This is a genomic window from Arthrobacter sp. UYCo732, assembly GCF_040547265.1.
Classification (GTDB): domain Bacteria; phylum Actinomycetota; class Actinomycetes; order Actinomycetales; family Micrococcaceae; genus Arthrobacter.
Genome location: NZ_JBEPPJ010000008.1, coordinates 56,278 through 111,785 on the forward strand (window position 1 = coordinate 56,278; position 55,508 = coordinate 111,785).

The 55,508-nt window shown below is 65.2% G+C and carries 53 protein-coding genes, 1 tRNA gene, 1 pseudogene and 2 riboswitches (1 of these 57 running past the window's edge); of the genes and pseudogenes, 17 read left to right on the plus strand and 38 right to left on the minus strand.

From position 1 onward, the window contains the following. Nucleotides 1–231: 231 nt before the first annotated feature. The 5 genes and pseudogenes from ABIB45_RS12415 to ABIB45_RS12430 all read left to right on the plus strand — a co-directional run. A pseudogene (locus ABIB45_RS12415) lies at nt 232–849 on the plus strand (radical SAM protein); the annotation flags it as partial. Between the two features lie 11 nt (nt 850–860). Beyond that, nucleotides 861–1,172: a biotin synthase auxiliary protein BsaP gene (gene bsaP / locus ABIB45_RS22620; protein ID WP_502914533.1), complete on the plus strand. Its 312-nt coding sequence runs from the start codon at nt 861–863 to the stop codon at nt 1,170–1,172. Further along, nucleotides 1,169–1,603, plus strand: coding sequence for a pyridoxamine 5'-phosphate oxidase family protein (locus tag ABIB45_RS12420; RefSeq protein ID WP_354216157.1), 435 nt, complete (start codon nt 1,169–1,171; stop codon nt 1,601–1,603). Before bsaP ends, ABIB45_RS12420 begins: the two co-directional genes overlap by 4 nt. Nucleotides 1,604–1,623: 20 nt before the next feature. After that, complete coding sequence (locus tag ABIB45_RS12425) at nt 1,624–2,046, plus strand: very short patch repair endonuclease (RefSeq protein ID WP_354216158.1); 423 nt, start codon at nt 1,624–1,626, stop codon at nt 2,044–2,046. 230 nt (nt 2,047–2,276) lie between these two features. Continuing rightward, nucleotides 2,277–2,687, plus strand: a complete 411-nt coding sequence (locus tag ABIB45_RS12430) for an Hpt domain-containing protein (protein WP_354216159.1) — start codon at nt 2,277–2,279, stop codon at nt 2,685–2,687. Here the strand turns inward: ABIB45_RS12430 and ABIB45_RS12435 are convergent. After that, nucleotides 2,660–3,424 (minus strand): response regulator transcription factor, encoded by a 765-nt coding sequence (locus ABIB45_RS12435; protein WP_354216160.1) that lies wholly within the window; start codon nt 3,422–3,424, stop codon nt 2,660–2,662. The genes ABIB45_RS12430 and ABIB45_RS12435 overlap by 28 nt on opposite strands. Nucleotides 3,425–3,524: 100 nt before the next feature. Between ABIB45_RS12435 and ABIB45_RS12440 the strand changes: the two genes are divergently transcribed. Further along, complete coding sequence (locus ABIB45_RS12440) at nt 3,525–5,180, plus strand: sensor histidine kinase (RefSeq protein WP_354216161.1); 1,656 nt, start codon at nt 3,525–3,527, stop codon at nt 5,178–5,180. Between the two features lie 28 nt (nt 5,181–5,208). Here ABIB45_RS12440 and ABIB45_RS12445 read toward each other — a convergent pair whose 3' ends face one another. From ABIB45_RS12445 to ABIB45_RS12500, 12 genes are all read right to left on the minus strand, one after another. Next, nucleotides 5,209–6,444 (minus strand): 5-methylcytosine restriction system specificity protein McrC, encoded by a 1,236-nt coding sequence (locus ABIB45_RS12445; protein ID WP_354216245.1) that lies wholly within the window; start codon nt 6,442–6,444, stop codon nt 5,209–5,211. A 139-nt stretch (nt 6,445–6,583) separates the two neighbouring features. Beyond that, complete coding sequence (locus tag ABIB45_RS12450) at nt 6,584–8,818, minus strand: McrB family protein (RefSeq protein ID WP_354216162.1); 2,235 nt, start codon at nt 8,816–8,818, stop codon at nt 6,584–6,586. A 73-nt stretch (nt 8,819–8,891) separates the two neighbouring features. Next, nucleotides 8,892–9,131, minus strand: a complete 240-nt coding sequence (locus ABIB45_RS12455) for a PLD nuclease N-terminal domain-containing protein (RefSeq protein WP_354216163.1) — start codon at nt 9,129–9,131, stop codon at nt 8,892–8,894. A 106-nt stretch (nt 9,132–9,237) separates the two neighbouring features. Beyond that, nucleotides 9,238–9,654 (minus strand): acyl-CoA thioesterase, encoded by a 417-nt coding sequence (locus ABIB45_RS12460; protein ID WP_354216164.1) that lies wholly within the window; start codon nt 9,652–9,654, stop codon nt 9,238–9,240. A gap of 104 nt (nt 9,655–9,758) precedes the next feature. Continuing rightward, entirely contained in the window at nt 9,759–11,690 is a 1,932-nt protein-coding gene (locus ABIB45_RS12465; RefSeq protein ID WP_354216246.1) for an ABC transporter ATP-binding protein, read from the minus strand. Between the two features lie 155 nt (nt 11,691–11,845). Further along, nucleotides 11,846–13,579 (minus strand): ABC transporter ATP-binding protein, encoded by a 1,734-nt coding sequence (locus tag ABIB45_RS12470; protein ID WP_354216165.1) that lies wholly within the window; start codon nt 13,577–13,579, stop codon nt 11,846–11,848. A 260-nt stretch (nt 13,580–13,839) separates the two neighbouring features. Continuing rightward, nucleotides 13,840–15,462: an MFS transporter gene (locus ABIB45_RS12475; protein WP_354216166.1), complete on the minus strand. Its 1,623-nt coding sequence runs from the start codon at nt 15,460–15,462 to the stop codon at nt 13,840–13,842. 10 nt (nt 15,463–15,472) lie between these two features. Continuing rightward, entirely contained in the window at nt 15,473–15,949 is a 477-nt protein-coding gene (locus ABIB45_RS12480; RefSeq protein WP_354216167.1) for a MarR family winged helix-turn-helix transcriptional regulator, read from the minus strand. A gap of 159 nt (nt 15,950–16,108) precedes the next feature. Next, nucleotides 16,109–17,824 carry a thiamine pyrophosphate-binding protein gene (locus ABIB45_RS12485; RefSeq protein WP_354216168.1) on the minus strand — a complete coding sequence of 572 codons (1,716 nt, stop codon included), beginning with the start codon at nt 17,822–17,824 and terminating at the stop codon, nt 16,109–16,111. Next, on the minus strand, nt 17,821–18,894 hold the full coding sequence (gene speB, locus ABIB45_RS12490) for an agmatinase (protein WP_354216169.1): 1,074 nt from the start codon (nt 18,892–18,894) through the stop codon (nt 17,821–17,823). The genes ABIB45_RS12485 and speB overlap by 4 nt, the downstream gene beginning before the upstream one ends. Nucleotides 18,895–19,011: 117 nt before the next feature. Further along, nucleotides 19,012–19,587, minus strand: coding sequence for a helix-turn-helix domain-containing protein (locus ABIB45_RS12495; RefSeq protein ID WP_354216170.1), 576 nt, complete (start codon nt 19,585–19,587; stop codon nt 19,012–19,014). 223 nt (nt 19,588–19,810) lie between these two features. Beyond that, entirely contained in the window at nt 19,811–20,035 is a 225-nt protein-coding gene (locus tag ABIB45_RS12500) for a hypothetical protein (protein WP_354216171.1), read from the minus strand. Between the two features lie 214 nt (nt 20,036–20,249). Here ABIB45_RS12500 and ABIB45_RS12505 point away from each other — a divergent pair, with 214 nt between their 5' ends. Then, nucleotides 20,250–21,425, plus strand: coding sequence for a VIT1/CCC1 transporter family protein (locus ABIB45_RS12505; RefSeq protein WP_354216172.1), 1,176 nt, complete (start codon nt 20,250–20,252; stop codon nt 21,423–21,425). Between the two features lie 7 nt (nt 21,426–21,432). On the opposite strand, the gene ABIB45_RS12510 is transcribed toward ABIB45_RS12505, so the two are convergent. Together ABIB45_RS12510 and ABIB45_RS12515 are read right to left on the minus strand one after the other, a co-directional pair. Beyond that, nucleotides 21,433–22,581, minus strand: coding sequence for an LOG family protein (locus ABIB45_RS12510; RefSeq protein ID WP_354216173.1), 1,149 nt, complete (start codon nt 22,579–22,581; stop codon nt 21,433–21,435). Between the two features lie 10 nt (nt 22,582–22,591). Beyond that, a complete protein-coding gene (locus tag ABIB45_RS12515; protein ID WP_354216174.1) occupies nt 22,592–23,062 on the minus strand; it encodes an SRPBCC family protein in 471 nt (156 codons plus the stop codon). Nucleotides 23,063–23,311: 249 nt separating this feature from the next. Between ABIB45_RS12515 and ABIB45_RS12520 the strand changes: the two genes are divergently transcribed. Then, nucleotides 23,312–23,671 carry an ArsR/SmtB family transcription factor gene (locus ABIB45_RS12520; protein ID WP_354216175.1) on the plus strand — a complete coding sequence of 120 codons (360 nt, stop codon included), beginning with the start codon at nt 23,312–23,314 and terminating at the stop codon, nt 23,669–23,671. After that, nucleotides 23,668–24,150, plus strand: coding sequence for an SRPBCC family protein (locus tag ABIB45_RS12525; protein ID WP_354216176.1), 483 nt, complete (start codon nt 23,668–23,670; stop codon nt 24,148–24,150). Before ABIB45_RS12520 ends, ABIB45_RS12525 begins: the two co-directional genes overlap by 4 nt. Before the next feature lie 146 nt (nt 24,151–24,296). Here ABIB45_RS12525 and sucD read toward each other — a convergent pair whose 3' ends face one another. From sucD to ABIB45_RS12545, 4 genes are all read right to left on the minus strand, one after another. Continuing rightward, on the minus strand, nt 24,297–25,199 hold the full coding sequence (gene sucD, locus ABIB45_RS12530; protein WP_354216177.1) for a succinate--CoA ligase subunit alpha: 903 nt from the start codon (nt 25,197–25,199) through the stop codon (nt 24,297–24,299). A gap of 11 nt (nt 25,200–25,210) precedes the next feature. Then, entirely contained in the window at nt 25,211–26,380 is a 1,170-nt protein-coding gene (gene sucC, locus ABIB45_RS12535; RefSeq protein WP_354216178.1) for an ADP-forming succinate--CoA ligase subunit beta, read from the minus strand. Nucleotides 26,381–26,602: 222 nt separating this feature from the next. Beyond that, nucleotides 26,603–27,310, minus strand: a complete 708-nt coding sequence (locus ABIB45_RS12540) for a hypothetical protein (protein ID WP_354216179.1) — start codon at nt 27,308–27,310, stop codon at nt 26,603–26,605. Between the two features lie 18 nt (nt 27,311–27,328). After that, complete coding sequence (locus tag ABIB45_RS12545) at nt 27,329–28,282, minus strand: glycosyltransferase (protein ID WP_354216180.1); 954 nt, start codon at nt 28,280–28,282, stop codon at nt 27,329–27,331. On the opposite strand from ABIB45_RS12545, the gene ABIB45_RS12550 reads away from it, so the two are divergent. After that, nucleotides 28,271–28,516 carry a hypothetical protein gene (locus ABIB45_RS12550; protein ID WP_354216181.1) on the plus strand — a complete coding sequence of 82 codons (246 nt, stop codon included), beginning with the start codon at nt 28,271–28,273 and terminating at the stop codon, nt 28,514–28,516. The two genes, ABIB45_RS12545 and ABIB45_RS12550, sit on opposite strands and share 12 nt — an antisense overlap. A 227-nt stretch (nt 28,517–28,743) precedes the next feature. On the opposite strand, the gene pcrA is transcribed toward ABIB45_RS12550, so the two are convergent. Both pcrA and ABIB45_RS12560 read right to left on the minus strand, forming a co-directional pair. Then, on the minus strand, nt 28,744–31,290 hold the full coding sequence (pcrA, locus tag ABIB45_RS12555; protein ID WP_502914534.1) for a DNA helicase PcrA: 2,547 nt from the start codon (nt 31,288–31,290) through the stop codon (nt 28,744–28,746). Between the two features lie 168 nt (nt 31,291–31,458). Next, nucleotides 31,459–32,322 carry an inositol monophosphatase family protein gene (locus ABIB45_RS12560; protein ID WP_354216183.1) on the minus strand — a complete coding sequence of 288 codons (864 nt, stop codon included), beginning with the start codon at nt 32,320–32,322 and terminating at the stop codon, nt 31,459–31,461. Between the two features lie 32 nt (nt 32,323–32,354). Here ABIB45_RS12560 and ABIB45_RS12565 point away from each other — a divergent pair, with 32 nt between their 5' ends. Continuing rightward, on the plus strand, nt 32,355–33,020 hold the full coding sequence (locus tag ABIB45_RS12565) for a hypothetical protein (protein ID WP_354216184.1): 666 nt from the start codon (nt 32,355–32,357) through the stop codon (nt 33,018–33,020). Nucleotides 33,021–33,084: 64 nt separating this feature from the next. Here ABIB45_RS12565 and ABIB45_RS12570 read toward each other — a convergent pair whose 3' ends face one another. Next, complete coding sequence (locus ABIB45_RS12570) at nt 33,085–33,846, minus strand: DUF998 domain-containing protein (protein WP_354216185.1); 762 nt, start codon at nt 33,844–33,846, stop codon at nt 33,085–33,087. A gap of 83 nt (nt 33,847–33,929) precedes the next feature. On the opposite strand from ABIB45_RS12570, the gene ABIB45_RS12575 reads away from it, so the two are divergent. From ABIB45_RS12575 to ABIB45_RS12585, 3 genes are all read left to right on the plus strand, one after another. After that, a tRNA-Arg gene (locus ABIB45_RS12575) sits at nt 33,930–34,002 on the plus strand. Nucleotide 34,003: 1 nt separating this feature from the next. Then, nucleotides 34,004–34,462: a DUF6314 family protein gene (locus ABIB45_RS12580; RefSeq protein WP_354216186.1), complete on the plus strand. Its 459-nt coding sequence runs from the start codon at nt 34,004–34,006 to the stop codon at nt 34,460–34,462. 45 nt (nt 34,463–34,507) lie between these two features. Then, nucleotides 34,508–34,921 (plus strand): NUDIX hydrolase, encoded by a 414-nt coding sequence (locus ABIB45_RS12585; RefSeq protein WP_354216187.1) that lies wholly within the window; start codon nt 34,508–34,510, stop codon nt 34,919–34,921. A 34-nt stretch (nt 34,922–34,955) separates the two neighbouring features. On the opposite strand, the gene ABIB45_RS12590 is transcribed toward ABIB45_RS12585, so the two are convergent. Together ABIB45_RS12590 and ABIB45_RS12595 are read right to left on the minus strand one after the other, a co-directional pair. Next, a complete protein-coding gene (locus ABIB45_RS12590) occupies nt 34,956–36,869 on the minus strand; it encodes an ABC transporter ATP-binding protein (protein ID WP_354216188.1) in 1,914 nt (637 codons plus the stop codon). Further along, entirely contained in the window at nt 36,866–38,530 is a 1,665-nt protein-coding gene (locus ABIB45_RS12595; protein ID WP_354216189.1) for an ABC-F family ATP-binding cassette domain-containing protein, read from the minus strand. Before ABIB45_RS12595 ends, ABIB45_RS12590 begins: the two co-directional genes overlap by 4 nt. A 248-nt stretch (nt 38,531–38,778) precedes the next feature. On the opposite strand from ABIB45_RS12595, the gene ABIB45_RS12600 reads away from it, so the two are divergent. Continuing rightward, nucleotides 38,779–39,510 carry a hypothetical protein gene (locus ABIB45_RS12600; RefSeq protein WP_354216190.1) on the plus strand — a complete coding sequence of 244 codons (732 nt, stop codon included), beginning with the start codon at nt 38,779–38,781 and terminating at the stop codon, nt 39,508–39,510. Further along, nucleotides 39,507–40,244: a hypothetical protein gene (locus tag ABIB45_RS12605; RefSeq protein ID WP_354216191.1), complete on the plus strand. Its 738-nt coding sequence runs from the start codon at nt 39,507–39,509 to the stop codon at nt 40,242–40,244. Before ABIB45_RS12600 ends, ABIB45_RS12605 begins: the two co-directional genes overlap by 4 nt. 173 nt (nt 40,245–40,417) lie before the next feature. Here the strand turns inward: ABIB45_RS12605 and ABIB45_RS12610 are convergent, their stop codons facing one another. From ABIB45_RS12610 to ABIB45_RS12665, 12 genes are all read right to left on the minus strand, one after another. Next, nucleotides 40,418–40,822, minus strand: a complete 405-nt coding sequence (locus ABIB45_RS12610) for a hypothetical protein (RefSeq protein ID WP_354216192.1) — start codon at nt 40,820–40,822, stop codon at nt 40,418–40,420. Nucleotides 40,823–40,824: 2 nt separating this feature from the next. Then, nucleotides 40,825–41,175, minus strand: coding sequence for a hypothetical protein (locus ABIB45_RS12615; protein WP_354216193.1), 351 nt, complete (start codon nt 41,173–41,175; stop codon nt 40,825–40,827). Between the two features lie 123 nt (nt 41,176–41,298). Further along, complete coding sequence (locus ABIB45_RS12620; RefSeq protein WP_354216194.1) at nt 41,299–44,325, minus strand: alpha-mannosidase; 3,027 nt, start codon at nt 44,323–44,325, stop codon at nt 41,299–41,301. A 129-nt stretch (nt 44,326–44,454) separates the two neighbouring features. Next, the gene (gene fdhD / locus ABIB45_RS12625; protein WP_354216195.1) at nt 44,455–45,351 is read right to left on the minus strand and encodes a formate dehydrogenase accessory sulfurtransferase FdhD; all 897 of its coding nucleotides are present in this window, start codon (nt 45,349–45,351) and stop codon (nt 44,455–44,457) included. A 140-nt stretch (nt 45,352–45,491) separates the two neighbouring features. Next, nucleotides 45,492–46,916, minus strand: a complete 1,425-nt coding sequence (locus ABIB45_RS12630; protein WP_354216196.1) for a molybdopterin molybdotransferase MoeA — start codon at nt 46,914–46,916, stop codon at nt 45,492–45,494. A 10-nt stretch (nt 46,917–46,926) separates the two neighbouring features. Continuing rightward, complete coding sequence (locus ABIB45_RS12635; protein WP_354216197.1) at nt 46,927–47,220, minus strand: DUF6457 domain-containing protein; 294 nt, start codon at nt 47,218–47,220, stop codon at nt 46,927–46,929. Next, nucleotides 47,217–47,930, minus strand: a complete 714-nt coding sequence (gene mobA / locus ABIB45_RS12640; protein ID WP_354216198.1) for a molybdenum cofactor guanylyltransferase — start codon at nt 47,928–47,930, stop codon at nt 47,217–47,219. The genes ABIB45_RS12635 and mobA overlap by 4 nt, the downstream gene beginning before the upstream one ends. A 27-nt stretch (nt 47,931–47,957) precedes the next feature. Then, the gene (locus ABIB45_RS12645) at nt 47,958–48,458 is read right to left on the minus strand and encodes an HNH endonuclease (RefSeq protein ID WP_354216199.1); all 501 of its coding nucleotides are present in this window, start codon (nt 48,456–48,458) and stop codon (nt 47,958–47,960) included. A gap of 236 nt (nt 48,459–48,694) precedes the next feature. Further along, on the minus strand, nt 48,695–49,447 hold the full coding sequence (locus tag ABIB45_RS12650; RefSeq protein WP_354216200.1) for an NlpC/P60 family protein: 753 nt from the start codon (nt 49,445–49,447) through the stop codon (nt 48,695–48,697). Between the two features lie 151 nt (nt 49,448–49,598). After that, nucleotides 49,599–50,273 (minus strand): C40 family peptidase, encoded by a 675-nt coding sequence (locus ABIB45_RS12655; RefSeq protein ID WP_354216247.1) that lies wholly within the window; start codon nt 50,271–50,273, stop codon nt 49,599–49,601. A 70-nt stretch (nt 50,274–50,343) separates the two neighbouring features. Next, nucleotides 50,344–50,516, minus strand: a riboswitch (cyclic di-AMP (ydaO/yuaA leader). Between the two features lie 139 nt (nt 50,517–50,655). Further along, nucleotides 50,656–51,483, minus strand: coding sequence for a M23 family metallopeptidase (locus ABIB45_RS12660; RefSeq protein WP_354216201.1), 828 nt, complete (start codon nt 51,481–51,483; stop codon nt 50,656–50,658). Nucleotides 51,484–51,486: 3 nt separating this feature from the next. After that, a riboswitch (cyclic di-AMP (ydaO/yuaA leader) is annotated at nt 51,487–51,704 on the minus strand. Between the two features lie 240 nt (nt 51,705–51,944). Then, a complete protein-coding gene (locus ABIB45_RS12665) occupies nt 51,945–52,637 on the minus strand; it encodes an iron-dependent transcriptional repressor DtxR (protein WP_354216202.1) in 693 nt (230 codons plus the stop codon). A gap of 278 nt (nt 52,638–52,915) precedes the next feature. Between ABIB45_RS12665 and serC the strand changes: the two genes are divergently transcribed. Continuing rightward, on the plus strand, nt 52,916–54,046 hold the full coding sequence (serC, locus tag ABIB45_RS12670; protein ID WP_354216203.1) for a phosphoserine transaminase: 1,131 nt from the start codon (nt 52,916–52,918) through the stop codon (nt 54,044–54,046). A gap of 37 nt (nt 54,047–54,083) precedes the next feature. On the opposite strand, the gene ABIB45_RS12675 is transcribed toward serC, so the two are convergent. Beyond that, entirely contained in the window at nt 54,084–55,403 is a 1,320-nt protein-coding gene (locus ABIB45_RS12675; protein ID WP_354216248.1) for an MFS transporter, read from the minus strand. 45 nt (nt 55,404–55,448) lie between these two features. Next, nucleotides 55,449–55,508 carry the end of a DUF3027 domain-containing protein gene (locus tag ABIB45_RS12680; protein WP_354216204.1) on the minus strand. It continues 501 nt past the right edge of the window, so 60 of the gene's 561 nt are visible here — the last part of the coding sequence; its start codon lies beyond the right edge, outside the window — the gene reads right to left on this strand; the stop codon is at nt 55,449–55,451.

The following is a 55,508-nucleotide window of genomic DNA, read 5'->3' on the forward strand; positions in this document are numbered from 1 at the left end:
TTAAGGGTAACCCAGGACACATCGGAGCAATCCAAGTTATCCACAGCCTCCCCGCCAACGGTTCCACCACCCCGCGGGAGCTATACGAAGTCACAGACAACCTGGCTGCACTAAAGGCCTTGGGCAGCGAATGTGACAAAGCAATTACGCACGCGGTCAACAAACAGTCCCTGTCGCCCTTGTAGAAACCCCACAATTTCCCTTGCTTCCAGCCGAACTAGCCTCAGCGGGATCGTCGCCGCCGTCCGCGGCCCCGACATCAAACTGATGAACCAGATCAAATTCGCGATCGACCGCATCAGCGAAGCCGTGGACATCAACATCGCCTGCTCCCTGGGCATGCTCACCCAACGCCAGGTCGACCTGCTCGCTGAGTGTGGCGTGCACCGCTACAACCACAACCTCGAAACCGCCCGCAGCTACTTCCCCGACGTCGTCACCACCCTCAGCTACGAGGAACGCCTGGAGACCTGCAACATGGTCAAGGGCGCCGGCATGGAACTGTGCTGCGGCGCGCTGATCGGCATGGGCGAGACCCTCGAACAACGCGCCGAACTCGCCGCCCTCGAACCCCAAGAAGTCCCGCTAAATTTCCTCAACCCCAGGCCCGGCACCCCGCTGGAGAACCAGGCCCTGATGGACGGCAAGGACGCCCTCCGCGCCATCGCCGCCTTCCGCCTGGCCATGCCGCGGACCGTGCTCCGCTACGCCGGCGGCCGCGAACTGACGCTCGGCAACGCCGTCATCGTCGGCAACTACCTCACCACCCTCGGCCGCCCCGCCAACTCAGGCCTCAACCTCCTCGTGGGACTCAACATGCCCATCAAGGAACCCCAGAAGTCACTATGAGCCCGGTCCCAATGCCCTCAACCACCGGCGCATCCACGCAGGATTCGGGAAGCTCAATCAACAGTGACTATTGCGGGCACTGCGGCGGGGCGTCCGACGGCGGTGCACCACCGCCGTCGGACCCGCACCGGCAGTGCGAGGTGCTGCTGCAGCTGGAACCCCCGCGCTACTGCGCCACGTGCCGGCGCCGTATGAAAGTCCAGGTGACCCCGCTGGGTTGGTCGGCGGACTGCTCACGTCACGGACGGCTGGAAATGCCCTGCAACGAATTCCTCCCCAAACCTAGAATTCTTCTACCGAACGTAGAACAATGGTTCGCATGATGTTCCCCCATGCAGACGGCAACCCGGTCCTGGAACTCGACGACAAGGAATCCTGGCAACTTCTGGATGCAACCAAGCATGGCCGGATAGTAGTCTCCGTCGCCGGCGAACCGGACATTTTCCCCGTGAATTACGTGACGTCAGGCCGGAAGGTCTACCTCAGGACGGCGCCCGGAAACAAGCTCGCCCAGCTCACCATCAACTCCAAGGTGCTCTTTGAAACGGACGGCATCCTGTCTGATGAGGCCTGGTCCGTTGTGCTCCGGGGAACTGCGCGGGTCCTGACCCACTCGGCGGAACTTGACGCCGTTGAAGCGCTGGAGCTCAAGACCTGGGTCCCCACACTCAAGGACTTCTACGTGGAGATCGTGCCCACGTCGGTCAGCGGCCGCCACTTCCAGTTCGGAGAACAGCCGGAGCTCGAACTCTAATAGCTCCTTAGACTGGAATCATGGCGGACAGGCTGACGCCCGAGCAGCGGAGCTGGAACATGTCCCGCATCCGGGGCAAGAACACCAAGCCGGAATTACTGGTGCGCCGCCTTCTGCATGCCAAGGGCTTCCGCTACCGCCTGCACGGCAAAGCCGGCAAAGTCCGCCTGCCTGGAAACCCGGACCTGGTCTTCGCGGGGCGGCGCAAGGTCATCTTCGTCAACGGCTGCTTCTGGCATTTGCACGACTGCCGGGTGGGCCAGCACGCCCCCAAAGCGAACGCCGCTTTCTGGGAAGCCAAACGCGCGCGGACCCGGGATCGGGACGCCCAGCAGCGCCGCCAGTTGGAGGCTGCCGGCTGGCAGGTCCTGACCGTGTGGGAGTGCGGCCTGAAGGACGGTTCTGCCCTCGAAGCCCAGCTTGTGGAGTTTCTCGGCGCCTAGGAAGCGCTTGCCCGAAGTTGAGCCAATCTTGAGCGTTTGCCCGCGCCCGAATTGATCGGCACCAGCGAAGATGACTGCTACAGCAAAACCCGCAGTCTCCCCAAAAAACCCCCAATCTTGGCTCCGAACTGCCACAGGACAAGGGAAGAGATCTACTCTGAAGATGACGACGGACCCACGCTGCCGCCCCAGTTTTCTGGAGTGGCAGGACCAAAACGGAAAGGACAGAAATGGCTCCCTCCGACGATGCTGGGCGGCCCTTGGTGGATCCTTCCGTCCTTGACCGGCTCCGTAACGAACTGGATGAGGACGAAGGCTACTGCACCGTTTTCGTGGGCAACTTCATCGATTACTTACCGGTCCGGATCGGCAAGCTTCGCCTTGCCTTGACCACCGGAGACCTCCCGGGCGCCGTGGACGCCATCCTCAGCCTCAAGACGTCGAGCCAAATGGTCGGCGCCGAGCGGCTGGCGGGGCTGGCAATAGACCTCGAACGTTGCATCCGCGAGGACGCGCCCCGCGAGGAGCCCTCGGTTGCGCTGCCCCGGCTGGCCGCCGACTACCTCCGGCCCATCAACCTGTGCTGCCGCCAGACGCTTAACCGTTTGGAGGCTCAGCGCTCCGCGGGCGCCAGCCGGTAGCCGACGCCCCGTACGGTCTGCAGCCAGCGGGGACGCTGCGGTGAATCACCGAGCTTCTTACGGAGATTTCCCATGTGGACTTCCACCGAACGTTCATCTGCCTCGCTGATGTAACTGCCGACGTCGTAATCCTCCTCCCGGAGGCGACGCACCAGATCCGATTTGGTCCGGACAGTCCGTCCCGCCTCGAGCAGGGCGTAGAGCAGCTCAAACTCTGTGCGGGTCAGGTTGAGTTCTTGGCCGTCCACACTGACCGACCGCGACGAGTACGTCAGATCCAGGCCGTTGTGGCTGTAGCGGCCATTTCCCGTCCCGGCGTCGGCTGGCTGATCGGCTTCGGGCGCGTTTGCCCCGGGGTCCGGGAGTGAACGGGGCCGGCGCATCATCGCCGCGATCCGAGCACGGAGCTCCCGTGGGCGGAACGGCTTGGTGAGGTAGTCATCAGCCCCGGACTCAAGACCGATCAACGTGTCCAGTTCTTCCGCCCGTGCCGTAAGCATCACGATGTAGGCGTCAGAGAATTCCCGGATCTGGCGGGAGACCTCAAAACCGTCAATATCCGGCAGCCCCAGATCTAGCGTGATGACATCAGGATTGAGCGTTTTTGCCGCCAAAACTCCTTCAACGCCGCTAGCGGCGACGCTTACTTCAAACCCAGCCTGGGTCAGGACCGCGCGGACCAGCTCGCGGATATCCTGGTCATCCTCGATGACCAGGCCCACTCGTGCTTCACTCATACAAGCCCCCTCAGCCAGCTTGACAACGTGAGAAGTATAGCTCGGTGCCGATACTCTGTTGGTATGCGTCTCACAACCCTGACACTCCTGGCCGTCGTACATGAGTGAGCCAAAGGCGTGGGCATCGGGCCGCCACCGGTTATTTCGACGGCAGTTCGACGAATACCGGCTGACCGACAGGGTAGTTCTGAGCCAGGCGCCGCTGTTCATCACCACGCTACTTACAGCGTTCCTGATGTGGGCGTTTTTCCCAGGGACAATGGACAATCCGCTCTTTGTGGCCTTCCTGGCCTCTCAAATGGCCATCATGGCACTTTGCTATCTGGTGCCATGGGACCGGCTGCCCTACACCAGCTTCCTGGCCATCCCGCTGCTGGACTTTGCTTCCATCGCGGTGGGCCGGGAGGGCGGGCAGGAGAGCCTGACCGGACTCAGCCTGTTGGCGGTCTTTCCGGTCATCTGGCTCTGCGCCTCAGGCTACTACCCAAGGCTCTCGCTATGGTTGTCTTTCCTCGGGCCGCTGGCAATCATCTGGGTCCCCCTGTTCATCGACGGAAACGTGTCCGGTCCCAGTCTGGCCAAATCTCTGCTTATCCCCGTGATGATGCTCGGAATCGGAGTATCGGTCAGCGTTCTCACCCTCAGCATGATGCGCCAGCAGCGGACCCTTGAGGAGAAGGATGAGCAACTGCAGGCCAGCCTGCTCTGCGCCCAGCGGCAGGAGGCACTTCTCAACTCCGTCCTGGACACCGTTCACCTGGGCGTCCTGGCCGTGGACGCGGCCGGCCACGACATCCTGATGAACCGTAAACAGCGGGCCAACCATGAACTGGCCCGCCCCAAGGACATCGATGATCCGAACGAGTCGCAACTGCTGGTCTTCGCCGCTGACCGCACCACCCTGGTCCCTGTGCAGGATCGGCCGGTGCGCAGGGCTGTGCTCGGTGAAACTTTCACGGACTACCTGGTCTGGCTGGGCGCCGGAAAAGAACAGCGGGCCATCACCACCAGCGCCCGCGCCATGACTGACTCGGACGGACAGTTCGCGGGATCCGTCATTGTCTTCGGCGACGTGACGGACCTCGTGAATGCCCTGGCCGCCAAGGACGAATTCGTCTCCAGTGTTTCCCACGAGTTCCGGACACCCCTGACATCCATCCTGGGCTATGTGGAAATCCTGCTGGAGGACGACCCCAGGGAGGACCAGCTCGAACCGCTGAATATCATCCGACGCAATTCAGAACGGCTCCTCACCCTCGTTTCCGACCTGCTCGCAACCAGGAACGGCCAGCTGATCGTCACGCCGCACGCCGTGGACGTGGCCGAACTGGTGCGCGCCAGTGTCTCGGCCGCGATACCCAAGGCCGACGCCGCCCGCGTGGTGCTCAAAGCCGACGCACCGTTCCGGCTGGACGCCCATGTGGACGGCCCCCGAATCTCGCAGGTGCTGGACAACCTCGTGTCGAACGCCATCAAATACTCGCCCGACGGCGGCAGTGTGGTGGTGACCCTGGCGCAGGAAAACGGCCATTTGGCTTGCCGCGTCAGCGACACCGGCATGGGCATGAGCAGTGAGGACCAGGCCGAAGTGTTCGCCAAGTTCTTCCGGACCAGCAGCGTGCGCCGGACTGCCATCCCCGGGGTGGGGCTGGGGCTGTCAATCAGCAAAGCCATTGTGGACGCCCACGGCGGCACCATCCAGGTGGACAGCGAGCTGGGGCACGGCACCACGTTTACGTTCCGGGTGCCTGTGTAGGTTCTCGACAGGCTCGATCACCGGGGGTCTAGTCTCCCGGGCGGCCCGTCCGGACTAATTCTCCCCAAGACTGCCGCGCCAGCTCCGCCACTGCAGCAAGAATGTCCGCCGGCGGCAGGGACAGATCCAGCGGAAACTCCACAATGTCGATGTCTGTGTTGAGTATCCGCCGCAACTTCACCTCGCCGGCTCCTGCACAGATGAGCCAGGCGGTGGGCACACCGAGGGCCGTACAGTGGGCGAGCATCTGATAGTGGTCTGCGGTCAGGGACGCTCCCAGGTCCGTGGCGGCCTTGTATTTGGCGTTGTAGACCACTACAGGGCGTCCGCCCAGCAGGTGCACGGCATCCGGGCGCACCGAGAGCCTGTCGGTGTCGTGAACGGCCTCGCTGAGGAGCGCGTTGTAATGGAGCCGCATCTCCCCCGGATACGCCGCCATGGCCTCTCGGAGCGCCGCGCCCACGAAGTCCCCAAACACCTGCGCCATGTCCACCACGAACGATGCCGTGTGCTGCTTGCCGTGGCCGGCCTCGGCGGACGCGTTCCGTAGGATCAGCCCGGCGAGGCGCAGCACCGAGTGGTAGCGGACGTTCATCCTGTTCGGTGTCCACGGCGGCAGCGGCGCACCAGCCGGAAGGCGGGTGACGGCGTCGAGCTTTCCCTTGAGCTGGCGCAGGCGGCTCAGCACCTCAGGGCGGACGCGCGGGACCTGGCCCATGCGCTCCAACGCCGCGCGCAGGATCCGGTTTTCGGCGATGTCCTCGGTGAACTCGTCGTACGACACTTCCAGTGGCACCAGCATGCCGGGGCGGCGGGAAATCTGGTCCGAGATCCGGATGCGGCCTTTGACGGTGCGGAGGGACTCATCCACGGTCAGGTAGCCCTGAAGCACACCACGGCCCAGGGCACGCTCCGCCAACTGGGCCAGGGACTCCGCCAGCGCGCTCCAGAGTTCGCAGTCCTCGGCCGCCGCCACTGAATCAGGCAGGAAACCCTGGTTGCCGGCGTAGCTGAGGAGGAAGAGCAGCCGGCTCAACCCCAGCCGGTCCTTTGGCCGGACGTCCAGCTGCATGGTGGCAGTGCGGACTGACCCCACTTTGCCCACGGGCTCGATCCGGTAGAGGCCCATGCCCATGGGCGAGGCCTTGGCCAGGCCGCTGGCGTTCAGGAAAGCCGCGCTGGCAGCGTCGAGCCGGTCCACAACGCCGCCGGACAGCTCGTCGAGGACCAGGTGTTTTGTGCCCTTTGCCCGGCCGCCGTGCACCGGCGCCTGCCCGGGCTTCGCCGGCAAGCGCCTGGCTGACTGGTGCTTGGCTGGCAACTGCTGAGCCGGCGCGGGTTCAACTTCCCCCAGCCGCCCACCTAATCCCGGCTGAGCCGGGAACCGCCTAGCCGGCGATCCCTTAGCCGGCGGCAAGGCGTCCCAGCAGCGGCTCCAGCCCGAACCGTTCCTCCAGTTGCGCCCGCGTCAATTGGCCGTGGTAATGCTCTTCGAGCAGCGGCATGAGCTCGTACTTCCAGATCCGGCGGAGCCCGGCCGGTGTCTGGGCAGCGGGCTTCATGAAGTACGACGGGCCGATCATCAGGTCCCGGTCCCACTCGTCAATGGCGGCGTTCAGCGCATCGAGCAGCAACGCCGGCGTGGTGTCCAGCTGCCGCGCCTGCAGGAACCGCAGCAGCGTGCCCTTCACAGGTTCGGTCTGCGGATGCAGTTCGATGAAGGCGAACCGGCGGCGGATGGCGGCATCCATCATGGCGATGGACCGGTCAGCAGTGTTCATGGTGCCGATGATGTACAGGTTGTCCGGCAGCGTGAACGGCTCGTTGGGGCTGTACTGCAGGTAGATCCGGTCATCGCGGTACTCCAGCAGGAAGTACAGCTCGCCAAACACCTTGGCCAGGTTGGCGCGGTTCATCTCGTCGATGATGAGGAAGTAGGGCTTCTTTTCGTTGCCGGCCTTCGCGGCTTCCTCAGCCAGGCGGCGCAACGGTCCCGCCACGAGCTTGAAGGACACCTGCCCCTCGTCCGTCTTGTCCGGCCGGTAGCCTTCGAAAAAGTCCTCGTAGGCGTACGACGGGTGGAACTGCACCAGCTTCACCCGCTCGTCGGTACTGTCCTGCGCGAGCTCCGCGGCAAGGTGCTTGGCCAGGTACGTCTTACCGGTTCCGGGCGGACCATAGAGAACCAGTTGGCGGTTCTCCGCCAACAGTTCCGCGATCTCCTGCAGCGGTTCGAGGTCCATGTGCAGCGAATCCGCGAAGCCGCGGCTCAGCGGGCGGAAGCCCTCCGGCACAGGGACGACTTCGACGGCGGCCGTGGCGGGGTCGTCGTCGTCCGGTTCCGCCTCGCCCGGGACGAGCGCCTGGAGCGCCTGCACCACTTTGGTGACATCCACGATGATCCCGGCCGTGGCCAGCTGGCGCTGGACGTGACGGGGCAGGTCGGCCGTGGCGTGGCCCTCGTCGTCGAGCCAGCGAACCTTGCGCCGCATTTGCCGGTTGTCCTCGTTGTGCTCTGGCTCGCCCAGAATCACGCCCAGCCGCACCGTGCCCGAGTTCTGGTACAGGACAAGGTCACCCGGCTTCATGACCGTCAGGAAGGCGAAGACCGCGGTCTTGGTGTCCTCCCGCTCCACATAGCCCAGGTGTTTGTAGTCCTCGTCCACCGCGTGCTGCACCAGCCCGGCAGTCACGCCTGGCTCGAGGTGGCGGAGATGTTCCACGTCGAACGTCACCTTTCCCTCGTCCTGCCACGCGGTGAGGAGCTCGGCGTTGTCGCTGTGGGTCCGCGGCAGCCAGGCCCGACGGCCGGGGTCCCCGACTTTGCGCCACTGGCTGACCAGCTGGCGGGCGTACCAGTCGATGCGCTGGCCGGCCTGTTCGTCCAGGTGCTGGCGGATCCGCTGGATGTCCGCAGTGATGTCCTCGTCCGAATCACCGTTGGCGCCGCCCACCAGGGAAGCAAACGCGTCACGGATTTCGCGGCGTTCGACGTCGGCCACCACCGGTTCGAAGTAGCTGGGCCAGGCGAGGTACTCGATGCTGCGGCGGATGGCAGGCTGGTCGTCCGGGGTGCCTATGGCCAGCTCGTGGAACTTCAGCGGGTCCTTCAGTGCCTTGGTGATTGCGGCCGGAATCTGCTGGTCCACATGCTGCACAAACCGGCAGAGCCATTTGAGGTGGTCCCAGATGGTCCAGTTGAATTCGGCGGTGCGGTCCCTGATCACGCCGTGGTCCGTCATGCCCTTGTAGAGTTCCTCGGGCAGTCCCAGTTCAGGCTCCAACCAGGACGCGGCTTCAGCCACGCGGGCACGCTTGACCTTGAGCGACTTGACCTCGTGGGCCAGAGGCAGCGACTGCAGGAAGAGCAGTTCGACTGCGAGCTGTTTAGCTTCGCGCGACGCATCCTCGAGGTTCTGCCGGAGGTTAGTCATCATGGGAGCCTTGGCGTCCGCCACTCCCCGCTCCAGGCGCTCCAGCAGCTCGGCTGCGGCCTCCGCCGTCCAGGTCAGGGTGCGGCTGTCCAGGGCCGAGGGCTTACCCTGCAGACCCGGTCCCAGCACAAACCATGCCGCGTCCTCGATCTCCTTCGAGACTCCGAGGGCGCGGTGCATTGCAGTCTTCGGGGCAGGGGTCATGGCTTCAAATTTACAGGCTCAAGCTGAGCTCGTGCTCCACGGTCCCAGCACGCGGGGAGGCGGCCGTGAAGCCCTATGTCATGGCTTCAGGCCGCTTGCGCCCCAGAACGAAGTAGCCGATGGGTCCGATGAAATTGATCAGCGCGGCCATCCGCCAGGCCGCCTTTGGCCCGTTGATCTGGTCCGCCGGGCGCTTGCTGATGTCCCGCTGGGCGGCCAGCATCAGCGATCCCTGCGCGATTCCGATGGCCACGAAACTTGCCCGTGCCGCCGGTGACATTTCCTTCCAGGTCTTTTTGGTTTTCTTGGGCATGCTTAAGCTCCTTAGTCGTCAGTCCCAGTCTCCGGTGTGCGCCCTGCCCGCGCAACGGATTCAGGGTATGTGTGCAGGGTGTTGGTGTGGGGGAAATCTACCCTCCTCAAAAGGTGAAAGGCGCCATCCGCCCCTTTTGCTCCGGGGTCAGGCGCAGAATACGCCCGGACGCCTCGTCCACAAACGCCAAATGGCTGCTGGCCCGCACGCAGTCCTCCCGGGTGACCGGGTCCTGCACCACATAGTGAATGTCGAAGCTGGCGCCCTTCACTGCACCGATCCAGACCTGGACCACGGCCGGGACGTTGCGGTATTCGAGGGTCTTCACGTAGCGGATCTTGTGGTCCACCACCAGCGCCAGGGTTCCCTCGGGCACCTCGTTGAAGAGGGCCACTTCAGGTTCGATCCCGGGCAGGCCGGTGCCCCGTGGCGGCCCGAACGCCGCGATCCGCGCCTCCTCCAGCATCCGGACAATCTGGACGTTGTTGATGTGCCCGTAGGCGTCCATGTCCCCCCAGCGCATCGGGACCAGAACCTCGATGCGCCGGGGCTCGGAGTTGCTCTGACTGCCTGCGGTCAGGGGAACTGCTGCTGTGCCGTGGCCGTCGGCCCCGGCGCCCTGCGCGCTCAGCTGTGTACCGCCGTCGAATCGTCCACAACGGTTTCCCCCACGTCGGAACCTGCGAACTGGGACATGTACAGCCGATAATACGCACCTTCGGCGGCCAGCAACGTCTTGTGGTTGCCCTGCTCCACGATCTGGCCGTCCTCCATTACCAGGATGGTGTCGGCGTCCCGGATGGTGGAAAGCCGGTGGGCGATCACAAAGCTGGTGCGGTCCGTCCGCAGCGCCGCCATGGCCTTCTGAACCAGCAGCTCCGTGCGCGTATCCACGGAGCTGGTGGCCTCATCCAGGATGAGCAGTGACGGGTTGGCCACAAACGCGCGGGCGATGGTGATGAGCTGCTTTTCACCAGCGCTGACGTTGTTGCCCTCCTCATCGATCACTGTCTCGTAGCCATCCGGCAGTGCGCGCACAAAGCGGTCCACGAATGTGGCCTTCGCCGCCGCCAAGACCTGCTCTTCCGTGGCGTCCAGGTTCCCGTACCGGATGTTGTCGTAAATGGAACCACCGAACAGCCAGGCGTCCTGGAGCACCATGCCCACTTTGGACCTCAGCTCGGAGCGGCTCAGCTTGGTGACGTCCACACCGTCCAGGGTGATGGACCCTGAATTAAGCTCGTAGAAACGCATTACCAGGTTGACCAGGGTGGTCTTGCCGGCACCCGTGGGACCGACGATCGCCACGGTGTGCCCGGGCTCGGCCGTGAAGGACAGATTTTCGATCAGCCTTTTGTCTTCGGTGTAGCTGAACGTGACGTTTTGGAACTCCACGTGCCCGTCGGTCTGGGCCGGCAGGTGATCGGTGGCGGTCTCGGGGTCCTGCTCGTCGGCGTCGAGGAACTCGAAGACGCGCTCGGAGGAGGCAACGCCGGACTGCAGCATATTGGCCATGCCGGCCATCTGCCCCAGCGGCTGCGTGAACTCGCGTGAGTACTGGATGAACGCGGTGGCGTCGCCGAGCGACATCGAGCCCGAGGCCACCCGGAGGCCGCCCAGCACTGCGATACCCACGTAGCTAAGGTAGGAGACGAACTGCATGACCGGAAAGATCATGCCCGAAACAAACTGGGCGCCGAAGCTGGCCTTGTACAGGGCCTCGTTGCGTTCTTCGAATCGTTCCAGCATGTCGGCGTCACGGCCGAAGACTCGCACCAGGTCGTGGCCGGAGAAGGATTCCTCAATCTGGCCGTTGAGTGCGCCGGTGTTTTTCCACTGGGCGGCAAAGAGCTTCTGGCTGCGGGAGCCGATGATGCCGGCGGCCACACCGGAAAGAGGAAGCGCAATCAGGGCGATAAGCGCGAGCTGCCAGGAGACGATGAACATCATGATGACAATGCCGATGACGGTCAGGAGGGAGCTGATCAGCTGCGCGAAGGCCTGCTGCAGGGCCTGCTGGACGTTGTCGACGTCGTTCGTCACCCGGGAGAGGACGTCGCCGCGCTGGCGGGTGTCGAAGTAGTTCAGCGGGAGCCGGTTCAGCTTCTTTTCTGTGTCGTCGCGGAGCCTGCGGATCACCTTCATCACGATGCGGTTCAGCACGTAGCCCTGCAGCCACAGGAAGATGTTGGCCACGAAGTACATCAGCAGCACGATGGCAATCAGCACCGAGAGTCTCTGGAAGTTAATGCCCGTGCCGGGAACAAGCTCCATCCGCGACACCATGTCCGCGAAGTTGTCCTGCCCCTGCTGGCGCAGCCCCTCAACGAACTGTTCCTTGCTTGCGCCTGCGGGGAGCTGCTTACCCACTACCCCGCCGAAGATCAAGTCCATGGCCTGGCCCAGGATCTTGGGCGCGATGACGTTCAGGACCACGGAGACCACCACCAGGGCCACCACGGCGTAGATGCCGGCGGCTTCGGGCTTCAACAGGCCCAGCAGTCGCTTGGCGGACGGCCAGAAGTGTTCGGCTTTCTTGGCGGGCACGCCGCCGAACATGTCACCGTCGGCCTCGGAGGGCTTGTATTCCTCCTCGAACGATTCGTCCTCCTCCAGGAGTTCCTCGGGGGTTGCGGTGCCTGTTGCGGTGGCAGTTGTCTCGGTAGTCCCGGTAGTTTCGGGGGCAGTGCCCGTTGAGACATTCTTGGCGGCACTCATGCCATTTCCTCCACGCTCAGCTGGGATTCAACAATTTCCTGGTAGGTGGGGGATGTTTCCAGGAGTTCCTCATGCGTTCCGCGGTCAACAATCCGGCCGTTGTCCAGCACCAGGATCTGGTCCGCCTCGGTGATGGTGGAGATTCGCTGGGCCACGATGATCACGGTGGCGTCTGCGGTGGTCCGCTTCAGCGCGGCGCGGAGCCTGGCGTCCGTGGCCACATCCAGTGCCGAGAACGAATCGTCGAAGAGGTACACCTTGGGTTTGGTGACCAGGGCGCGGGCGATGCAGAGCCGCTGTCTCTGGCCGCCGGAGACGTTGGTGCCGCCCTGTGCGATGCGGGAGTTCAGGCCGTTTTTCTTCTCGCGGACAAAGTCTTCGCCCTGGGCGATGTGCAGCGCCTCCCAGAGTTCCTCATCCGTGGCTCCGGTCTTGCCGAAGCGCAGGTTGTGCTCGATGGTGCCGGAGAAAAGGTACGGCCGCTGCGGGACCAGGGCCACGCGTTTGGTGATCTCGGCCCGGTCCAGGTTGCTGACGGAGACGCCGTCCAGCAGCACCTCGCCCTCGGCGATGTCGTAGAGGCGGGGCAGCAGGGACAGCAGCGACGTCTTGCCTGCGCCGGTGGAGCCGATGATGGCCACCGTCTCGCCCGGCCTGGCGGCGAAGCTGATGTTGCTCAGCACCGGTGATTCGGCACCGGGGTAGGCAAAGGTGACGTTCCGGTACTCCACCACACCGGCCAGCGTGGCCGGCGTTTCGGGATGTTCGGGATCGTGGATGGAGGGTTCGACGTCGAGCACTTCACCGATGCGGTCCGCGCAGACTGAGGCGCGCGGGATCATCATGGCCATGAATGTGCCCATCATGACCGCCATCAGGATCTGCAGCAGGTACTGCAGGAAGGCAGTCAGGGCCCCTACCTGCATCTCGCCCGAATCCACGCGCTGGCCGCCGAACCACAGGACTGCGGCCGTGGAGATGTGCAGGATCATGCCGATCGCAGGGAACATCAGGACAAACAGGGCCCCGATCTTCAGGGAAACATCAGTCAGGTCCTTGTTGGCAACACCAAAACGGTCGGTCTCAAAGGGTTCGCGGACGAAGGCGCGCACCACCCTGATGCCGATGATCTGCTCGCGCAGCACGGCGTTGATGCGGTCAATCTTCTTCTGCATGGTGCGGAAGAGGGGCATCAGCCGGACCACCAGGTAGCCCACCACCAGGATCAGCACGGGCACGGAGACCCAGACCAGCCACGACAGGTTGAGGTCCTCGCGCAGCGCCATGATGATGCCGCCAATGCACATGATGGGGGTGGCCACCATAAAGTTGAGGCCCATCAGCACCAGCATCTGGACCTGCTGCACATCGTTGGTGCCGCGGGTGATGAGCGTGGGAGCACCGAAAATGTTGACGTCCCTGGCGGAGAAACTGGTGACCTTGCGGAACACCCCGCGCCGGAGGTCGCGGCCCACAGCCATGGCCGTCTTGGAACCGTAGTAGACGCCGGCGATGGCGGCGCCCACCTGCCCAATAGCTACCAGGAGCATCACGGAGCCGGTGCGCCAGATGAAGTCCGTGTCTCCGCGGGAAACACCTTCATCGATGATCTGGGCGTTAAGGCTGGGCAGGTAAAGAGCTGCGATGGTGGACGCCAGCTGGAAAACAATGACGGCCACGATGTACGGCGTATACGGCTTGGAGTAGCGCCGTATGAGGGTGAGAAGCATGCCCACGGATCCTTTAGGGAAAAAGCGCGAAATGGTGGGATAAGTAGTAGCAGCAGAGGCTGACATTTCTTAGCCTGTCTACTCTACAAAATCCGTTGCCCGGGCGAAACATCTGCGGGAAAAATCATCCCACCGGAGTACTGGGCCGTCTTTGCCCCGCGCATCTCCCTTAACGGCTGCTTGAGGCCCTGTTTGCAGGGCCTCAAGCAGCCGAGGGGGTCAGCACTCGGGAGTTGCCGCTCAGGTGGTTGCCGCCCAGGTCAGCGGTTCACGGAGGTAAGTTCCGGCGTCGCACGTTCTGCGTTTGCGTCCGGCTGGACTTCCGATTGGCTGTCCGGCTGGACCTCCGGCTGGATGTCCACCGTGCTCCGCAGCGGGCGTTCCTTGATGAACAGGACCGAAAGCAGTGCCACCACTGCCACGCCGGCGGAGATCAGGAAGATCTCGGCGGTGGCATCACCGTAGGCGGCGCGCATGATTTCGCGGACCGGTGCCGGCATGTCGACGAGGTCCATGCTGGCCCCGCCAGCGCCGCCCGACACCGGGATGCCGGCCGCCGCCAGACCCTGCGTCGCGAGTTCGGTGACCCGGCTGCTGAGCACAGCGCCGAGAACGGCGACGCCGATCGCCCCGCCAACCGACCGGAAGAAGGCCACGGACGCGCTGGCCGTTCCGATGTCCGAGGCGCGGACCGTGTTCTGGACAGCCAGCACCAGGTTCTGCATCAACATGCCCAGTCCCAGGCCCAGGATGGCCGTGAAGATCCCGGCCTGCCACAGTTCGGTGGTGTGGTCCATGGTTCCCGCAAGGCCCAACCCGCCGATCAGCAGGATGGAACCACCGATCAGGTAGCCCTTCCATTTGCCGGTGCGGCTGATCAGGAGCCCCGAAACTACGGAGCCGGTCAGGTTGCCGGCAATCATCGGCAGGGTGAGGAGCCCTGCCTCGGTGGGGGTGGCGCCGCGGGCCACCTGGAAGTACTGGCCCAGGAAAGTGGTGGAGCCGAACATCGCGATGCCCACTGCAACGGAGGCGAGGATGGCCAGCGCGGTGGTGCGTTCGGAGATGATCTTCAGCGGGATGATGGGCTGCTCTACTTTGGATTCAACCAGTACCAGGAGGGCCAGCAGCACAACGCCGCCGCCCACCATGGCGGCCGATTGCCAGGAGACCCAGTCGTAGTAGGCGGGGTTGCCAGCGAACGAAACCCAGATCAGCAGGAGGCTGACGCCGGAGGTCAGCAGGATGGAGCCGAGCCAGTCGATCTTGGCAGGGCGTTTGATGTGCTGGATCTTGAGGGTGACCTGGAGCAGGATCAGCGCGACGACGGCGAGCGGCACGCAGACGAAGAACGTCCAGCGCCAGCCCAGCGGGCTGTCCACAATGAATCCGCCGAGCAGAGGTCCGCCGGCAGTGCCAACAGCCATCACGGCTCCCATGTAGCCGGAGTATTTGCCGCGGTCGCGGGGCGGGATCATGGTGCCGATGATGGACTGTGCCAACGCGGTGAGCCCACCCATGGCGACACCCTGGATCACGCGGGCAGTGAGCAGCAGTGGGATGGTCTCGGAAAGCCCGGCCATCACCGAACCGGCCACGAAGATGACAATGCTCAACTGGACCAGGAGCTTCTTATTGAAGAGATCAGACAGTTTGCCCCAGATGGGTGTGGTGACGGCGTTGGCCAGCAAAGCGGCCGTGATCACCCAGGCGAAGTCCGTCTGGGTGCCGTGCAGATCGGACATGATGGTGGGCAGCGCGTTGGCCACGATGGTGCTGCTCAGGATGGCGGTAAAAAACGCCGCCAGGAGTCCGGTGAGGGCTTCCATGATCTGGCGGTGGGTCATTGCCACGGGTGGTGCGGCGGTTGGCTGGCTGGACATATCAGTGCTCCTAAAGGTTCGCGGTGATGATGGGTCCGGCCGTCGCTGCCCGGGCTGATTGTTTGAGGGAATCGGAAAGTTTGCCCAGGCTCCGTGCTGCGTCTGCGGCGTCTTCCTGGCTCCAGTCGCTGAGATAGTGCTGCAGGGTTTCCGTGCGGTCCTCTTCGATCTGGCGCAGCTTCTCCACGCCCGCAGGTGACAAGGCAACCAATTGGGCCCGGCCGTCCTTGGGATCCTGCCGCCGGATGACATAGCCCTGCTCTTCAAGGTCCGCTATGTGGCGGCTGAGGACGGGGGCGCCGACCCCGAGCCGCTCCGCGAGGTGCGTAGCGCGGGATTCCCCCTCCCCCACATACCTGAGTACCCCCTGCAGCGCTACCCCGGTGTCCTGTACGCGGAAGCTCGCCGCGGCAACGCAGCGGACCACCCTCTGGAGGTCAAAGATGCGGTAGACCAGGTCCGCAGCGGTGTCCGGCGCAAGTGCCATGATGGGAATCTCCTCAGTTGTTGCCTGAAGCAACTATATCTTAAATGGTTGCTTAGGGAAACTAAGGAGGCAAGTGAGGCCCCCGATCCTTACGGAAAGGGGGCCTCAGGAGTTGTTCTGCGCTGCCGCGGAGCGGATTTTTTTTTGCTGTCCAGGTGGTTAGTCGCCCAGGTGGGTAGGGCCGAACATCTTGAGCAGGGTTTCGACGACGACGACGTTGGGTCCGTCGGCGGCGAAACCAGCCCTGAGCGCGTCCCCCACATCTTCGGGGGCCACGCGCGTGGCCGGCACGCCGAACGCTTCCGCGAGCTTGACGAAGTCCGGCCGGGCGAGCTCGGTGGCCGTGGCCTTGCCGAACGCGCCTACCATGTATTCGCGCAGAATGCCGTAGCCGCCGTCGTCCACGATCAGCCAGGTGACCGGGATGTTGTGCTGCTTGGCGGTGGCGAGTTCGGAGATGGAGTACATGGACGAACCGTCCCCTGATACCGCGAGTACCCGCGACGAACTAGCGGGCCTGCCCAGCATTTCCAGCCCCACGGCGCCGCCGATGGCTGCCGGGAAACCGTAGCCCAGGCCGCCGGCGCCCTGGGCGGAGTGGAACTGGCCCTGGCGCGCATCCCAGCAGCTCCAGCCCCAGTACGCCGAGATGGTCATGTCCCAGAAGGTCTGCATGTCCGCCGGAACGGCTTCGCGGATGTCGGCCATGAACTTCAGTTCCTTGGCCAGGTCCTGCGATTCCAGCCGGGCGCCCACCCTGGCAAGGGACTCCTTGACCACCGCTTCGGGGGTGGTGCCGTGCCAGTTGGGCTGGGTTTCGGGTTCAACCACCAGCGCTTCGTCGAGGGCGGCGAGCGCCTGGCCGGCGTCGGCGCGGATGCCCAGGCCTGGGCGGTTAGATTCAAGCACACGCGGTTCGGCATCAATCTGGATGATCCGGCCGCGCGGTTCGAAGGTGAAGTAATTGGAGGTGACTTCGCCCAGGGACGAGCCGATCACAATCAGGACATCGGCATCTTCCAGTACGTCCGTCATGAAGCGGTCCTCGATCCAGGACTGCAGCGACAGCTCATGGTTCCAGGGAAACGCTCCGATGCCGCCCGGCGTGCAGATGACCGGCGCCCGCAGCTTTTCGGCAATCGAGAGCAGCGACTTCTCGGCCCGGCCCCGGCGCGTACCGCCGCCGGCGATGATGGCTGGACGTTCCGCCGTCGACAGCCATTTCACGGCTTCGCGGACCAGCTCCACCCGCGGCGGATTGTCTGTAGCCTCGGCGAGCGCATCCTCCACCGGGGGGACCATGATGGGATCCAGCAGCACGTTCTGCGGGATTTCCAGCCACACGGGACCCTGCGGCGAGGAGATCGCCTCGGTCCAGGCGTCCTGGATGGCCGACGGGATGCCGGAGGCGTGCTGGATCAGGCGCTGGCTCTTGGTGACGTTTGCGGCCGAGGCCTTCTGGTCATCGAGCTGGTGCAGCATGCCCTTGCGGCGGGCGCCGAGCCCTTCGAGGGGGATCTGGCTGGCCACCACCACCATGGGCACCGCCGTTGCGTAGGCCTCCTGCAGGCCGGCCAGGGACGTCAGCGCGCCCGGCCCGGTGGACAGGAACAGCACTCCCACTTCCCCGGTGGCGCGGGAATACCCGTCCGCGGCGAAGGCTGAGTTGTTCTCCACCCGCGACGAGACAAAGCGCAGGTTGCCGCGGCCCATGGCGTCAAAAAGGCCCAGTGCGTGCTGGCCAGGAATGCCGAAGACAGTCTTGGCGCCGAGTGCTTCAAGCGTCTCGACGACGAGGTCCCCCCCGTTACGCTGGCTGGTCCGCTTGGCGTCCCCTGCAGTGGCAACTGCTGCGCCTGGATCGAAATCGATCATCTTGCCTGCTCCTTGATTCCGGCGGCGAAACCGGCCGGCTGGCGGACTTCCTGGCCGAGCGCCTGGGCTGCGTAGCCGGTGGCTGCCCCGAGGCGGTCGCCTTCAACAGCATTGTCCGCCATCAGGGTGACCAGTTCATAGGCCAGGTGGCTGGCTGCCACGCCGGTGATTTCTGCGTGGTCGTAGGCGGGGGCAACTTCAACGACGTCCGCGCCCACGAGGTTCATGCCGCGGAGGCCGCGGATAATCTCCAGGAGTTCGCGGCTGGTGATGCCGCCGGCTTCAGGGGTTCCGGTGCCGGGCGCATGGGCGGGGTCCAGGACGTCGATGTCCACGGAGATGTACAGCGGGCGGTTGCCGATCCGGTCGCGGACCTTGGCCACCGTTTCCAGCACGCCCTGGTAGTAGACGTCGGCGGAGGTGACAATGCCGAACCCGAAGCGATGGTCGTCGTCGAGATCCTTCTTGCCATAGAGCGGACCGCGGGTGCCGATGTGGCTGATCGCTTCGGTGTCCAGGATGCCCTCCTCCACGGCGCGGCGGAACGGGGTGCCGTGCGTGTATTCGGCGCCGAAGTACGTGTCCCAGGTGTCCAGGTGGGCATCGAAGTGCAGCATCGCGACGGGGCCGCCGGCGCGTTCGGCTGCCGCGCGCAGCAGCGGCAGTGCGATGGTGTGGTCACCACCGAGGGTCACCATTTTGCTGCCGGCAGCAGTGAGGTCCAGGGCGTTCTGCTGGATGGTTTCGATGGCTTCGTTGATGTTGAACGGGTTCACCGCCATGTCCCCGGCGTCCGCCACCTGCACGTTCTCGAACGGGCTGACGTCCCAGGCCGGGTTGTAGGGGCGCAGCAGGCGGCTGGCTTCCCGGACATGGTTGGCGCCGAACCGGGCGCCGGGCCGGTACGAAACGCCGGAATCGAAGGGCACGCCCACCACGGTTACGTCAGCCTTGGCCACCTGGTCAAGGCGCGGCAGGCGGGCATAAGTGGCGGCTCCCGCGTAGCGCGGGATGCGAGCAGAATCAATGGGGCCAAGGTTGCCGTTGGCTTCGATGCGCAGCTCTCTCACAGTGAGCCTCTCCTTCGAGGATTGATCCGCAGTTGTGACAGCCATCATAGCCTCAAGTTTCCTTATGCGCATCAGATGTTTACAATATGTGCTCAACAGTTCACGTGGGCAGGAGTGCTACCGGCTCGCGGCCGGGACGAGGACCCAGAGAACCTCGACGGGTTCGTCAGTGGGATTGACCCACGTATGGGGTTCCCGTCCGGGGAAGGTCACGGTGTCGCCGGTACCGAGTTCGTATTCCTCATTGGTCAGGATCAACCGGATGCGGCCCTTGATCACATGGAGCACATCCACGTCGCAGTCCACAGCGTAAAGCTCGGTCTCGCCCCGGCCGTGGGGCTCAATGACGGCTTGGATGATCTGGATGCGGCGCTCGGAACGCGCGGTCAGCAGCCGCTCCACAATGCCTTCGCCCCCCAGCGAGATCCGGGGTCCGTCATTCCGCTTGGTCAGGTGTGTTTCGGGGGCAGCAAACAGGTCACCGATGGAGATGGACAGAACCTGGCACAGGGTCACCAGCGAGGCGACCGACGGCGACGTGAGGTCCCGCTCCACACGGCTCAGGAAACCCTTGGTCAGGCCGGTCGCATCGGCCACCTGTTCGATGGTCAGCCGCTGTGACTGCCGGGCGGCACGGATTCTGGACCCGATGGCAACCGGAATGTTGCTCGGCTCTACTGGCAGTGCCTTCATGTGCGGACCTTTCATGGCCGGCGGTCCGGCCCCATCTCTGGGGCAATCCTAATAGCCAGCAGCAAGCGCGAAGCCGCGGGACGCCCTTCAACAACAAGATGGCGCGTCCATCCTTGCCTCATACGTCACTCGCGATCGTCAGCAAGGATCACCGAAGGGCAGAGCACGACGGCGGCACTTCCGTTCGCTTTCCCGGAACCGGAAGTGCCGCCGTCGTCCGTTTCTACTCGGTTTCGCGGAATTCGTCATCGTCCACGGGAACCACGCGCTCCTCGGCATCGGCTTCCACCGGGGTCGTCGGGACAACGGCCTCTTCGCCGTCCAGGAATTCGTCCTCTGCGTCCCAGTTGTCCTCGCTAGCGGGGACATCGTCGGCGTAGTCGTACGCCGGATCCGATTCAACGGCATCGAGGTGCGGCATGTCCGGGTGCTGTCCGGTGGTATTCATGATCCAACCTCCGTTTGATCGCCTGACGTGCTCTTTTCGGTGGGCGCGGGCGCGCTCCACTCCTTCATCAGAGCACCGCCCGGCAGCCCGGTCAAGGGCCAGTGCAGCGGCCCGGGGGCATGGCCGAAGTGGATGGATTTAAGGGAAACCGAAACTATGCAGTGAGGCCTGCCAGCCGAAAATCCGCGGAAATACGCGGTAGGCTGGCTGTGCAATGGGGCCGAACCATGCCCCATCCAGCCCAGGAGCCCCCGTGTCGCCGCACGCCAATTCAAGCCAAGCCCAGCCCGCGGAAACATGCCACCGCGCCCAGCCCACACCGGCCGACATTCGCAGGTGGCGCCAGTACTTGGCGGACGAGCGCGCAGAGGCCGCCGTCTACCGGCATCTCGCGCAAAACCGCGAAGGCGAAGAACGCGAGATCCTGCTGGCCCTTGCCGAAGCCGAAGGACGGCACGAGGCCCACTGGCTCAAGCTCCTCGGTGAACAGGCACAAAAGTCCCGGCCCGCGTCGCTCCGCAGCCAGTTCCTGGGCTTCCTCGCCCGCCATTTCGGTTCCGTCTTTGTCCTGGCCCTGGCCCAGCGCGCCGAAGGCCGCTCCCCCTACGCCATGGATCCCAACGCCACCGACGCCATGGCCGCGGACGAACAGATCCACGAGGAAGTGGTCCGTGGCCTGGCAACCCGTGGCCGCAACCGCCTGGCTGGCACCTTCCGGGCGGCTGTCTTCGGCGCCAACGACGGCCTGGTCAGCAACCTGTCACTGGTGATGGGCATGGCCGCCTCCGGCGTGGCCAGCAGCGTGGTGCTCCTCAGCGGCGTGGCGGGCCTCCTGGCCGGTGCTATGTCCATGGCCGCAGGCGAGTTTGTTTCCGTGCGCTCCCAGCGTGAACTGCTGGCGGCCACCAAGCCCACCCAGATCACCCTCGCCGTGGCGCCGAAACTGGACATCGAACACAACGAACTCCTGCTCGTCTACCTGGCGCGCGGGATGACCCACGAAGCCGCCGAGCACCGCGTGGCCGAACGCATGGGCCTGCTCGGCTGCGACTGCGATCCCAGCCTGTCCCTCCGGCCCGAACTGCCGGAGCCGGAAGACCAGCACGAAGCAGTGGGCACTGCATGGGGTGCGGCGCTGTCCAGTTTCTGCTTCTTTGCCTCCGGCGCCGTGATCCCCATCCTGCCCTTCCTGTTCGGCCTGACCGGAGTTGCCGCCCTGGTGGTCGCCGGCGTGCTCGTGGGACTGGCCCTGCTGGTGACCGGCGGAATCGTTGGCCTGCTCTCCGGGACGTCGCCCCTTACCCGCGGCCTGCGCCAGTTGGCCATCGGCCTGGCCGCCGCCGCCGTGACCTACGTACTGGGCCTCGCCTTCGGCACCGTGGTGGGCTAACGGGCGCTCATCCGCCCGTCCCTGCCCTGTCAAGCACCGCGAGTGCTTCGGCCACGCTGTCCACCAGGAAAATCCGGTCCGCCATGGCCCGCCCTGCCGCAAGTTTCTGGAGCATGGGCCACGCTGGCAGTTCTTCTTCCCAGTGCCGCCTGCCCACCAGCACCATCGGTGTGACCGCTTCACGGGCGCCGTAGTAGTTCTCGCACGCGTCCTGGAAGATTTCCTGCACCGTGCCCGCCGCTCCCGGCAGGAAGATGATGCCGCCGTCGCAGAGTTCCAGCAGGATCGCTTCGCGGATGGCGTTGGCGAAGTACTTGGCAATGTGGGTGGCGAAATAGTTGGGCGGCTCATGTCCGTAGAACCACGTCGGGATTCCCAGCGACGGCGTCCCGTCCGGATGGCGTTCGACGACGGCGGCCGCCTCGCGTGCCCACGCGGACACTGAGGGCCGGAACCCCGGGACGGACTGCAGGACTGCGAGCGCCTGGTCGAAGTCACTGTCCGGGGTGTGGCTGAGGTAGGCGCCCAGGTTGGCGGCTTCCATGGCGCCGGGGCCACCGCCGGTGGCCACCAGCCGTCCGGATTGGGCGAGGAGCCGGCCCAGAAGGGCGGCCTGCGCGAATTCCTCGGTGCCCCGTTGAGCCGCGTGTCCGCCCATGACCCCCACGGCGGTCCGGCCTGCGCAGAGGTCTGAGTTCCTGAACTCATCAAGGGCGTCACCGATGGCATGGTCGTGAAGCGCAGAGGCAAGGGTGGCGTCCAGCCGGTGCCGCTGGCCGGCGCGGATGCTCCATTGATAGATGCAGGCATCCGGAAGGTCCTCATAAGGCGCCGATTCCAGCCCCGCGTAAAGTTCCTGCGGTGTGTACAGCCGGGCCCGGTACGGATCGAACGGCACACCGGCCAGCCTGGGGAAGATCAGTGCGCCGCGGTGCCGGAGCCCGTCCTCCACTCCGGGGTCGAAGGTGCAGCCGAGGAAAATGGCGCCCTCCACGGCCAGTGCCTCCAGGGCGGCCTTCCGGCCGCGCAGGTCGAGGGACTGGGCGTGCCAGCCACGCATGGCCACGGCCCCTGCCGCAATGAGCCGGTCGAAGCTGTCAAGGCTTTCGACTTCAAGGGTGCGCGGGCTGGGGGCCAGGCCGCCGGAAGGGTTCATGCCCCCGGACCTAGCGTGCTGTTCCGTCGGCGCCCGTCAGGTGCCGGTCCAGCCTGAGCAGGGTCTCCTCGATGCTGGCCGGGTGGCGGCGCAGGTAGCCTGCCAGCCGGAGGAAGAACTTGCCCCGGACTGCCCTGGCATCCCACTGTTCGGTGACCTTCGTCCCGGCGTTGCCGGCGCCGTCGGTGGCGGGTTCCAGGATGTACCGCCAGACGTGGCCGTAGAAATGGCGCCACGCGATGCGCCGGCCCTCCTCAAACTCGCAGACAGTGTTCAGGATCTTGTAGTCCACGGCCATGTTCATCTCCATGCCGAACCGGGCCCCGAGGTCCAGCCGCTCCGGGCCGCGCGGCTGGGCACCTTTGACGGTGCCGGAGCCGTCGATCACGCTGTGCAGCGCCGGCGTGGCCAGCACGTCAAAGATCTCTGCCGGTGCCGCGGGGATGAATCGCTCACGGGACACCAGGTATCGGTTATTCATCCCCCCAGCCTAGTCAGACCGGCTTTGACAGCCGGGAGGCAGGTCCGCGGCTTCACGCGATCGACCGGGCACCACCCACCCTCGAATTTTTGTCCAGATAATGTGCGCAAGCCACGTGGAACAGGCCATTATCTGGACAAAAACTCCTTGACCGGGAACGTCTGGCGGGAATATTCTTATTCAATCAACATGTTGATCAATGAATTAATTGATTATGGAAGGTTGATGGAGTAGAAAGGCCCGCAGCACATGAACCCCGACGACGGCACCCTGGACTCGGCCTTTATGGCCCTGGCCGATCCCGTGCGGCGCCGGATCATCGCCCGGCTCAGCCGGGGGCAGGCCACAGTCAACGAATTGGCGGAACCCTTCGCGATCACCAAACAGGCGGTCTCGAAGCACATCCAGGTCCTTGAGCAGGCAGGGCTCGTTACCCGAACACGGGAAGCCCAGCGCCGGCCCGTCCACCTGAATCCCGCACGGCTTGAGGCGCTCACAGCGTGGATCGACCAGTACCGGCTGGTCCGCGAGGGGCAGTTCCGCAGCCTGGAGGCCGTGCTTCAATCCAGCGCCGGGCAAAGCGGCGCCAAGGCAAAGGAAGTACAATGACCAATTCCCTGAAGCTTTCGGTCCCTGAAGGCCTCCCCTTCATTGACTACGAGCGTGAGTTCGACTTCCCCGTGGCGGATGTCTTCCGCGCCCACAAGGAACCGGACCTGATCTCCCAGTGGCTGGGCCCGCGCGGGCTGAAGATGGAGATGGACCACTACGATTTCCGCAGCGGCGGGAGCTACCGGTACATCCACACCGGGCACGACGGCGTGGCTTACGAGTTCACGGGGGTGTTCCACACCGTTCGGGAGAACGAGTTCGCCCTGCAGACGTTCGAATTCGGCGGCTACCCGGACGTCGTGAGCCTGGAATACATGACCTTCGAGGACCTCGGCAACGGCAGGTGCAGGCTCCGCGGCCACTCGGTCTATCCCAGCCTGGAAGCGCGGGACGGCATGGCGCAGTCAGGAATGGAGGGCGGCATGACTGAAGGCTATGAGCGGCTCGATGAGTTGCTCTCAAGCGCCAAGGTCTAGGACGCAAAAGTTCGACGGCGGATGGTCACCTTCCCTTGGAAGGTGACCATCCGTCGTCGTACTTAAATAGCAACGCGGGGTCACTTTCGGCCCAACCCAGCAGTGGGAAAGCGCCGGGAGTGAGCCCGCGTTGCTATAGAAAGTGCTTAGAGGGCTGCGAAAACTTCGCGCAGCAGCGTGGCGGTCTCGGACGGCGTCTTGCCGACCTTGACGCCTGCAGCCTCGAGGGCTTCCTTCTTGGCCTGGGCGGTTCCAGCGGAACCGGAGACGATCGCGCCGGCGTGGCCCATGGTCTTGCCTTCGGGAGCGGTGAAGCCGGCCACGTAGCCGACAACCGGCTTGGTGACGTTGGCCTTGATGAACTCCGCAGCGCGCTCTTCAGCGTCGCCACCGATTTCGCCGATCATGACGATCGCCTTGGTCTCGGGATCAGCTTCGAACGCAGCCAGGGCGTCGATGTGCGTGGTGCCGATGACGGGGTCGCCGCCGATGCCGATGGCGGTGGAGAAGCCGAGATCACGCAGTTCGTACATCATCTGGTAGGTCAGGGTACCGGACTTGGAAACCAGTCCGATGGGGCCCTTGCCCGTGATGTTGTTCGGGGTGATGCCTACCAGGGCTTCGCCCGGGGTGATGATGCCGGGGCAGTTGGGTCCGATGATCCGGGTGACCTGCTTGCCGTCGGCGTCAACCGTGGACTGGGCCAGTGCCCAGAACTCGGCGGAATCCTGGACCGGCACGCCTTCGGTGATGACAACCACCAGGCCGATGCCGGCCTCGATGGCTTCAACGACGGCATTCTTGGTGAAAGCCGGCGGCACGAAGACGATGGAGACGTCGGCGCCGGTTTCAGCCATGGCTTCCTTGACCGTGCCATAGACGTTGATTTCAGCATCGCCGTGCAGGACGGTGGTGCCAGCCTTGCGGGCATTGACGCCGCCCACAATGTTGGTGCCAGCCTTGAGCATCAGGGCGGTGTGCTTGGTGCCCTCGCCGCCGGTGATGCCCTGGACGATGACCTTGGAGTCCTTGTTCAGATAGATAGACATGGTGCGTCCCTTTACTTAGCTGCGTTGGCGAGCTCGGCGGCCTTGTCGGCGCCCTCGTCCATGGTGGCGGCCAGGGTAACCAGCGGGTGGTTGGCCTCGGCCAGGATGCGGCGGCCTTCCTCAACGTTGTTGCCGTCGAGGCGGACTACCAGCGGCTTGTTCGCGTTGTGGCCCAGCTCGGCCAGCGCGCCAACGATGCCCTTGGCGACGGCGTCACACGCGGTGATGCCACCAAAGACGTTCACGAATACGGATTTGACCTGCGGATCGCCCAGGATGACGTCGAGGCCTGCAGCCATGACCTCGGCGGAAGCTCCACCACCGATGTCCAGGAAGTTGGCGGGCTTGACGTTGCCGTGGTTTTCACCGGCGTAGGCGACGACGTCCAGGGTGGACATGACCAGGCCGGCACCGTTACCGATGATGCCTACTTCGCCGTCCAACTTGACGTAGTTCAGGTCCTGCGCCTTGGCCTTGGCCTCGAGCGGATCTGCAGCGTCCTTGTCCTCAAGGAGGGAGTGCTTGGCGTGGCGGAACTCGGCGTTCTCGTCCAGAGTCACCTTGCCGTCCAGTGCAACAACGTCCCCGGCGCCGGTCTTGACCAGCGGGTTGACCTCCACGAGGGTGGCGTCTTCCTTCTTGAAGACGTCCCAGAGCTTAAGGATCACGGCGGCGACCTTGCCGCGCAGTTCCTCGGCGAAGCCTGCGGCTGCAACGATTTCGTCAGCCTTGGCCTGGTCGATGCCAACGGCAGGATCAATAGCGATCTTGGCCAGGGCATCAGGGCGTTCGACGGCGAGCTGTTCGATTTCCATGCCGCCTTCAACCGAGCACATGGCCAGGTAGTTGCGGTTGGCCCGGTCCAGCAGCACGGAGAAGTAGTACTCCTCGGCGATGTCGGCACCCTGGGCAATCATCACCTTGTTGACGGTGTGGCCCTTGATGTCCATGCCGAGGATGTTGGTGGAGTGCTCAAGTGCCTCATCAGCGGTCTTGGCTACCTTGACGCCGCCAGCCTTGCCGCGACCGCCTACCTTGACCTGTGCTTTAACAACGGTCACGCCGCCGATTTTTTCGGCTGCTGCTTTTGCTTCTTCTGGGGTGTACGCCACGATGCCGGCAAGCACGGGTACACCGTGCGCCTCGAACATATCGCGCGCCTGGTATTCAAACAGGTCCACGGTTTAGTGTCCTTCTACGTCGAAGTAGTTTCTGTACAGTCGGGCACCGTCGGAGACGAGGACCGGGCTGCGGATTGCAAGCACTTGCGACCAGTTCGAAAACGGGCCGCAGCGCGCCATGCTCCACTCGGAACTCTAGTCCTCTCCAAGGACCGGCCCGTTCCACAGTACCGCTTATGTGAGTAAGCACACTATTCTATGGAGCGTAGAAAAATCCCTAGATTACGGGGTTTTTGGGGCGTCAGTCGGTGCTGGAGCGGCGGTTTCGGCACCCTTGGAAAAGGCTTCGTATTGATCCCTGGCGACGAAGAAGGCGACACCTGCGGAAACGTTCCCGCACGCTACGCCATGTTTATACGGCGAGCAGCGGATGCCGTTCCGTTCCAGGTTGGCGCCGTCGGCCAGGACAGGCAGTTCGCTGAGCGGGCCGGTCTTGCTCCCCTTGGGCCCGTAAGCGGCCTCCATTTGTGTGACGCCGGAACGGCATTCCCCGTACGTTGCCTTGTCCGGCGTGAGCAGCGCCGTGCCGCCGAGGTAGCCCAGGCCGGTGCCGGCGCAATCGTCCTTGATGTCGACGGCGGCAGGTTTGGGATAGTTCGCCAACTGGCAGTGTGCCACCGGAACAGTCGCCAGTTTGTCGTTGGCGCTGTCGGTAAAGCTGTTCAGCTCGTACGGGAGGTTAAGGTGCTCCCCCTTGGCGGACGTCAGGGAGCACACGATGTTCCGGTCCTCGGTGATGAACGAGAGGACGTCCTGGCCGGCCCGGAACCCCGCGGGGTCCACCAGAGCCGCCCGTTCCAGCTGTTCCAAGGGCGGCAGCGGCAGCGGAGCCACGTAGCCCGGGTCCTCGGTAGTGATGCTGCAGGCAGTGCCTGCCAGCAGGAAGAAGGCGGCCAGGATCCCCAATACAGTCCTTCTCATGGCCTCCATTATGCCCCGGCAGCGGTCTCAGCCCCGCGTACGCCTGCCTGCGGCCTCCACGACTGCGGCAGCAGCTTCCGCGGGATCCTCGCGGTCGAACTGCTCCTGCATCTTCCGGGCGCGGGATTTCCAGCCGGGATCCGCCAGGACCTTTCCCACTGCTGCGGCGATGTCGGCGGGCTTAGGTGACTCTGTCCTGAGGTTAATGCCGACGCCGGCGTGTTCCACCCGGGCGTTAACATCACTTTTGCCCTCGTTGATGCCCGACACCACCAACGGAACACCCTTCGACAGGCTCAGCTGAACACCGCCAAATCCACCGTTGGTGATGAAGACATCCGTGAAGTCAAAGACCTCCGCGAAGTCCACGTAGTCCCGCACCACTACGTTGGACTGTGGGTAGCGGGCCTTCAACTCCTCGGTGCCGTGCCCGCCGGTTGCGACGATGACCAATGCATCCATTTCCTTGACCGCCTCAAGCGACCGAAGGATGAGTTTGTCCTGGTCCAGGTTGTCCACAGTTCCCTGGGTGACAACGAGTGTTGCGGGGTAGGACCGGGGAAACCCGCCATCCCCGCCGGAACCGGTGGCGGGCTGGCCAAGCCCCCGGAATGGCAGGAGCGCGCCGACATAGTGCACTTTGGGGTTGACCCGGCGCCGCGGGAAGTCGAGGGATTCCGGGCCGGTCTGGATAATGGCGTCCGAGCACCGATAGGGCTCGTCCGTCAGCCGGCCTTCCCGCGGAACAGCCTGGCCGTAGGCGGCGTGCTGCCGGCGGTAGCTTTGGCTGGCAGGCCGAAGGATAACTTTGTCGGACAGCAGGCCCGCCAGTCCGTGGACCGCCTTCTCCACGGGATGGCGTGGCGGCCGGAACCCGAAGAAGAGCGGGGGTACCTGCGGGTCACTCTCCATGTTGGGGATGGCGACAAAATTCACCAACGGCTTGCCCAGCAAATGGGAGACGAGGCGGTGAATGAACATGGAACTGTCCGCCACCACAACGTCAAAGGGATACTGCTGCGCGACTTCACGGATGTCCTCGAAGAAGTGGCTGACATTGCAGGCGAAAATTTTCTCGCCGTCGAAGCCGATGGCCCGTGGGCCCTTGAGCTTGGCCCGCTCCGGATAGAGCTCATAGAGGTTGTCCGCGCGGTGCTCGATGGCCCTGCGGAGGGGAAGTGCTGGATTCCCATTCCTCCGAGCCTGTCTGCATAGACGGAACCCGTGTACCAGGCCACGTCGTGGCCACGGCCCTTGAGCCGCATCGCCACGCCCGTCATGGGGTTGAAATGGCCGTCCATGGCCTGGCTGGCGAACAGGATCTTCACAGTGGTGCCCCGAATCTGCTGTGCTCAAATAGCCTGCGCGTCACCGGCTTCCCGGCTACGGGCGCGTTCCTGAACTGTAAGCCAGCCGGGGTCCGCGGACAAGGGTGAGCGCGGCTACGCGTCCAGCTTTGTGAGGGGCGCGTACCGGAGCAGGAGACGCTTCTCGCCGACGTCGAACTTCACCTTGGCCACCGTTTTGTCCCCAGCGCCCTCCAGCGCCAGCACCGTGCCGTTGCCGAAGCTCGTGTGGTTGACCTTGTCCCCCACAGTGACGGCCACAATTTCCTTCTGTGGCTGCACACGGTTCTTGGCGATGGCGGCGGGAACGTCCGCATTGAAACCTGCCGACGAATCGGCGGCGGCCCCCCGGGAAGGGCCTGCGCCCCAGAAGGATCCGCTGTAGCGGCTCGACTCGATGGATCCGCCGCTCCCCCACCCGCCGGACTGCCGGCTGGTGCCTTCGCGCTTCCATTCCACCAACTCGGACGGGATTTCCTCGAGGAACTGGCTGGCCGGGTTGTACTGGCTCTGGCCCCACATGCTGCGAACTTCGGACCGGGTGACGTAGAGCCGCTTGCGGGCGCGGGTCAGGCCCACGTAGGCCAGCCGGCGTTCCTCGGCGAGCTCCTTGGGGTCCGTGGCCGAACGCTGGTGCGGGAACAGCCCGTGCTCCATGCCGGTCAGGAACACCACCGGAAATTCAAGGCCCTTGGCGGTATGGAGGGTCATTAGGGTGACCACGCCCAGGCGTTTGGCCTCCGCCACGGCGGCGGCCAGTTCGTCCGCGGTCCCCGCGGGGGCGTCCGGGATCTGGTCCGCATCAGCCACCAGGGACACCTGCTCCAGGAAGGCGCCCAGCGACCCTTCCGGGTTCTCCTGTTCGTATTCACGGACGACAGCGACGAGTTCCGCCAGGTTCTCCACGCGGGACTCGTCCTGGGGATCGGTGCTTAAACGCAGCCCGGCAAGGTAGCCCGTCTGCTCCAGCACGGCTTCCAGCGCGGCGGCGGCACCCGAGCCGGCCGCGACTTCGGCGAGGTCGTCCAGGAGTTTCACGAACCCCAGGACTGCGTTGACTGAGCGCGTTGCCATGCCTGGGGCGTCCTCGGCCCGCCGGGCGGCTGCCATAAAGGACATCCGCTCGCGCTGGGCGAGCGCTGCCACCGCACCCTCGGCGCGGTCACCGATGCCGCGCTTGGGTTCGTTGAGCACCCGGCGCAGGTTGACGTCGTCGTCCGGGTTGACCAGGACCCGGAGGTACGCGAGTGCGTCCTTGATTTCCTTGCGCTCGTAGAAGCGCGTGCCGCCCACCACCTTGTACGGAAGGCCCACCCGGACCAGCACGTCCTCAATGGAACGGGACTGCGCGTTGGTGCGGTAGAAAATTGCGACGTCGCCAGGGCGGAGGTTGTCCTCGTCCTGGAGCCGGTCGATTTCCTTGGCGATGAACTGGGCTTCGTCGTGTTCGTTCTCGCCCACGTAGCCGATGATTTTGTGGCCCTCGCCCTCGGCTGTCCACAGCCGCTTTTCCGGGCGGTTGGGGTTGCGCGAGATCACGGAGTTCGCCGCGCTGAGGATGTTCTGCGTGGAGCGGTAGTTCTGCTCCAGCTTGATGGTGCGGGCGTCCGGGTAGTCCTTCTCGAACTCCACGATGTTGCGGATGTCCGCGCCGCGGAAAGCGTAGATGGACTGGTCCGAGTCGCCGACGACGGTGAGCTCGGACGCGCCGGGGCCCTCGCCCACAATTTCGCGGACCAGGGCGTACTGGGCGTGGTTGGTGTCCTGGTACTCGTCCACCAGGACGTGCCGGAACCGCCGGCGGTAGGAGTCCGCTAGCGCCGGGAAAGCCCGGAACATGTAGACGGTTTCTGCGATGAGGTCGTCGAAGTCCATGGCGTTGGCCTGGCGCAGCCGCTGCGTGTAGCCCTTGAAGACCTGGGCCACGGCCTGCTCGAACGGATCGTTGTAGTTGGCCGAGTTTGTGTACGAATCGGCGTCGATGAGCTCGTTCTTGAGCGCCGAAATCTTGTGCTGGATGGCCTTCGGAGCGAACTTTTTGGGGTCCAGGTCCAGGCTCTTGGATACCTGGGTGACCAGCCGCAGGGAGTCGGCGGAGTCGTAGATGGAGAAATTCGACTTCAGGCCCACGTTCGACGCTTCCTGGCGCAGGATGCGCACGCAGGAGGAGTGGAACGTGGAGATCCACATGATCTTGGCCCGGCCGCCCACCAGGGCCGCGATGCGCTCCCGCATCTCGGCGGCAGCCTTGTTTGTGAACGTGATGGCCAGGATCTCGCCGTAATGGGCGCGATGGGTGGCGATCAGGTAGGCGATCCGGTTGCTGAGCACGCGGGTTTTACCGGAGCCTGCGCCTGCCACGATCAGCAGGGCACTGCCGGCGTGTTTGACGGCTTCCTCCTGTTGGGGATTGAGTCCCTGCAGCAGTTCAGCAGCATTGGGCCGATGGTGCGCCTGCTCCGGGGTTCCGTCACCGTGGGACTGCTGGCTGGCCCAGCCCCCCTGACCACCAGCGGAGCCGCCGCCAGACGCGCCACCACCGAATTCGGCGGCCGCGGCGAGGCCTTCCGGGCGCGACTTGGTGCGGGGGGCGGCTGCCGGAGCGGCCTTGAACGGTCCGTCAGAGTACGGGTCAAACAACATATCCATGGTGCCTACAAGTCTAGGCGGTGGGTCCGACACCCAGTTCCAGCCTGTGGATAACTGATGCCCAGCCGCTCCCTCTCCCGGTCAAAGGAGTTTTTGTCCAGATAATGCCCCTCAGAGCGTCAGCACAGCGCATTATCTGGACAAAAACTCCTCGGCCCCGGCTCAGGTCACCGAGCCCGACTGGAGGGCCGCACGCAACTCCCGCACCGCCGTCGTGCCTCCCGCCATGAACCACTGAAGGCCGTTCACCAGCACTGTGTCCGTGGCGCCGCCGGCGGCCCGGACAATTGCCTTGCCCGGCAGCCAGTCCCACTCCGGGCAACTGTGCTGGAACCAGCAACCCAATTGGCCGTCGGCCACGCGGCCCAGGTCGCAGGACCCTGAGCCGAGCATCCGCAGCGCAGCGGCCGATGTGGCGGCGGCGTGCCACGGCATGGCACACAGGGGATCCAGCAGCCAGGTGGGGTGGATGTAGGTGGCTGCGCCGACTTCCGCGAGGGCAGCACCGCTGCGGGAACCGGCGCCCTGGGAAGCGCCGCCGGCAGGGAGTCCGGCCGGCTCCGCAAAACCGTTGAGCACCTCTCCGTTCAGCGTGGCAGCGCGGGCAGTTCCGCCAAGCCACAACTTGTCCTCCTCAGGCTGGAAAATAGCCCCCAGCAGCACGTCCGTGGAGTCCTTCAGGGCGATGGCCGAGCACCAGTACGTGGAGCCGTGCAGAAAGTTGTACGTTCCGTCCACGGGGTCGATCACCCAGGTCCGGCCGGTGGTGCCGGCCACGGAGGCGCCCTCTTCGCCGAGGATGCCGTCATCGGGGCGGCAGCGCTGCAGCTGCTCGAGCACATAGGCTTCGGCGGCATGGTCGGCGGCTGTCACCACATCTGAGATGGACGTTTTCTGCTGCGCCTCGAGGCCGGCCATCCGCATCAAAAGCGCCAACTGGCCTGCTTCGCGCACCAGCGCGGAGGCCAGCTGGTAATCGTCCAGGGCGGGGTCGAGTTCGAGGGCGGTGTGCCGGCCAGTGGTCATGGAACCAGTCTATGCAGCGCGATAATGGTGCCATGGCCAAAACCCCAGCGCAGCGGATCAAGAAGCACGGCTCCAAGGCGGCTGTTCCAGAGCACAGCCTTCCGCCGGTGATCAACCCCACAACTAAACGTTCGCCGCAGAAGGCCCAAAGCAACAGCAACCTGATCCTGATTGCCGGCGTGGTGGCCAGCCTGTTCCTGTTCTGGTACCTCCACCTGCTCGTGCTGAACCAGCTGACGCAGCTGTCCGGTGGGCTCGCAATGCCGGATTCACTGCTGGGCGGCTTCGACGCCGGCTACGTCGGCCAGTTGAACGCCGCCATGGACGACGACGCCCGCGGCCAGCTCAACTACGTCCACAAGACCGCCGGGACACTATTCCCGCTCATCTTCGGCTTCACCTGGCTGCTGCTGATCGGCACCAATGTCGCGAGGAAGTCCCTCCGCTGGGCCCTGTGGGCAGTCCCGCTGCTGTTTGTGGTGGTCCGGTTGTGGGGCAACGTCACCATCGATGCGGTGGTGGCCGCGGAAACGGCCGACGCCGGTCAGGTCGCTCTGGCGTCCGGGCTCACCGTTGCGGGCTGGGTGCTGCTCGTCCTGAGCCTGCTGGCCGGGGGTTCCGCAGTGTTCCTGAAGCGGAAGCCGCCGTCGGGATCCGCTCCCCCGCGCCGCCGCAGTAGCCCCGCGCCGCCGCAGTAGCCCCGCGCCGCCGCGGTAGCCCCGCGGGGTCACTTGTGGCCCAATGGACGGCACTTTTGGGCTTCTAGTGACCCCGTGTTGCCCTCAGACGCCGTGAGGTCCGCTCGTGGTGTACGCGCTGGGCAATCACCAGTCCAGCGGCGGCCATCCCTGTCGTGACCGGGTAGCCCATCAGCCGTTCCAGGGTGCCCGGCTCCGGCACGTCCATCCCCGTCAGTCCGCCGGTCACCAGCGCTGCGAACGACGCCAGCCCGCACACCAGGACAAACCAGCCGAGCGGCGTCTGTCGCAGCCACAACGCGCCCAGCACCAGCAGGGCAAGCGCACCGGCGAGGAAGTACATCACGGCGCCGGTGAAGTGCCAGCGGGAGCCCACATCCTCCGGCGCCAGTCCCACGATCATGGTCCCGGCACCTGCCGTTCCGGTCAGGATCCGGACCCAGATTGCGGCCCACCAGGGCTTTCGGCGCCCCGGCTGGACCCGTGCCCCGGCCCTGGCAGCGACGCACAGCAGCCCCGACCCCAACAGCAGCGCCCCCAGCAGCATGCCCAGCCCCTGGACAACAAAGGAGGCGTTCATCAGCCAGTGCAGCGGCGAACACACATCCCGGCCCTCGTAAATGCCGCAGTGGACTGCACCGAGGTCGCTGATGTAGCCGGTCCGGCGGTCGTAGGGCTGCCGCCCGCCCCAAGCTCCGATCACGGCAGACTCGGCCACAAAGTACTGCAGCACGCTTAGGACGGACCAGGCACCGATGTACTGGCGGATGGAGGCCGTGTTCGGGATGAAGCCCACGGCGGGAGCGGACGTCGGGGCTGAACTCATGCCATGAGCGTAGTACGGCCTCCCACCTTGTATGCTTGTATCCGTGTCCGGACGGACCGGCCCTGCCGGAACAGCGGACACGCGCCCTCGTAGCTCAGTGGATAGAGCACGGCTCTCCTAAAGCCGGTGTCGTTGGTTCGATTCCAATCGAGGGCACTTGAACCTTCTTGCCCCGGAAACGGGGCTTCGCGCTTACCTGCTCGGTCCCTCGAAGACCGGCCGCTGGACCGTGGAACGGGACCTGCTGGACCGCTCCACAGGCACCCGCGGAACCTTTTCCGGCGTCGTACATTTCACGCCAACGGACGACGGCGGCCTCGCCTTTCGTGAAGAAGGCACCATGCGCTGGCCCACCCTCACCGGTCCCGCCTACCGTGAATACCTCCTGAAGGCCGCCGACCGGCCCGACGCCCTGGACGTGTTTTTCCCCGACGGCCGGCTCTTCCACCGGATGAGCTTCACCCCGGAAGCCAGCCTGGACCAGCACTGGTGCGATCCCGATACCTACCGAGTGGCGTACAGCTACGGAGGCCCGGACGAGTTCGGCTACACATGGGATGTGAGCGGGCCGCGCAAGGACCTGCTGCTGGCCTCGGCGTTGAAGCGGCTGGGCTAAGCGGGGGCTCGAAGCGGCGAAGCTGAACAGGCTAGGCTCGAAGCCGTGAAAGCCCGCATCGTTGTCTCCGCCGTCTGCGTCTTCGACGACGCCGGGCGGCTCCTGACCGTCCGCAAGCGCGGGACCGGCATGTTTATGCACCCCGGCGGCAAGCCCGAGCCCGGCGAAACCGCCGTCCAGGCTGCGTCCCGCGAGCTCCAGGAGGAAGTGGGGATCATCATCGAGCCGCGCGACCTGGAACTCATGGGCATCTGGATTGCCGACGCCGCGAATGAAGCCGCCACGGACATTGAAGCCACGGTGTTCCTGGCCCCGGGCACCTGGACGGCGCACCCGTCGGCCGAGATCGCCGAGATCCGCTGGCTGGACCTGGCCGAGCACCACCGGGGCATGCCGCTGCCCGCCGACCTCGCCCCGCTGCTGACGGACCACATCCTGCCAAAATTGGCCGCCAGGTAGGCTCCGGCCCAGGTCGGTGGGGAACGGCTGACCCCTAGAACTCGGGAACGGCCTCCTCGGCCACTGCGGTGGCCTCGGCGAACTGCGTCTGGTACAGCTCGGCGTACCGGCCGTTGGCGGCCAGCAGCTCAGTGTGGCTCCCGCGCTCCACGATCTGTCCGCCCTCCACCACCAGGATGACGTCGGCGGCACGGATCGTGGACAGCCGGTGGGCAATCACGACGGCGGTGCGCCCCTCGAGCGCTGCACCCAGGGCCGCCTGCACGGCGGCTTCGTTCGTGGAATCCAGTGCGGCGGTGGCCTCGTCCAGGATGACCACCCGGGGCTGGGAAATCAGCAGCCGGGCGATGGTGAGGCGCTGGCGTTCGCCGCCGGAGAGCCGGTAGCCACGCTCCCCCACCACGGTGTCCAGGCCATCGGGCAGGGAGCGGATCATGGTCTCGAGGCGGGCCTGCCGGATGGCGTCCCACATGTCCTCTTCGGTGGCGTCAGGCCGGGCGAGCCGGAGGTTGGACGCGATCGACTCGTGGAAAAGGTGCCCGTCCTGGGTGACCATACCCAGGGTGTCCCGCAGGGAATCGAAGGTGGCGTCCCGGACGTCCAGCCCCGTCCCGGGAAGGGTGCCGCCGAGCCGCACAGCGCCGGAATCGACGTCGTACAGCCGGGAAAGCAGCTGCGCGATAGTGGACTTTCCGGCACCCGATGAACCCACCAGGGCAACGGTCTGCCCCGGTTCCACGCGGAAACTGATCCCATGCAGCACCTCTTCGCCGCCGCGGGTGTCCAGCGTGGATACTTCCTCGAGCGAGGCCAGTGAGACCTTGTCCGCGGAGGGGTAGGCGAAGCGGACGTCGTCGAACTCCACCGAAACGTGTCCCGGCGGGATGGCCACGGCGTCGGGCTTCTGTTGGATCAGGGGCTTGAGGTCCAGGATCTCGAAGACCCGCTCGAAGCTGACCAGTGCACTCATGATTTCCACGCGGGCGTTGGACAGGGCGGTGAGCGGGGCGTACAGGCGGGTCAGCAGCAGTGCCAGCACCACGACGTCGCCCGCGGCGAGCTGCCCGCCAATGGCCAGCCAGCCGCCCAGCCCGTAGACCAGCGCCAAGGCGAGCGCGGAGACCAGCGTCAGCGCGGTGACGAAGGTGAACTGCAGCATGGCGGTGCGGACGCCGATGTCCCGGACACGTCCGGCCCGGAGAGCGAACTCGCTGGATTCCTCATCCGGCCGGCCGAAGAGCTTTACCAGCGTGGCGCCCGGAGCGGAGAACCGCTCGGTCATCTGGGTGCCCATGGCTGCGTTGTGGTCTGCTGCCTCACGGCGCAGGTCCGCGAGCCGGGAGCCCATCCGGCGGGCGGGGATGAGGAAGATCGGCAGCAAGATCATGGCGAGCACGGTGACCTGCCAGGAGGTCCCGAGCATCACGATCAGCGTCAGGATCAGGGCCACCACGTTGCTGACCACACCGGAAAGGGTTCCGGCGAAGGCGGACTGGGCGCCGATGACGTCGTTGTTCAGCCGGCTGACCAGGGCCCCGGTGCGGGTACGGGTGAAGAACGCAATGGGCATCTTCTGCACATGGTCAAAGACCCGGGTGCGCAGGTCCACGATCACGCCTTCGCCGATGTTGGAGGACAGCCAGCGGCTGACGAGTCCCACCCCTGCTTCGGCTACGGCCACCACGGCGATCAGTATCGCCAGCCGGATCACTTCGTCGGTACCCGCCCTGGCCACGATGGTGTCAACCACCTGGCCGGCAAGCACGGGCGTGGCGACAGCCAGGAACGCCATCACAATGGACAGCGCCACAAACGCGATCAGTTTTGTCCGGTGGGGGCGGGCGAAACCCAGCACCCGCTTCAGCGTTGCCTTGGAGAAGGGCCGGGAGCCGTTCTTGGCCCGGGAGATGTTGTATAGGGAGTGCCAGGCAACGCCGTCCATGCTCATCGCTGTAGCTCCGTTGCGTCTGCCATCAGTTCAGTTACCGTTCCGTTGTCCACATTCCACCGTACATCCAGCCGTACATTCTCCAGCAGCCGCCGGTCATGGGTGACCAGCAGCAGCGCGCCCTCGTAGCTTTCCAGGGCCTCTTCCAGCTGCTCGATGGCGGGCAGGTCAAGGTGGTTGGTGGGCTCGTCCAGGACCAGCAGGTTCACACCACGCGCCTGCAGCAGGGCCAGCGCGGCGCGGGTGCGTTCGCCGGGCGAGAGGGAATCCACAGCGCGGGCTGTGTGGTCCGCCTTCAGGCCGAACTTGGCCAGCAGAGTACGGACCTCAGCAGGCGTCAGGTCAGTCAGGACAGCTTCGACGGCGTCCGCCAGGTTGAGGCGGCCGGCCAGCAGTCCGCGGGCCTGGTCGATTTCGCCGATGGCCACCGAGGCGCCCATCGCGGCATTGCCTGAGTCCGGCGCCTGGACACCCAGAAGCAGGCGCAACAACGTTGACTTACCCGCTCCGTTGGGTCCGGTGATGCCGATCCGCTCCCCTGCGTTCAGCTGCAGGTTCACCGGGCCCAGCGTAAAGCTGCCCTGGTTCACGACGGCGTCCCGCAGGGTGGCCACCACCCCGCTGGACCGCGGCGCCTGGCCGATGCTGAACTGCAGCTGCCATTCCTTCCGCGGTTCTTCCACCACGTCCAGCCGGGCGATCCTGGACTCCATCTGCCGGACTTTCTGGGCCTGCTTCTCGGAGGATTCGGTGCTGGCCGCGCGGCGGATCTTGTCATTGTCCGGGCTCTTTTTCATGGCATTCCGCACACCCTGGGAGCTCCACTCACGCTGGGTCCGGGCACGGGACACGAGGTCTGCCTTGGTGGACGCGAACTCCTCGAACTTTTCGCGCACGTGCCGCCGGGCCACCGCGCGTTCCTCCAGGAACGCCTCATAGCCGCCGTCGTAAACGGCTACGGAATTCTGCGCCAGGTCCAGTTCCACAATGGTGGTGACACAGCGGGCCAGGAACTCCCGGTCGTGGGATACCAGCACCACGCCGCCGCGCAGGCCCTGGACAAAGGCTTCCAGTTTGGCCAGCCCGGCCAGGTCCAGGTCGTTGGTGGGCTCGTCCAGCAGCACCACGTCGAAGCGGCTGAGCAGGAGGGCAGCTAAGGCCACACGGGCTGCCTGGCCGCCGGAGAGGCCCGCCATGGGGGCTTCCGGGCCGGTTTCGAGGCCAAGGTCGGCCAGGACAGCCGGGATGCGTTCGTCCAGGTCCGCCGCGCCGGACGCCATCCAGCGGTCAAAGGCAAGGGAGTAGGCGTCGTCAGCGCCGGGGGCCCCGGAACCCAGCGCCTCGGCGGTGGACTCCATCTCCGCCGTCGCCTGGGTGCAGCCGGTGCGGCGTGCGATGTAGCCGGCCACCGACTCTCCCGCCACGCGCTCGTGCTCCTGGGGCAGCCACCCCACAAAGGCGTCAGCCGGCGCAAGGCTCACACTGCCGCCCTGGGGCTGGTCCACGCCGGCCAGCAGGCGCAGCAGGGTGGATTTTCCGGCACCGTTGGCACCCACCACACCCACTACATCGCCGGGGGCCACCGTGAGGGAAAGCTTGGAGAAAAGCGTCCGGTGGTCGTGGCCCCCGGAAAGGTCTTTGGCCACAAGGGTTGCAGTCATGAGTTGGTTCATCCTCTCGCCGCCCGGCCGGAGGAACCCGCCTGGATCGGCCGAAAACTGCGGTGAATCCGCACTGTGCCACCCGGGAAAGTGCCGGGGCACTAAAGAGCCCGCCGGTCCGGACTTGGGGGGTGTACGGACCAACGGGCTCGACCATCAAGCATAGTCGACTCCGGAGTCCGCATCAAACCGCCGGCACGCATTCAGGCTAAAATCAAGGGCAATCATCCGTTCAGCAGAGAGCCGATATGCCCATTCCTGCCAAGGCGTTCCAGCGCTGGCTGCACGGCATCGCCCCCCACACGAGCACGTCAGACGTCTGCCGTGTGTCCGGCATCAAGCGGAGCACCCTGGCCCAGCAGCTTGTCCGGGGCAAGGTGGCAGAGACAACAGTGGTCAACATCAGCCGCGCGTATAACGTCAACCCCGTGTCTGCGCTGGCGGCGTTCGATGCCTACAGCCTGCTCACGGACCCGCACCCGCCTACAAGGCCAGAACTGGTCAGCCAGATCTCCACCGCGGACCTCCTGCGGGCAGTTTTGGCCCGTTCAGCCGCGGACCCCGGCGGCGCGCCGGCCGGTTCGTCGGCGTTGGAGCCGGCCCCGCACGCCACCTCGGTCAAGAACTGGGTGGAGGCCATCGACGACGGCGAACTGCGGCACCGGGTCTCCGCCGCCACCGGAATCGCCCCGCAGAACTATTCGGCGCAACTGACCGCGAACCGGATGGCGCCCGAACTGGCGGTTGCCACCTCCCTTGCCGCCGGCGTCGGCCCTGCCAGCGGCCTGGTGGCCACCGGGCTGGTCACGGAGGCGGAGGCAGGCTGGCTTCCCGAAGCCCGGCAGTCCGCGCTCGACAGCCTGTCCGACGGCGAACTGACCACGCTGGCCGGTGACCGGCTGCAGACACTCGGCCGGGCCCTCCGCCGGCAGGAACATGACCATGAAAAAACCGAAAAGATCTGGGAGAACCTGGGATGATCGAAATCCTGCAGTGGTCCACGCTGACTGTCTGCGGCCTGGTAGCCATCGCGCGCGTTCCCAGTGCCCTGAGGGGGAAGAACAGGACAGTCTTCTACATCTTTGCCCTGATGACGCTCGCCACCCTGCTCAGCATCCGGGCGCCGTACTTTGCCATCGACCAGGCGCTCGGCGGGGTTAACGTGGCCAATTTGCTGCTCCGCTTTGTCATCTTCGCCGCTATCTTCTTCGTGGGTATCCGCGTCACCCGGGGCTTTGGGGCCGACAGCGCTTACCGGCTGCTCACGGGACGGATCGGGATGGCGGTGCTGGCGCTTACCTCGCTGGTGGTGGTGATTGTCTTCCTGATGATGGATACCACGGGGTCGTCCGCTGGCATGGCTGCCTTGTCCAGCCAGAGCACCAGGAACGTTCTTCTGCTTGAGTACTACGGCGCCGCCGGCCGCGCCTTTCCGGCCTATGTAGCGGTGGTCCTCCTGCCGGCCATGGTGGGCGCAGTGCGCAGTTCGTTCCCGGCCCTGGTCCGCATCGCCGCCTCCCTGCTGGGCGTCGGCTCGATCGCTGTCGCGTTGACATTGCTCTTCCCGTTTTTCCCGTCAGACTGGGGAGCAGCGATGTTTGTGATCAATTACAGCGCCATTTTGTGCTTTGTTTTTGGACTGGCCCTGATCGGTATCGCTGGCCTCGTGCACGGTCGCGGCGGCCGGCGCCAAAAGACTTCTACTGCAAACTAGCCGTCATAGCTTTCACAGAATCATTAGACATGGAACAATCATGAATGTGTGAAGGCGGTGCGCCGGTGTTTGCGAACGGGGATAACCTCTTGGATGCCGCGCCCCGAAAGCCTTTGCACTCATTGGGGGGATGAGTGGTGGCGGCCGTTGGGGACCGCCCCCACTCAGCCTGATTAAGGCGCCGTTTGGCTTAGGGCCTCAGTTCCCGTTCCACCGGCACCGCCCAGCTCACGCAGGACGAGCGGAAGCACCTCGGTACCCAACAGTTCGATAGCTTCGAGCACAATCTGCTGCGGGACTGACGACAAATCCAGCTGGAAGATCTGCCGGTCATGCTGCAGATGACCGTGCATCCTGACGATTTTTTCGGCCGCCTGCTCCGGGGTGCCCACAAAAAGGGCGCCGCTGGGCGCGGTCTCCAGGTTGTAGGTGACACCGCTGGGCGTGGGAAAGCCCCGCTCGGCCGAGATCCGGCGCATGCTGTCCAGCCAGTACGGCTGAAAGACTTCCTTGGCCCGGCCCGCACCCGAACCCGAGCCCAGGTCCCGCAGCACCAACCACGGGGCGCTGACGCCCACCCTCAGCGCTGCATTGTTGTGCCCGTGTTCGACGGCGGTCTGCCGGTACAGGGCGACGTGCCGCTCGAAGTTCCGTACGGATCCGCCCAGCAGGCGTACATGGCGTTCTGGCGCAGGGTCGCAGCCCGCACGGATGACTTCAGAGTCCCGCCCGTGGCGATCCAGATGTCCAGTTCACACCGGCCGTCAGCGGCCGGGAACGGACGCGGCAGGATGAGGGCGTCGTCCAAGCCGGAGCGGAACCGGCCGTTCCAGGTGACGCGTTCCTGTGCATCGAGCTTGACGGGATCGCGGCGGATGTCGCCGAAGGTGAATATTCCCAGTTCCATGCCCCGCACAAGCTGTCCATGCATACGCATATTCCCCCGGGGCGCGACTAGGCAGGCAAGGAGACAGTGACAGCCGCTGTTCCGACGACGCTCCGCAGCGACTGCCTGGCGAACAGCTCCCAGCAGCTCGTACCTGGCGTACAGCTCCTACCGGGCAAACCTCAGTGTGACCAGTTGGAAGGGCCGCAACGCCAGGCTGACGCTGCCCTCGGCACCGGGTGTCACCCCGGGCGCTTGGACGGGGCGTTCCAGCAGGTCCGTTGCCTGCACGTCCTTGACCGGAAAACCAGCCGAAATGACCCCGGCCGACCGCTGCCCCCGGGATTCATAAAGCCGGACCACAACATCGCCCGAACTGTCCTCGGCAAGCTTGACCGCCTCAATGACCAGCGCCGGGTTGTCCACCGTGAACAACGGCTCCACGTCCCGTCCGCCGCGGACCAGCCGCGGAGCGAGGTTGGTCCGGTAGCCCTCCTCCACGGCCTCGGCGATTCCAGCGCCGGGCCGGATGGTGACCGCCAGCTCCTGGTGGCCGCGGTCCGCCGTCGGGTCCGGGAACTTCGGAGCCCGCAGCAGGGAGAGCCGCACTGTGGTGGTGGTCCCGCTGTCGGCCTCCCTGACGTTCATGGTGACATCGTGTCCGTAAGTGGCCGCGTTGGAGATCGCCACGCCATAACCGGGCTCCCCCACGTGGATCCAACGGTGCGCGCAGATCTCGAATTTCGCCGCCTCCCATGAGGTGTTCACGTGGGTGGCCCGGAAGACGTGCCCGAACTGCGTCTCGGCGGCAGAGCGGTCCGCCTTGACGTCCAGCGGGAAGCCAAGCTTCAAGAGTTTCTCGCTCTCCTGCCACTCAACAGCGGTACTGATGGACAGGGAATCGCTGCCGGCACCCAGCGTGATCCGTTGGGTGACCGGCGATGAGCCTGCCACCCGGTCCACCACCACCACGGCGCTGCCGCCAACGTGCTCCAGCCGGAGATCCTGCGCAGCCGTCACGGCCGTGACGTTACGGCGGTAGAACTCGTCAATGTCCCAGGCATCCCATTCGTTGGGGGTGTCCCGGTGCAGTTCCAGCAGGTTGCCGCGCGACCCGGGCGCAATAGCTTCGCGTCCCGTGGCGTAATCGGTGAGGGAGGCGAGGAGGCCGTCAGCATCAAGGACAGCCCGGATGATGCCATTGTCGAGTACATAACCGCCCTCCAGGGCGGTTGCCTTGACGGGCTGGCCGTGGACCGCCGGTTCTGCGGCCCCGAGCGCAGGTACTCCGTTCCGTGCGTGGGGCGCGGCGTTGAGCAGGAGCGTCCTGGACCCCTCACCCAGGAGGGCGGCCGCCGCCTGGCCAATGATGGTTTCGAGGCTGGTGCCGATGGCGGCGTAGTTGCGTTCCGCGTCCTGGTGGACCCACGCGATGGAGCTGCCCGGCAGGATGTCGTGGAACTGCTGCAGGAGCACCAGCCGCCAGAGCCGCTTCAGTTCGGCGGCAGGGTACGCGAAGGAGCTGCGGACGGCGGCCGTAGTGCACCAGAGTTCGGCCTCGCGAAGCAGGTGTTCACTGCGCCGGTTTCCGCGTTTTGTTTGGGCCTGGCTGGTGTAGGTGCCGCGATGGAGTTCAAGGTACATCTCCCCCACCCACACGGGCAAAGTGTCGTAGCCCTCCTCCGCCTCGGCGAAGAAACTCTCGGCGGAACCGACGCGGACCTTGGGCGAGCCCTCAAGGTCCCCGGTGCGCCTTGCGGCGGCCAGCATTTCCCGCGTGGGTCCCCCGCCGCCGTCGCCGTAACCGAACGGCACCAGCGAGGTGTTGGCTCGCCCATGCTCGCGGAAGTTCCGTTCGGCGTGGGCCAGTTCGCGCCCGCTCAGCTCGGCGTTGTAGGTGTCAACGGGTGGGAAATGCGTGAAGAGCCTGGTGCCGTCGATGCCTTCCCAGTTGAATGTATGGTGTGGCATCCGGTTGACCTGGTTCCACGAGATTTTCTGGGTGAGGAACCAGCGGCTGCCGGCCGACCTGACAATCTGCGGCAGGGCTGCGGAGTAGCCGAACGAGTCCGGGAGCCAGGCTTCGCGGCATTCGACGCCGAACTCCTGGAGGAAGAAGTTCTTGCCTTCAATGAACTGGCGGGCCATGGCCTCGCCGCCTGGCATATTGGTGTCCGATTCAACCCACATGCCACCAACCGGAACGAACTGGCCCGCTTTGACCTTCTCGCGGATCCGGCCGAAGAGTTCGGGGTAGAACTCCTTCATCCAGGCCAACTGCTGGGCTGATGAGCACGAGAACACAAAGCCTGAATCCTCGTCCATCAGCGCCACCACGTTGGAGAACGTCCTGGCACATTTGCGGATGGTTTCACGTACCGGCCACAGCCACGCGGAGTCAATGTGGGCGTGCCCGGTGGCTACCATGTGGTGGGCGGAAGCATATGCAGGCCGGGACAGGACATCTGCCAGGGCTTCGCGCCCGGCAGCCGCGGTACCGGCGACGTCGTCGGGGTCCATCAGGTCCATCATGCGCTCCAGCGCGCGGAGGATTACATGGCGCCGCGGCAGCTCGAGGGGAAGTTCGTGCATCAGCCCGGAGAGCGTCCAGATGTCCTGTTGGAGATCCCAGACCGTCTGGTTCAGTTCTGCAATGGCGATCCTGCCGAGCCGGTATTGCGGTGCCGTGCCAGCCGTTGCTTTGTCCCCGTAGGGCGTGGCGGCGAAGGTCCAGCCCTGCGCCATGTCCGGGTTGGCGGCGGCTTCAACGTAGAAGTCAACGGCCATGCCGCTGCCGAGCAGTTTCAGCGGGATGTACTGGTTCCGGGGCGAAATCGCTTTAATGATGGTGCCGTCAGGGCGCCACGCGATGCCCTCGCACTGGAAGCCGGGGGCTTCGTTGATGAAGCCGAGATCCACCACGATTTCCACCGTGGTGTCCGGGCCGGTCCCCCAGGCCTCGGGCACGTCGCCCTGCAGCCGGAGCCATTTGGTGCCCCACGGCTGGCCCCAGGCAGCACCGTGCTCCTGCGGCAGGAAGATATGCCGCAGGGCGTCCATCACGTTGACCGGCTCGCCCGGCGCATCCCAACTGCTGAGGTTCAGGGGAACGCTTCGGGTGTATACGGCGGGCTTGATCCGCTCGCGGACAAACCGATCCAGGCGGACTTCGGTAATCCGGCGGTCGTCATGCACTGTAAACCCTCTTAGGTACGCGAATTTGAGTAGTCGAATCCGGACAATGCCGTCCAATCGATGGATAAAATCTACCGGCTAGTAGCTCAATAGCCAAGTACCAGTTTTGCCGCAGGGGGCGGCGCAGCCCTATCCCCGAACCTCGGCGGCCTCTACAGGAACATTCGCCGCGGGCAGGGTGATCCTGCCCTGGCCGGCGTAAACGTTCAGGCTGGTGCCCCGACTGAATCCGGCCAGCGTCATCCCGCTGGCCTCCGCCAGTTCCGCGGCGAGGCTTGAGGGTGCGCTCACGGCCGCCAGGACAGGTATTCCAGCCAACGCCGCCTTCTGGACCAATTCGAACGACGCCCGCCCCGATACCTGCAGGACCAAACCGGTCAACGGCAGCAGCCGCTCCCGCAAGGCCCAGCCCACCACCTTGTCCACGGCGTTGTGGCGGCCCACATCCTCACGGAGGCACAACAGCTCCACGCCGCCGTCGTCCGATATCCGGAAGAGGCCGGCGGCATGCACGCCGCCGGTGATATCAAAAACCGCCTGTGCTTCGCGGAGCCGGGTGGGCAGGGAGGCGAGGACGTCCGCCGGCACTGTCACAGGATCCGAAGCCGGGCTGTAGTGGGAGGATTTCCGCACGGCTTCGATCGAATCGGTGCCGCAGATACCGCAGGAACTTGAGGTGAACACGTTCCGTCCGGTGGCGGGCATTTCGACGTCGGGCCGCAGCTGGGCCTCCACCACGTTGAAGGTCTGAACGCCATTTTCGTCCTCACCGGCGCAGAACCGCAGTGAAACCAGCTGCTCGGGAGTCCAGATGATCCCCTCGGAGACCAGGAAGCCGGCCACGAGGTCAAAGTCGTCCCCGGGAGTTCGCATTGTCACGGAAAACGACAGCTGGCCAATCCTGATCTCCAGCGGCTCTTCAACGGCGAGGACGTCCTCACGGCAGCGGACCGGAAACTCCAAGGCATTGGGCGAGCCGTCCAAAACGTACTTGTGCACCTTGCGGCGCTGGGTCATGCGTCCCATCAGCGTCCTGCACTGCTTCGAAGGCCCTTGCAGGCGTTCCGGACTGGGCGGCTGGGAGTGTTCATAGCTCAATCATCGCACCACGGCCGGGCTGTGGAGCACCGCCAGAGCCATGGAGCAGGGCCGCGCAGCACGGCAGCTCAGTCCAGCAGGGCACTCCAGTCCACCGGACCGGCAGGCTTCGCCGCGTCCTTGTCCGCCGTCTTACTGCCAGGCTTGGCCGCAGGACGGGTTTTGGGCTTGGTGCCGGCCGGTTCGGGCACAGGCAACGGCGGTCCCCACGGCAAAGCGAACGCCGGCACAGGCTCGCCGAGATGCACTCCGTGCGGCGGGACAACTATCACCCCGTGGGCCGAGGCCAGCCCGCGCATCATCCCCGGTCCGGTGTGCTTGGCCGGGGAAGCCATCCCGTACAGGAGCCGGAAGGGCATCAGCCGGGTCCGTCCTGGCTCCGGCTCGAGGGTTGCACCGCAGGGGACGTCCTGCACGGGCGGCAGGGGGCCGTGGCCCAAAGCCGCTAGCAGGGGTTCGCCCACAGTGGACAATGCCATCATGGCAGCCAGCGGGTTCCCGGGCAGCCCCATGACAAAGCGTCCGTCCGGGAGTTCGGCCAGGACGGCAGGATGCCCGGGGCGCATCGCAATGCCGTCGATGATCAGCCGCCCGCCCAGTTGCGCCACTGCGCGGCGGAGGTGGTCGGTATCGGAACGTCCCGTCCCGCCGGTAGTGATCACGACGTCGGCAGGCAGCGCGGCGGGGTCCGGAACCTCAGGCGCGAGGTCCTCCAGGCCAGCCAGCCACTCCGGATAGGAGTCGCCGATTCTTTCCTGGCCGGCGTAGATGCCGCCGAGCATGGCCACCACTGCTGCGAGCTGCGGGCCGAAGGTATCCCGGACCTGCCCTGGCACGGGCAGGCCTTCCGCCACGACTTCGGATCCGGTGAGCAGAAGCTTCACCACCGGCTTCCCGCGCACCAACAGGTCATCGTGCCCCGCCAGGGCGGCGACGGCCAGATGGGCCGGGTTCAGGGTGACGCCCGCCTTGACCAGGACGTCCCCCGCAGCTGCTTCCTCACCCGCTTTCCGGATATGCTGGCCGTTCTTGGGCTCGCCGGGGCGGGCGGTGCCGCCTGTAAGCAACAGCGGCAGGCCGTCGTCGTCCGTGCCCAGCACCGCACTCTCGCTGCGCAGCACCCCCTTGGCTCCGGGCGGAATCAATCCCCCAGTGACAATCCGGCTGGCCTGATGCGGAGCCAGCCGCCGGCCGGCCTCCGCCACAATCCACGGACCGCCGCCGTTGACCGCCCAGCCGTCCATCGCGGAGGACGCATAATGCGGCATATCGTGCAGCGCGGTGATGGCTTCAACCAGGACCCGCCCCAGTGCCTGGTCCAGCGGGACCCGTCCGGGCGGAATCGGCGTGGCACTGTCAAAGGCGGCTTGGCGCGCCTCGTCCCAGGTATGGGCCAGGTGCGTTGCGTGCGCCTCAGCGGCGTGCACCTCAGGGGCAGGAAGGGAATGCTGCGGGTCGGGGCTCCCGGGTTCGTCGCCGGAGGCGGCGGTCATTCGGCGGTGATCATTCGACGGGTACCCCGGTGGGTTCGGAATCGTAGTCTGCAGCGAGGGCCCGGGCGCGGTCCATGGCTGCGGTCATGGCGGCAGCGTCCGTAACCTGTCCCGATCCCGCTGCCAGGCCCGCCGCCAGCCCGGCAATAAAAGTTGTCAGCGGTGCCGCCGGGCGGACCACCGAGTGGGCGGCCACTCCAGCCAGCGACAGGATGGCGTTCACGTCAATCTGGACGTCTTCAAGTTCGTATGCCTGCAGCAGCGCCCGGCACCACTCTTCCAGCGTCTCGTCCTGACTCTTCACGCTCTGCCTCCCAAATCATCTGCGGCCGCGTTGCTCCGGGATCCACTGAGCGGATCCGGGCCGGCCACACCAAGTGCGGCGGCGTCGTCCCAGGTGTCCACGTCAGCTGTGGAGCCGGCCGGAACGGCGACAGGCTGTAGGTCAAGACTAGCAAGGAGCGCCCCGACCGAACCGTTGATTAAGCTTCCTTTAGCGGCAAGCTCGGCCACTGAACGTTGTAGCGCAGCCGTGCTATAAAAGCCCACCAACGGCTGTCGCCGGCCATCCTGCGAGACAGCCACCACTCCGTCCGCGGCCACTGCCGGTCCGCCGGCTTCCAAGGCCTTCCGGAGGGCGGCCACCGCGTGCCGAACATTGGGCATGTCACAGGCCAGCACCAAAGTCAACCGGGGACGGCATCCGCCGGTGGCGTCCCCTGCCGCGGCACCTCCTACGACAGAGAGATCCTGCACTGCCGCGAGCCCGGCCGCGATGGCGGCCGCCGGACCGCCGAACGGCGGCTCCTCACGGCAGCTGAGGATCCCGGCCGGCATGTTCCCGGGGCCAGGACCCACGACGGCGATGGCCCGGGCACCTCCGGCAGCGGCGACCGAACGGCGCAACAGCGTATCGCCGTCGTATGTCAGGCTTTGCTTGGGCACGCCGCCAAGGCGCGCGGAACGGCCACCGGCGAGAATGACGGCATCAAAACTTAGGGGGTCAGCGTCCACCCTCCCAGCCTAACGGCGGTGGCGCGGTCAGGCCGCCCGTTCAGGCAGCAGGAAGGGGTCCCAGGCCGGCGTCGGCTTCTCCAGCTCCTTGATCTGCCAGATGGTGCCATGCGGCGGCTCCGGCACAACCTTCAGCTTCCACCCCATTTCGGCAGGGGTGTGGTCGCCCTTGGTGTTGTTGCACCGAAGGCATGCGGCCACGAGGTTCTCCCACGAGTCGGCGCCACCCCGTGATTTGGGCTGCACATGGTCGATGGTGTGGGCACCTTTGCCGCAGTATGCACACCGGTGACCATCACGCCGCAGGACTCCGCGGCGGCTGACCGTAGTGCTCTGGTTGTATCGGGGGCGGATGTAGCGGTTCAGGAGAATCACGGACGGGCGGCCCAAGATTTCCTGCGGACCCACTACAGGGTCATCGCCTTCGGCAATAACGCTGGCCTTGCCCGTGAGCACAAGCACCAGCGCCCGGCGGAAGGTGACAACCGCCAGCGGTTCATATCCAGCATTCAGAACGAGAGTGCGCATGCACGTACCTCTTCGTGGCCGCACCCGTCAGGGGCACGAGGGCCGGCTGCCCCCGGCATATCCGGGCTATGGATCGACACCACAAGAGTAAACAGAAAATGCCGGTATCAACTAATTACCCGTTCCGTGGCGCTACGTGTCGGGCCCGCCGGGCGTCCAGTCCGGGGTGGAACGGCAGGAGCAAGCAAAGGGACCCCCGCCATCAGGCGGAGGTCCTTTGAAAGCTCAATCAACTACTAGGACACGCGGATGAAGACCGGTCCCGAACCAACGTTGGCGCTGAATACAACGGTCTGGTTGCCGTTGTAGCCGCCGTGCACAGCCTGGCCGTTGCCGGCGTAGACCGCGATGTGGGCCATGCCGGCTCCGCCGTCTGCGTAGTAGATCAGGTCGCCGGGCTGGGCTTCGGCTGCACTCACGGTGCGGCCCAGGGAGAGGTAGCCAGCGGGCCAGTCGTGGAAGTTGATGCCCACTGCGGCGAGCGAGTTGGTCACCAGCATGGTGCAGTCCTGGCTCACACCCAGCTGTGCGTAGGCTGCGGACAGGATGGCCTGGCCCTTGCCGCTGGCAGCCACCGGAGCGGCGTGCGCGGACGGAGTGGACGCCGCCACCTTGATAGTGGCTGCGGGCTTGGCAACCGGAGCGGCCGGAGCCTCAACAACGGGCTCCGCCACCTTAACGGGAGCCGGTGTGGTGGTCACAGCAGGCTTCTCGTAGGAGATGGCGATGGTGGAAGAGGCCGAAATGATGGCCGGCGCGGAGACCCCAACCTCAAGGTTGGCGGTGGAGACTGCTTCGCGCTGAACGTTGGTCTCTGCCGCGTTCGCCGCGATACCACTGGTCAGGACCAGGCCGGAGGCTGCAGCGATAACCGCGGCCTGGCGGCCCATGCCGCCGGCGTTGTCGCCGACAGCCTTGGCAATGACAGCCAGCGAGTTGGTCTTGGTGACCTCGGCGCGGTGGCGTGCAACAGTTGCACGTGTAGTCATTTAATTTCTCTCTTTCGTGTTCCTAAGGACCGCGTGGGCAGCCCAACGGCGTTGGACGCGCCGGCATCTTGGGGGTACGCCGGCACGCCCCGAACGGGGATGTGATGAAGAGTTCCAGTGAAGAAACGGTTGCAGCCCAGGGCTGCGGGGGTTACAGCGCCGGGGTGAAGAACGAGGACGTGCCGGTGGCTGCAGCCGCGTGCAGCAGGGTGCCCTGCGACGGGTTCAGCGCACTGATCATCATGCCGTTGCCGACGTAGATGCCAACGTGGGCTCCACCGTTCTGCATAACGAGGTCGCCGGGAGTAGGGGTTGCGGTAGGCCGCATGGCCGTCCAGGCATTCGTGCGGGGGATGCTAATGCCGGCCTGGGCGTAGACCCACTGGGTGAAGCCGGAGCAGTCCCAGCCATTGGGAGTGGTGCCACCCCAGAGGTAGGGGTGACCGATGCCGGTGTACGCAATTGCTGCCAGACCCGAAGCCGCGGCGGAGGAAACGGTGTCCGCGAGCTTGCTCTTGACAGCACCCGCAGCTTCCGTTGCCGTTGCTGCTGTTTCCGTAGCCGTGGACTGCGCCCGGACCCGCTCAATCCTCGGAGCTGCAGTGGTTTTGACCACGGGGCGCTCGAAGGAAACAGTGGCCGTGGGTGCGGCAGTTACGGCTAGTGCAGTCTGCGCGGAACCGGACTCGGTGGACGCGGACACACCAGCGGTGGTGTCCGCGGCGTTGGCCGGAAGCCCCAAGGTCAGGATGAGACCCGACGCAGCTGCGATGACAGCAGCCTGGCGACCTACGGTCCCGGCATTTGCACTAACGGCCTTGGACACGGAGCCCAAGGGGTTGGTGCGAACCGTTTGCGCGCGGTGACGCGCAGAATTATGACGTGAAGACACGAAGGTAGCCTCTCCCAATGCCTGCGAGGTGAGCTGTCGGATTCGGATGGGAGTTCACCCGGCCGCGCTGCTTCCTGGGAAGCTTTGCGACTTAACCCCAAGGCCTTCAAAATCGAAGACCAAAATTGGTTCCCCCGCCCCTGCCAGACGATGTAATGCGAACGGACCTTGAGCGGTGGCAGAGCTAGGCAATCCACTCAAGAACGTCAACTTCGGAAAAGTTGACGCGCTTTAGACGGTACAGGAGTTCAAGGACAATGTCACATTCAGGTCACGGCTTGTCACTGTGATCTGAGAGTTGACCATCATTTAATGCTCAGAGCCAGCCTGTGGGGTCAACAACTTCGCCGTTGACCTGTACCTCGAAGTGGAGGTGGCAGCCGGTGGAGGCGCCCGTGGTGCCACTGAGGGCAACAACCTCGCCGCGGGTCACTTTCTGTCCTACCTTGACGGTAGCGGAGGACAGGTGGTTGTACGTGGTTTCCAGGCCATTGCCATGGTCCACCACAACCCGGTTACCGCCGCCGTACTGGTGCCAGCCGACGAACGTCACGGTGCCGCTGGCAGCAGCCAACACGGAAGTGCCGCACTGGGCCACATAGTCCTGGCCGCGGTGGAAGTCACCGGAACCGCCGGTAATGGGGCTGATCCGGAATCCGAACGGAGAGGCGGTGATCAGCTGGGCAAGCGGTGCGCCCAGGCTGCCGGCGGAGGACGCGGGGGTAATGGATCCAGCCGATTGTGCGCTCAACAGCTGCTTCAGCTTGCCGTCGGGATCGCCCTGCGTAACAACGGCGGAGCGACTGAAATCGATCTTGGCGGCTGCTTCCGCGGAAACCTCGGGCTGCGGGAGCCCGGACACCGCAGCGACGGACTGGCCAGGCTGCTGATCTGCCATCGACGGGCCCGCTACCGGAACCGTCACGGTAAGGACCAGGCCAGTGGCCGCAAGCGCAATGCCGGCCTTCTGGCCGATGCCGCTGGCGGCGGCGAAATCGGTGATCTGCCGGAATGCCCCCCGGCGGTTACGGCGCGCTTCGCGCTGCGGATCGCGGGGCCTCTCCGCAGAGAAACCCTCGGCCGCCCGCGGCGCCGGAGCGGGGCCTGCCGCACGCCGGCGGCCCCTGGAGTATTGCGTGGTCAAGAATGTTCCTCTCTGGATAGCCTGCGAAGTTAGCTGTCGGATTCGGGTCAGAGAGTGCAAAGACCCGGTCCGCCGTAACAAGCACTTGGCGCAGAGATATCCGGTGAGGATCCTTCGCTGGAAGAGGCTTGCTGCTGACGGACTTCACCCCAAGGCGTCTTGCGACTGCCGGTTGTGGTTCCCCCGCCTCTGCCAGTTGGTGACTCGTGCACCTGATCCGCTGGCAGAGCTCGGCTCCGGATCAGGTAACGTTTTTGTATCGACGCTTGGGTTAACTATATGCGATCAAGATACCCAGTAACAATTCCGTTATCTTTTGCGGAATGGCCACTGATGCGCTACTGGACATCCCGAATCAAGCCTTTACCCGCTCTTTTCGCAGGCCAGCAACGGCGCCTCTCCCGGCGGTCAGCCTCGCCGCAACTTCACCCCGGCGGCAACCCGGCGCTGACTCAGGCTCCTCAGCGGATCGCAACGAAAACGTGGGCTGCCACTTCGGGAGGCAACTCGAGAGCACCCTCAATCCCGGGAACCCGGACGGAGATGTACTCCCCTACACGCTCCAGTAAGACCGAGGCGCCAGGCCGGATCCCACCTTCATCCAGCTGTACCAGCAACTCCGGCTCCACCTGGATAGGTTCAGCCAGCCGGCTGACCGTCACGTTCGACGTCGGGCCGTATGCGAGCATGGCCGCAACGAGATTAATAACACCGTCTTCAGGGACCGAGGGCTTTCCACCCAACGCGGCCAGCCCGGGGATGGGATTGCCGTAGGGCGATTCGGTGGGGTGGTCCAGCAGTTCGTAGATGCGCCGCTCAACCCGCTCGCTCATCACGTGCTCCCAGCGGCAGGCTTCCTCATGGACGTAGGCCCAGTCCAGGCCAATAACGTCAGCCAGGAGGCGTTCAGCGAGCCGGTGTTTGCGCATGACCTCCGTGGCGCGCTTGCGCCCGGTCCCGGTGAGTTCCAGGTGACGGTCCCCGGAGACCACTACCAGGCCGTCGCGCTCCATCCGGCCGATGGTTTGGGACACCGTGGGTCCGGAGTGCCGCAGCCGCTCGGCGATGCGGGCGCGAAGTGCAACGATGTTCTCTTCTTCAAGCTCCAAAATGGTTCGAAGATACATCTCCGTGGTATCGATCAGATCCGTCATCCAGCTCAGCTCCTCGAGCGCAGTACCTAGCGTTGTCCCACCGTATCGTGTCCCAGTCGAGGCGAGGTCCGGTGAAAAGCTTAGCCTATTTTGAGTTTGTCCGGATAATCGCCGGGCGGCCCCCGATCGTCTCGTTGACTGAACTATGACGCTGCCGGTTCCCGCCCGATCTACTGTTTCAGGCAGAATAAAAGCGGCCCTCGTTACAGTCGCTGCTGACTGCCGGCCACCCCACTGTCCCGGACGCCAACCCCGTCCCCGCCGAATTTGGAGCCCTTGTGAGCGAAACCAGCATCACTATTCCTGCCGATCTGCTGCCCAAGGACGGACGCTTCGGCGCGGGACCCTCCAAGGTCAGGCCGGAGCAGCTTGAGGCGCTCTCTGCAGCCTCACGGACCATCCTTGGCACCTCGCACCGCCAGGCGCCCGTCAAAGACCTCGTGGGTTCCGTCCGCGAGGGCCTCAGCCAGTTCTTCCGCGCTCCCGAGGGCTATGAGGTTGTCCTGGGCGTCGGCGGCTCCACTGCTTTCTGGGATGTGGCAGCCTTTGGCCTGGTGGAGAAGAAGGCCCAGCACCTGTCGTTCGGCGAGTTCGGTTCCAAGTTCGCCTCGGCCACCAACAAGGCCCCGTTCCTGGACGGGTCCTCCATTATCAAGTCCGAGCCCGGCACCCGCCCGGTGTCACAGGCCGAGGGTGGCGTTGACGTTTACGCTTGGCCACAGAACGAAACGTCCACCGGCGTGGCAGCTCCCGTCAAGCGCGTTGCAGGCGCCGACGCCGGCGCCCTGATGCTGGTGGACGCCACCTCCGCGGCTGGCGGCCTGGATGTGGATGTTGCCGAATCGGACGTCTACTACTTCGCCCCGCAGAAGAACTTCGCGTCCGACGGCGGCCTGTGGCTTGGGCTGTTCTCCCCCGCCGCGCTGGAACGCGCCGCGCGGATCAAGGCCAGCGACCGCTGGATCCCGGACTTCCTGGACCTGCAGACGGCCATCGATAACTCCAAGCTGAACCAGACCTACAACACGCCCTCCCTCTCGACGCTGGTGACGCTGGACGCGCAGGTGCAGTGGTTGAACGCCAACGGCGGACTGGACTTCGCCAGCACGCGGACAGCCGACTCTGCGGGCCGGATCTACGCCTGGGCCGAAGCGTCCGAATACGCCGCCCCGTTTGTAGCCAAGGCCGAGGACCGTTCCAACGTCATCGCCACCATCGACTTCGATGACTCCATCGATGCCGCGGCGATCGCCAAGGTGCTGCGCGCCAACGGCGTGGTGGACACCGAACCGTACCGCAAGCTGGGCCGCAACCAACTCCGGATCGCCACCTTTGTTGCCATTGAGCCCGATGACGTCTCCGCCCTGCTGGCGAGCATCGACTACGTGGTGGGCGAACTGCGCAAGTAACGTCCACGCGCCCCGCCTGCTGCAGTACTGCGGGGCGTCAGGATCCTACGGCGTCGCCCGGGTCTTCTTCCGGGGCGGCGCCGTTTGCGTTGTCCCCCAACTGGGACACGACACGGAAGTAGCGCAGGCCGCGGGCCCGCCGGTTGAAGGCCAGCCGAAGCCGCTGGGCGCGGATGATCCACACCATGCCAATCAGGGCGGCGGTGAGCCCGGAGGCGGCGGCTACGGCCAGTGACCATCGGGCCCCGGCGACGTTGGCCACCCACCCCACCAGCGGCGCCCCTATTGGTGTTCCGCCCATAAAGATGGCCATGTACAACGCCATGACGCGGCCCCGCATAACGGGATCGGTAGTGGTCTGGACGTAGCCGTTGGCGCTGGTCATCATGGTGATGGCGAACAGCCCCACCGGCACCAGCGCTACGCCGAACCAGAAGTAGTCCGGGGCCAGCGCCGCGAGGCCGGAGGTCACCCCAAAGGCGGCGGCGGCGCCGAAGATCATCCGCAGCCTGGGCTTGCCCCGGCCGGCGGACAAGAGTGCACCCGCCACTGACCCGATGGCCATGATCGAGTTCATCAGCCCGAAGGCGCTCGCATCCAACCCGAATTCCGTGCCCACCATGGCGGCGATGAACAGGACGAAGTTCAGCCCTAGGGTGCCCACGATAAAGACCGCCACCAGGACCACCACGATGTCCGGCCGGAACTGCACGTAGCGCAGGCCCTCGCGGATACGGCCCTTTCCGGGAGCCGCCCGGGGAAGCTGCCGTAAGGACGCCGTCGGGATCTTCCACAGGCTCAGGAGCATGGCCAGGAACGTGGCGGTATTGATCAGGAACACCCACCCGGGCCCCACCGCCACCGTCAGGATCCCGGCCACCGCGGGCCCGATCATGCGGGCCACGTTGAACGAGGCGCTGTTCAGGGCGACGGCGTTGGGAAGGTAGTCGTCCCGGACAAGCTCCGATACGAAGGTCTGGCGGACTGGCGCGTCGAGTGCGGACACCATGCCCAGCAAGAGCGCAAAGCCATAAACATGCCACAGCTGCCCGGCACCGAGGACCACCAGGACACCCAGCCCGGTGCTTAGGAGGGCCATCACGGACTGCGTCACGATCAGCAGCTGCCGGCGGCTGTACCGGTCCGCCACGAGGCCAGCTACAGGGGCCAGGAAAAGCTGGGGCCCCAGCTGGAGTGCCATGGTGATGCCCATGGCGCCGGCGTCGTGATCAGTGAGGTGGTCGAAGACCAGCCAGTCCTGGGCAGTACGCTGCATCCAGGTTCCGATGTTGGAGACCAGAGCGCCGATAAACCAGATCCGGTAGTTGAGGATGTGCAGGGATTTGAAGGTGGACATCATGGCCGGCCCTCGTGGTGATCAACCCTGCGTATTACCAACTTCCTAGTCAGCCTCGCGTGCTGGTTCGTCTTCCTGGGGAACGGGTTCCCCAGGCACTTCGTC

What these genes read in the sequence shown, in the direction of transcription:
- ABIB45_RS12615 (WP_354216193.1), bottom strand. Translation starts at nt 41,175, where the DNA reads ATGCATGGACAGCTTGTGCGGGGCATGGAACTGGGAATATTCACCTTC.
- ABIB45_RS12435 (WP_354216160.1), bottom strand. Translation starts at nt 3,424, where the DNA reads ATGAGTGAAGCACGAGTGGGCCTGGTCATCGAGGATGACCAGGATATC.
- ABIB45_RS12515 (WP_354216174.1), bottom strand. Translation starts at nt 23,062, where the DNA reads ATGAATAACCGATACCTGGTGTCCCGTGAGCGATTCATCCCCGCGGCA.
- ABIB45_RS12510 (WP_354216173.1), bottom strand. Translation starts at nt 22,581, where the DNA reads ATGAACCCTTCCGGCGGCCTGGCCCCCAGCCCGCGCACCCTTGAAGTC.
- ABIB45_RS12500 (WP_354216171.1), bottom strand. Translation starts at nt 20,035, where the DNA reads ATGAATACCACCGGACAGCACCCGGACATGCCGCACCTCGATGCCGTT.
- ABIB45_RS12485 (WP_354216168.1), bottom strand. Translation starts at nt 17,824, where the DNA reads ATGATCGATTTCGATCCAGGCGCAGCAGTTGCCACTGCAGGGGACGCC.
- ABIB45_RS12590 (WP_354216188.1), bottom strand. Translation starts at nt 36,869, where the DNA reads ATGAGCATGGACGGCGTTGCCTGGCACTCCCTATACAACATCTCCCGG.
- ABIB45_RS12650 (WP_354216200.1), bottom strand. Translation starts at nt 49,447, where the DNA reads ATGACTACACGTGCAACTGTTGCACGCCACCGCGCCGAGGTCACCAAG.
- pcrA (WP_502914534.1), bottom strand. Translation starts at nt 31,290, where the DNA reads ATGTTGTTTGACCCGTACTCTGACGGACCGTTCAAGGCCGCTCCGGCA.
- ABIB45_RS12475 (WP_354216166.1), bottom strand. Translation starts at nt 15,462, where the DNA reads ATGTCCAGCCAGCCAACCGCCGCACCACCCGTGGCAATGACCCACCGC.
- ABIB45_RS12470 (WP_354216165.1), bottom strand. Translation starts at nt 13,579, where the DNA reads ATGCTTCTCACCCTCATACGGCGCTACTCCAAGCCGTATACGCCGTAC.
- ABIB45_RS12460 (WP_354216164.1), bottom strand. Translation starts at nt 9,654, where the DNA reads ATGCGCTGGGGGGACATGGACGCCTACGGGCACATCAACAACGTCCAG.
- ABIB45_RS12440 (WP_354216161.1), top strand. Translation starts at nt 3,525, where the DNA reads ATGAGTGAGCCAAAGGCGTGGGCATCGGGCCGCCACCGGTTATTTCGA.
- ABIB45_RS12520 (WP_354216175.1), top strand. Translation starts at nt 23,312, where the DNA reads ATGAACCCCGACGACGGCACCCTGGACTCGGCCTTTATGGCCCTGGCC.
- ABIB45_RS12595 (WP_354216189.1), bottom strand. Translation starts at nt 38,530, where the DNA reads ATGACTGCAACCCTTGTGGCCAAAGACCTTTCCGGGGGCCACGACCAC.
- fdhD (WP_354216195.1), bottom strand. Translation starts at nt 45,351, where the DNA reads ATGGGACGCATGACCCAGCGCCGCAAGGTGCACAAGTACGTTTTGGAC.
- ABIB45_RS12525 (WP_354216176.1), top strand. Translation starts at nt 23,668, where the DNA reads ATGACCAATTCCCTGAAGCTTTCGGTCCCTGAAGGCCTCCCCTTCATT.
- ABIB45_RS12570 (WP_354216185.1), bottom strand. Translation starts at nt 33,846, where the DNA reads ATGAGTTCAGCCCCGACGTCCGCTCCCGCCGTGGGCTTCATCCCGAAC.
- ABIB45_RS12645 (WP_354216199.1), bottom strand. Translation starts at nt 48,458, where the DNA reads ATGCGCACTCTCGTTCTGAATGCTGGATATGAACCGCTGGCGGTTGTC.
- ABIB45_RS12675 (WP_354216248.1), bottom strand. Translation starts at nt 55,403, where the DNA reads ATGTCCACCTTCAAATCCCTGCACATCCTCAACTACCGGATCTGGTTT.
- ABIB45_RS12605 (WP_354216191.1), top strand. Translation starts at nt 39,507, where the DNA reads ATGATCGAAATCCTGCAGTGGTCCACGCTGACTGTCTGCGGCCTGGTA.
- ABIB45_RS12480 (WP_354216167.1), bottom strand. Translation starts at nt 15,949, where the DNA reads ATGGCACTTGCGCCGGACACCGCTGCGGACCTGGTCTACCGCATCTTT.
- ABIB45_RS12540 (WP_354216179.1), bottom strand. Translation starts at nt 27,310, where the DNA reads ATGGAGGCCATGAGAAGGACTGTATTGGGGATCCTGGCCGCCTTCTTC.
- sucD (WP_354216177.1), bottom strand. Translation starts at nt 25,199, where the DNA reads ATGTCTATCTATCTGAACAAGGACTCCAAGGTCATCGTCCAGGGCATC.
- ABIB45_RS12565 (WP_354216184.1), top strand. Translation starts at nt 32,355, where the DNA reads ATGGCCAAAACCCCAGCGCAGCGGATCAAGAAGCACGGCTCCAAGGCG.
- ABIB45_RS12420 (WP_354216157.1), top strand. Translation starts at nt 1,169, where the DNA reads ATGATGTTCCCCCATGCAGACGGCAACCCGGTCCTGGAACTCGACGAC.
- bsaP (WP_502914533.1), top strand. Translation starts at nt 861, where the DNA reads ATGCCCTCAACCACCGGCGCATCCACGCAGGATTCGGGAAGCTCAATC.
- ABIB45_RS12495 (WP_354216170.1), bottom strand. Translation starts at nt 19,587, where the DNA reads ATGAAGGCACTGCCAGTAGAGCCGAGCAACATTCCGGTTGCCATCGGG.
- ABIB45_RS12455 (WP_354216163.1), bottom strand. Translation starts at nt 9,131, where the DNA reads ATGCCCAAGAAAACCAAAAAGACCTGGAAGGAAATGTCACCGGCGGCA.
- ABIB45_RS12465 (WP_354216246.1), bottom strand. Translation starts at nt 11,690, where the DNA reads ATGTTCGGCGGCGTGCCCGCCAAGAAAGCCGAACACTTCTGGCCGTCC.
- ABIB45_RS12425 (WP_354216158.1), top strand. Translation starts at nt 1,624, where the DNA reads ATGGCGGACAGGCTGACGCCCGAGCAGCGGAGCTGGAACATGTCCCGC.
- ABIB45_RS12450 (WP_354216162.1), bottom strand. Translation starts at nt 8,818, where the DNA reads ATGACCCCTGCCCCGAAGACTGCAATGCACCGCGCCCTCGGAGTCTCG.
- ABIB45_RS12430 (WP_354216159.1), top strand. Translation starts at nt 2,277, where the DNA reads ATGGCTCCCTCCGACGATGCTGGGCGGCCCTTGGTGGATCCTTCCGTC.
- ABIB45_RS12505 (WP_354216172.1), top strand. Translation starts at nt 20,250, where the DNA reads ATGGGGCCGAACCATGCCCCATCCAGCCCAGGAGCCCCCGTGTCGCCG.
- ABIB45_RS12630 (WP_354216196.1), bottom strand. Translation starts at nt 46,916, where the DNA reads ATGACCGCCGCCTCCGGCGACGAACCCGGGAGCCCCGACCCGCAGCAT.
- ABIB45_RS12665 (WP_354216202.1), bottom strand. Translation starts at nt 52,637, where the DNA reads ATGACGGATCTGATCGATACCACGGAGATGTATCTTCGAACCATTTTG.
- ABIB45_RS12560 (WP_354216183.1), bottom strand. Translation starts at nt 32,322, where the DNA reads ATGACCACTGGCCGGCACACCGCCCTCGAACTCGACCCCGCCCTGGAC.
- ABIB45_RS12545 (WP_354216180.1), bottom strand. Translation starts at nt 28,282, where the DNA reads ATGTTCATTCACCGCCTCGTCTCCCATTTGCTGGGCAAGCCGTTGGTG.
- ABIB45_RS12600 (WP_354216190.1), top strand. Translation starts at nt 38,779, where the DNA reads ATGCCCATTCCTGCCAAGGCGTTCCAGCGCTGGCTGCACGGCATCGCC.